The organism is Nonomuraea coxensis DSM 45129, from assembly GCF_019397265.1.
Taxonomy (GTDB): domain Bacteria; phylum Actinomycetota; class Actinomycetes; order Streptosporangiales; family Streptosporangiaceae; genus Nonomuraea; species Nonomuraea coxensis.
Genome location: NZ_CP068985.1, coordinates 6,043,243 through 6,098,931, shown reverse-complemented (window position 1 = coordinate 6,098,931; position 55,689 = coordinate 6,043,243). Strand labels below are relative to the sequence as shown.

56 protein-coding genes (2 of these 56 cut by a window edge) are annotated in these 55,689 nt (G+C 74.7%); 36 read left to right on the top strand and 20 right to left on the bottom strand.

Going from position 1 to position 55,689, the window contains the following annotated elements; all coding sequences use genetic code 11:
- The 4 genes from Nocox_RS28610 to Nocox_RS28595 form a co-directional block, all read left to right on the top strand.
- Positions 1-1,402 carry the 3' portion of an FAD-dependent oxidoreductase gene (locus Nocox_RS28610; protein ID WP_033411254.1) on the top strand. It extends 104 nt beyond the left edge of the window, so 1,402 of the gene's 1,506 nt are visible here — the last part of the coding sequence; its start codon lies beyond the left edge, outside the window; its stop codon occupies positions 1,400-1,402.
- Between the two features lie 95 nt (positions 1,403-1,497).
- Entirely contained in the window at positions 1,498-2,181 is a 684-nt protein-coding gene (locus Nocox_RS28605; protein WP_020547338.1) for a TetR/AcrR family transcriptional regulator, read from the top strand.
- Positions 2,178-3,380: a cytochrome P450 gene (locus tag Nocox_RS28600; protein ID WP_020547337.1), complete on the top strand. Its 1,203-nt coding sequence runs from the start codon at positions 2,178-2,180 to the stop codon at positions 3,378-3,380. Before Nocox_RS28605 ends, Nocox_RS28600 begins: the two co-directional genes overlap by 4 nt.
- Positions 3,381-3,478: 98 nt before the next feature.
- On the top strand, positions 3,479-4,675 hold the full coding sequence (locus Nocox_RS28595; protein ID WP_026215194.1) for a cytochrome P450: 1,197 nt from the start codon (positions 3,479-3,481) through the stop codon (positions 4,673-4,675).
- Position 4,676: 1 nt separating this feature from the next.
- Here Nocox_RS28595 and Nocox_RS28590 read toward each other — a convergent pair whose 3' ends face one another.
- Positions 4,677-6,152 carry an FAD-dependent oxidoreductase gene (locus Nocox_RS28590; RefSeq protein WP_020547335.1) on the bottom strand — a complete coding sequence of 492 codons (1,476 nt, stop codon included), beginning with the start codon at positions 6,150-6,152 and terminating at the stop codon, positions 4,677-4,679.
- 171 nt (positions 6,153-6,323) lie between these two features.
- Here Nocox_RS28590 and Nocox_RS28585 point away from each other — a divergent pair, with 171 nt between their 5' ends.
- From Nocox_RS28585 to Nocox_RS28575, 3 genes are read left to right on the top strand one after another with little or no spacing between them, the layout of a single operon-like run.
- On the top strand, positions 6,324-6,806 hold the full coding sequence (locus Nocox_RS28585) for a MarR family winged helix-turn-helix transcriptional regulator (RefSeq protein ID WP_020547334.1): 483 nt from the start codon (positions 6,324-6,326) through the stop codon (positions 6,804-6,806).
- A gap of 23 nt (positions 6,807-6,829) precedes the next feature.
- Positions 6,830-7,774, top strand: coding sequence for an ornithine cyclodeaminase family protein (locus Nocox_RS28580; protein ID WP_020547333.1), 945 nt, complete (start codon positions 6,830-6,832; stop codon positions 7,772-7,774).
- Between the two features lie 60 nt (positions 7,775-7,834).
- A complete protein-coding gene (locus tag Nocox_RS28575) occupies positions 7,835-8,779 on the top strand; it encodes an NADP-dependent oxidoreductase (protein ID WP_020547332.1) in 945 nt (314 codons plus the stop codon).
- On the opposite strand, the gene Nocox_RS28570 is transcribed toward Nocox_RS28575, so the two are convergent.
- The 3 genes from Nocox_RS28570 to Nocox_RS28560 form a co-directional block, all read right to left on the bottom strand.
- Entirely contained in the window at positions 8,776-9,615 is an 840-nt protein-coding gene (locus tag Nocox_RS28570) for a carbohydrate deacetylase (protein ID WP_033411252.1), read from the bottom strand. The two genes, Nocox_RS28575 and Nocox_RS28570, sit on opposite strands and share 4 nt — an antisense overlap.
- A complete protein-coding gene (locus tag Nocox_RS28565) occupies positions 9,612-11,003 on the bottom strand; it encodes an MFS transporter (protein ID WP_020547330.1) in 1,392 nt (463 codons plus the stop codon). Before Nocox_RS28565 ends, Nocox_RS28570 begins: the two co-directional genes overlap by 4 nt.
- 182 nt (positions 11,004-11,185) lie before the next feature.
- Positions 11,186-12,004 carry an alpha/beta fold hydrolase gene (locus Nocox_RS28560; protein WP_020547329.1) on the bottom strand — a complete coding sequence of 273 codons (819 nt, stop codon included), beginning with the start codon at positions 12,002-12,004 and terminating at the stop codon, positions 11,186-11,188.
- 95 nt (positions 12,005-12,099) lie between these two features.
- Between Nocox_RS28560 and Nocox_RS28555 the strand changes: the two genes are divergently transcribed.
- Positions 12,100-12,945: a helix-turn-helix domain-containing protein gene (locus tag Nocox_RS28555; RefSeq protein ID WP_026215192.1), complete on the top strand. Its 846-nt coding sequence runs from the start codon at positions 12,100-12,102 to the stop codon at positions 12,943-12,945.
- Here Nocox_RS28555 and Nocox_RS28550 read toward each other — a convergent pair.
- Positions 12,926-13,516, bottom strand: a complete 591-nt coding sequence (locus Nocox_RS28550; protein ID WP_020547327.1) for a TetR/AcrR family transcriptional regulator — start codon at positions 13,514-13,516, stop codon at positions 12,926-12,928. The two genes, Nocox_RS28555 and Nocox_RS28550, sit on opposite strands and share 20 nt — an antisense overlap.
- A gap of 91 nt (positions 13,517-13,607) precedes the next feature.
- Here Nocox_RS28550 and Nocox_RS28545 point away from each other — a divergent pair, with 91 nt between their 5' ends.
- Entirely contained in the window at positions 13,608-13,982 is a 375-nt protein-coding gene (locus Nocox_RS28545) for a DUF4267 domain-containing protein (RefSeq protein WP_020547326.1), read from the top strand.
- On the opposite strand, the gene Nocox_RS28540 is transcribed toward Nocox_RS28545, so the two are convergent.
- Positions 13,975-14,571, bottom strand: coding sequence for a TetR/AcrR family transcriptional regulator (locus Nocox_RS28540; RefSeq protein ID WP_020547325.1), 597 nt, complete (start codon positions 14,569-14,571; stop codon positions 13,975-13,977). The genes Nocox_RS28545 and Nocox_RS28540 overlap by 8 nt on opposite strands.
- A gap of 365 nt (positions 14,572-14,936) precedes the next feature.
- Between Nocox_RS28540 and Nocox_RS28535 the strand changes: the two genes are divergently transcribed.
- Together Nocox_RS28535 and Nocox_RS28530 are read left to right on the top strand one after the other, a co-directional pair.
- Positions 14,937-16,124 (top strand): macrolide family glycosyltransferase, encoded by a 1,188-nt coding sequence (locus Nocox_RS28535; RefSeq protein ID WP_246649908.1) that lies wholly within the window; start codon positions 14,937-14,939, stop codon positions 16,122-16,124.
- Positions 16,125-16,154: 30 nt separating this feature from the next.
- Complete coding sequence (locus Nocox_RS28530) at positions 16,155-17,699, top strand: MDR family MFS transporter (RefSeq protein WP_084685940.1); 1,545 nt, start codon at positions 16,155-16,157, stop codon at positions 17,697-17,699.
- A gap of 15 nt (positions 17,700-17,714) precedes the next feature.
- On the opposite strand, the gene Nocox_RS28525 is transcribed toward Nocox_RS28530, so the two are convergent.
- Together Nocox_RS28525 and Nocox_RS28520 are read right to left on the bottom strand one after the other, a co-directional pair.
- Positions 17,715-17,867 (bottom strand): hypothetical protein, encoded by a 153-nt coding sequence (locus Nocox_RS28525; RefSeq protein ID WP_157383469.1) that lies wholly within the window; start codon positions 17,865-17,867, stop codon positions 17,715-17,717.
- Positions 17,868-18,341: 474 nt separating this feature from the next.
- The gene (locus Nocox_RS28520) at positions 18,342-19,151 is read right to left on the bottom strand and encodes a helix-turn-helix transcriptional regulator (RefSeq protein ID WP_020547320.1); all 810 of its coding nucleotides are present in this window, start codon (positions 19,149-19,151) and stop codon (positions 18,342-18,344) included.
- A 99-nt stretch (positions 19,152-19,250) separates the two neighbouring features.
- Between Nocox_RS28520 and Nocox_RS28515 the strand changes: the two genes are divergently transcribed.
- From Nocox_RS28515 to Nocox_RS28500, 4 genes are read left to right on the top strand one after another with little or no spacing between them, the layout of a single operon-like run.
- On the top strand, positions 19,251-20,273 hold the full coding sequence (locus Nocox_RS28515; protein WP_020547319.1) for an ABC transporter substrate-binding protein: 1,023 nt from the start codon (positions 19,251-19,253) through the stop codon (positions 20,271-20,273).
- 8 nt (positions 20,274-20,281) lie between these two features.
- Positions 20,282-21,097 carry a siderophore-interacting protein gene (locus Nocox_RS28510; protein WP_020547318.1) on the top strand — a complete coding sequence of 272 codons (816 nt, stop codon included), beginning with the start codon at positions 20,282-20,284 and terminating at the stop codon, positions 21,095-21,097.
- Entirely contained in the window at positions 21,087-22,106 is a 1,020-nt protein-coding gene (locus Nocox_RS28505; RefSeq protein ID WP_051112784.1) for a FecCD family ABC transporter permease, read from the top strand. The genes Nocox_RS28510 and Nocox_RS28505 overlap by 11 nt, the downstream gene beginning before the upstream one ends.
- Complete coding sequence (locus tag Nocox_RS28500; protein ID WP_020547316.1) at positions 22,103-23,173, top strand: FecCD family ABC transporter permease; 1,071 nt, start codon at positions 22,103-22,105, stop codon at positions 23,171-23,173. The genes Nocox_RS28505 and Nocox_RS28500 overlap by 4 nt, the downstream gene beginning before the upstream one ends.
- 58 nt (positions 23,174-23,231) lie before the next feature.
- Here the strand turns inward: Nocox_RS28500 and Nocox_RS28495 are convergent, their stop codons facing one another.
- The gene (locus Nocox_RS28495; protein WP_020547315.1) at positions 23,232-24,002 is read right to left on the bottom strand and encodes an IclR family transcriptional regulator; all 771 of its coding nucleotides are present in this window, start codon (positions 24,000-24,002) and stop codon (positions 23,232-23,234) included.
- 101 nt (positions 24,003-24,103) lie between these two features.
- Between Nocox_RS28495 and Nocox_RS28490 the strand changes: the two genes are divergently transcribed.
- The 11 genes from Nocox_RS28490 (at position 24,104) to Nocox_RS28440 (ending at position 35,069) form a co-directional block, all read left to right on the top strand.
- Positions 24,104-25,258 (top strand): cupin domain-containing protein, encoded by a 1,155-nt coding sequence (locus Nocox_RS28490; protein WP_020547314.1) that lies wholly within the window; start codon positions 24,104-24,106, stop codon positions 25,256-25,258.
- Entirely contained in the window at positions 25,255-26,091 is an 837-nt protein-coding gene (locus Nocox_RS28485) for a fumarylacetoacetate hydrolase family protein (protein ID WP_020547313.1), read from the top strand. The genes Nocox_RS28490 and Nocox_RS28485 overlap by 4 nt, the downstream gene beginning before the upstream one ends.
- 11 nt (positions 26,092-26,102) lie before the next feature.
- Positions 26,103-26,852, top strand: coding sequence for a maleylpyruvate isomerase family mycothiol-dependent enzyme (locus Nocox_RS28480; protein WP_020547312.1), 750 nt, complete (start codon positions 26,103-26,105; stop codon positions 26,850-26,852).
- Positions 26,853-26,884: 32 nt separating this feature from the next.
- Positions 26,885-28,129, top strand: a complete 1,245-nt coding sequence (locus Nocox_RS28475; protein WP_020547311.1) for an FAD-dependent monooxygenase — start codon at positions 26,885-26,887, stop codon at positions 28,127-28,129.
- A 403-nt stretch (positions 28,130-28,532) separates the two neighbouring features.
- Positions 28,533-29,198 (top strand): hypothetical protein, encoded by a 666-nt coding sequence (locus Nocox_RS28470; protein WP_020547310.1) that lies wholly within the window; start codon positions 28,533-28,535, stop codon positions 29,196-29,198.
- A 3-nt stretch (positions 29,199-29,201) separates the two neighbouring features.
- A complete protein-coding gene (locus Nocox_RS28465) occupies positions 29,202-29,993 on the top strand; it encodes a glycosyltransferase family 2 protein (protein WP_020547309.1) in 792 nt (263 codons plus the stop codon).
- Positions 29,990-31,153 carry a 2-phospho-L-lactate transferase CofD family protein gene (locus Nocox_RS28460; RefSeq protein ID WP_020547308.1) on the top strand — a complete coding sequence of 388 codons (1,164 nt, stop codon included), beginning with the start codon at positions 29,990-29,992 and terminating at the stop codon, positions 31,151-31,153. The genes Nocox_RS28465 and Nocox_RS28460 overlap by 4 nt, the downstream gene beginning before the upstream one ends.
- On the top strand, positions 31,150-31,821 hold the full coding sequence (locus Nocox_RS28455; RefSeq protein ID WP_157383468.1) for an HAD family hydrolase: 672 nt from the start codon (positions 31,150-31,152) through the stop codon (positions 31,819-31,821). Before Nocox_RS28460 ends, Nocox_RS28455 begins: the two co-directional genes overlap by 4 nt.
- Complete coding sequence (locus tag Nocox_RS28450; RefSeq protein WP_246649575.1) at positions 31,814-32,572, top strand: NTP transferase domain-containing protein; 759 nt, start codon at positions 31,814-31,816, stop codon at positions 32,570-32,572. The genes Nocox_RS28455 and Nocox_RS28450 overlap by 8 nt, the downstream gene beginning before the upstream one ends.
- On the top strand, positions 32,560-33,834 hold the full coding sequence (locus tag Nocox_RS28445; protein ID WP_020547305.1) for an oligosaccharide flippase family protein: 1,275 nt from the start codon (positions 32,560-32,562) through the stop codon (positions 33,832-33,834). The genes Nocox_RS28450 and Nocox_RS28445 overlap by 13 nt, the downstream gene beginning before the upstream one ends.
- Positions 33,835-33,842: 8 nt before the next feature.
- Positions 33,843-35,069, top strand: coding sequence for a glycosyltransferase family 4 protein (locus tag Nocox_RS28440; RefSeq protein WP_020547304.1), 1,227 nt, complete (start codon positions 33,843-33,845; stop codon positions 35,067-35,069).
- A gap of 18 nt (positions 35,070-35,087) precedes the next feature.
- Here the strand turns inward: Nocox_RS28440 and Nocox_RS28435 are convergent, their stop codons facing one another.
- The gene (locus Nocox_RS28435; RefSeq protein ID WP_211212837.1) at positions 35,088-36,059 is read right to left on the bottom strand and encodes a glycosyltransferase family 2 protein; all 972 of its coding nucleotides are present in this window, start codon (positions 36,057-36,059) and stop codon (positions 35,088-35,090) included.
- A 125-nt stretch (positions 36,060-36,184) separates the two neighbouring features.
- Between Nocox_RS28435 and Nocox_RS28430 the strand changes: the two genes are divergently transcribed.
- Positions 36,185-36,976: an SDR family NAD(P)-dependent oxidoreductase gene (locus tag Nocox_RS28430; RefSeq protein ID WP_020547302.1), complete on the top strand. Its 792-nt coding sequence runs from the start codon at positions 36,185-36,187 to the stop codon at positions 36,974-36,976.
- Positions 36,973-37,551, top strand: a complete 579-nt coding sequence (locus Nocox_RS28425) for a TetR/AcrR family transcriptional regulator (protein WP_020547301.1) — start codon at positions 36,973-36,975, stop codon at positions 37,549-37,551. The genes Nocox_RS28430 and Nocox_RS28425 overlap by 4 nt, the downstream gene beginning before the upstream one ends.
- A gap of 105 nt (positions 37,552-37,656) precedes the next feature.
- Here Nocox_RS28425 and Nocox_RS28420 read toward each other — a convergent pair whose 3' ends face one another.
- From Nocox_RS28420 to Nocox_RS28400, 5 genes are all read right to left on the bottom strand, one after another.
- Complete coding sequence (locus tag Nocox_RS28420; protein WP_020547300.1) at positions 37,657-38,670, bottom strand: zinc-dependent alcohol dehydrogenase; 1,014 nt, start codon at positions 38,668-38,670, stop codon at positions 37,657-37,659.
- 10 nt (positions 38,671-38,680) lie between these two features.
- Positions 38,681-39,556: an oxidoreductase gene (locus Nocox_RS28415; RefSeq protein WP_157383467.1), complete on the bottom strand. Its 876-nt coding sequence runs from the start codon at positions 39,554-39,556 to the stop codon at positions 38,681-38,683.
- 66 nt (positions 39,557-39,622) lie between these two features.
- The gene (locus Nocox_RS28410; protein ID WP_157383466.1) at positions 39,623-40,606 is read right to left on the bottom strand and encodes a C40 family peptidase; all 984 of its coding nucleotides are present in this window, start codon (positions 40,604-40,606) and stop codon (positions 39,623-39,625) included.
- A gap of 82 nt (positions 40,607-40,688) precedes the next feature.
- Positions 40,689-41,171: a DUF4396 domain-containing protein gene (locus tag Nocox_RS28405; RefSeq protein WP_020547297.1), complete on the bottom strand. Its 483-nt coding sequence runs from the start codon at positions 41,169-41,171 to the stop codon at positions 40,689-40,691.
- 242 nt (positions 41,172-41,413) lie between these two features.
- Positions 41,414-41,863 carry a MarR family winged helix-turn-helix transcriptional regulator gene (locus Nocox_RS28400; protein WP_020547296.1) on the bottom strand — a complete coding sequence of 150 codons (450 nt, stop codon included), beginning with the start codon at positions 41,861-41,863 and terminating at the stop codon, positions 41,414-41,416.
- A gap of 122 nt (positions 41,864-41,985) precedes the next feature.
- On the opposite strand from Nocox_RS28400, the gene Nocox_RS28395 reads away from it, so the two are divergent.
- The 4 genes from Nocox_RS28395 (at position 41,986) to Nocox_RS28380 (ending at position 46,790) form a co-directional block, all read left to right on the top strand.
- Positions 41,986-42,165, top strand: coding sequence for a hypothetical protein (locus tag Nocox_RS28395; RefSeq protein ID WP_020547295.1), 180 nt, complete (start codon positions 41,986-41,988; stop codon positions 42,163-42,165).
- 72 nt (positions 42,166-42,237) lie between these two features.
- Complete coding sequence (locus tag Nocox_RS28390) at positions 42,238-42,945, top strand: serine/threonine-protein kinase (RefSeq protein WP_020547294.1); 708 nt, start codon at positions 42,238-42,240, stop codon at positions 42,943-42,945.
- Positions 42,946-43,227: 282 nt separating this feature from the next.
- Positions 43,228-44,424, top strand: coding sequence for a Cmx/CmrA family chloramphenicol efflux MFS transporter (locus Nocox_RS28385; protein ID WP_033411243.1), 1,197 nt, complete (start codon positions 43,228-43,230; stop codon positions 44,422-44,424).
- A gap of 65 nt (positions 44,425-44,489) precedes the next feature.
- The gene (locus Nocox_RS28380; protein WP_020547292.1) at positions 44,490-46,790 is read left to right on the top strand and encodes a glycoside hydrolase family 95 protein; all 2,301 of its coding nucleotides are present in this window, start codon (positions 44,490-44,492) and stop codon (positions 46,788-46,790) included.
- Positions 46,791-46,794: 4 nt separating this feature from the next.
- Here the strand turns inward: Nocox_RS28380 and Nocox_RS28375 are convergent, their stop codons facing one another.
- A complete protein-coding gene (locus Nocox_RS28375) occupies positions 46,795-47,574 on the bottom strand; it encodes an alpha/beta fold hydrolase (protein WP_020547291.1) in 780 nt (259 codons plus the stop codon).
- A gap of 57 nt (positions 47,575-47,631) precedes the next feature.
- On the opposite strand from Nocox_RS28375, the gene Nocox_RS28370 reads away from it, so the two are divergent.
- Entirely contained in the window at positions 47,632-48,099 is a 468-nt protein-coding gene (locus Nocox_RS28370; protein WP_020547290.1) for a MarR family winged helix-turn-helix transcriptional regulator, read from the top strand.
- 110 nt (positions 48,100-48,209) lie between these two features.
- Positions 48,210-48,404 (top strand): CsbD family protein, encoded by a 195-nt coding sequence (locus tag Nocox_RS28365; RefSeq protein ID WP_020547289.1) that lies wholly within the window; start codon positions 48,210-48,212, stop codon positions 48,402-48,404.
- A gap of 46 nt (positions 48,405-48,450) precedes the next feature.
- Here the strand turns inward: Nocox_RS28365 and Nocox_RS28360 are convergent, their stop codons facing one another.
- Positions 48,451-50,052 (bottom strand): CocE/NonD family hydrolase, encoded by a 1,602-nt coding sequence (locus Nocox_RS28360; RefSeq protein WP_020547288.1) that lies wholly within the window; start codon positions 50,050-50,052, stop codon positions 48,451-48,453.
- A gap of 133 nt (positions 50,053-50,185) precedes the next feature.
- Here Nocox_RS28360 and Nocox_RS28355 point away from each other — a divergent pair, with 133 nt between their 5' ends.
- Entirely contained in the window at positions 50,186-50,599 is a 414-nt protein-coding gene (locus tag Nocox_RS28355) for a VOC family protein (protein ID WP_020547287.1), read from the top strand.
- Between the two features lie 12 nt (positions 50,600-50,611).
- On the opposite strand, the gene Nocox_RS28350 is transcribed toward Nocox_RS28355, so the two are convergent.
- Positions 50,612-51,868 (bottom strand): cytochrome P450, encoded by a 1,257-nt coding sequence (locus Nocox_RS28350; RefSeq protein WP_020547286.1) that lies wholly within the window; start codon positions 51,866-51,868, stop codon positions 50,612-50,614.
- 84 nt (positions 51,869-51,952) lie between these two features.
- On the bottom strand, positions 51,953-54,097 hold the full coding sequence (locus tag Nocox_RS28345; RefSeq protein WP_051112772.1) for a SpoIIE family protein phosphatase: 2,145 nt from the start codon (positions 54,095-54,097) through the stop codon (positions 51,953-51,955).
- 140 nt (positions 54,098-54,237) lie between these two features.
- Here Nocox_RS28345 and Nocox_RS28340 point away from each other — a divergent pair, with 140 nt between their 5' ends.
- On the top strand, positions 54,238-55,224 hold the full coding sequence (locus Nocox_RS28340; RefSeq protein ID WP_020547284.1) for a 1-aminocyclopropane-1-carboxylate deaminase/D-cysteine desulfhydrase: 987 nt from the start codon (positions 54,238-54,240) through the stop codon (positions 55,222-55,224).
- Here Nocox_RS28340 and Nocox_RS28335 read toward each other — a convergent pair.
- Positions 55,163-55,689, bottom strand: the 3' portion of a protein-coding gene (locus Nocox_RS28335; RefSeq protein WP_020547283.1) for a TylF/MycF/NovP-related O-methyltransferase. 202 nt of this gene lie beyond the right edge of the window; 527 of the gene's 729 nt are visible here — the last part of the coding sequence; the start codon falls outside the window, past its right edge; it ends in the stop codon at positions 55,163-55,165. The two genes, Nocox_RS28340 and Nocox_RS28335, sit on opposite strands and share 62 nt — an antisense overlap.

Genomic DNA, 55,689 nt, shown 5'->3' with positions numbered 1-55,689 from the left:
GTCGGCGGCCTGGGAGCTGACCCGCGCCGGCCGCTCCGTCGCCGTGCTGGAGGCCGACCGCCTGGCCGCGGGCGTGACCGGCAACACCTCGGCCAAGCTGTCGGCGCAGCACACCCTGATCTACGCCGAGCTGGCCGGCCGTGACCCGGGAACGGCCCGCGGGTACGCCCGGTCCCAGCAGGAGGCCGTCGAGCACGTGGCGCGCACGGCCGCCGAGCTCGGCGTGGACTGCGAGCTGGAACGCCGCCCCGCCTACACCTACGCCCGCTCGGCCGGCCAGGTGGAGCGGCTGCGCGCCGAGGCGCGGGCGGCCGCCGAGGCGGGGCTCGCGGCCTCCTTCGTCACCGCCACGGCGCTGCCGTTCCCGGTGGCCGGGGCCGTCAAGGTGGAGGACCAGGCGCAGTTCCATCCGCGCAAGTACCTCCTCGGGCTGGCCGAGGCCATGACGGCGCGCGGCTGCCGGATCTTCGAGCGCACCCGCGTCACCGGCCTGCGCGAGGGCAGGCCGTGCCGCGTGACGACCGAGGGCGGGGCCGTGGTGACCGCCGCCGACGTCGTGGTGGCCACCCACTACCCGATCTTCGACCGCGCGCTGCTGTTCGCCCGGATGGAGGTGACCCGGGAGCTGGTCGTCGCGGGCACGCTGCCGCCGGAGGACGATCCGGAGGGGATGTACATCACCTCGGAGGACAACACCCGCTCCGTCAGGACCGCGCCCCTGCCCGGCGGCCGGCGGCTGCTCGTCGTGACCGGCGAGTCGTACAAGCCGGGGGCCGGGCGGGTCGGCGACCGCTTCGACCGGCTGGCCGCCTGGACGGGCGAGCACTTCCCCCGGGCGCGGATCACGCACCGCTGGGCGGCCCAGGACAACCACACCACCGACCGGCTGCCGTTCGTCGGCCCGCTGCATCCCGGCGCCGGGCACGCCTACGTCGCGACCGGCTTCGGCGGGTGGGGGATGAGCAACGGCGTGCTGGCGGGGCTGCTGCTGTCCGGCCTGGTCACCGGCGAGGAGCGGCCGTGGGCCGGCCTGTACGACCCGCGCCGGCTGCACCCGGGACGGGAGGCCGTCCCGATGGCGAAGGCGCAGGCCACGGTGGCCCGCCATTTCGTCGCCGACCGGCTCGCGGCGGGCGACGCCGGCGACCTCGCCGAGCTGCGGCCCGGCCAGGGCACGGTGGTCAAGGTGAACGGCCGCCGGTGCGCGGTGCACCGCGACGAGCAGGGCCGGGTGCACGCCGTCTCGGCGATCTGCACGCACCTGGGGTGCGTGGTCGGGTTCAACGAGGCCGAGCGGACCTGGGAGTGCCCCTGTCACGGCTCGCGTTTCGGCCTGGACGGGCGCGTCCTGCAAGGCCCGGCCGTCAGCCCGCTGGAGCCCGTGGAGCTGAAGGAGGAGTGACCGGCGGAACGTAAAGCAGCTGCTTGACTTGCGTGGGCCTGTTTGGTTGTGTGAAGCCGACAGGGGGAGGACACCATGCGTCAAGTCGGCTGTCAGTGAGCGCCGTCCGCGCCGAACAGGTCAACGCCACCCGGGCGCAGATCCTCGCCGCCGCCGAGCGGCTGTTCGCCGAGCGCGGCGTCTACGCCGTCTCCAACCGGCAGGTCAGCCAGGTGGCCGGCCAGGGCAACAACGCCGCCGTCGGCTACCACTTCGGCACCAAGGCCGACCTCGTCAGGGCGATCGTGCGGGCCCACACCGAGCGCGTCGAGCTGCTGCGCCGCCGCCTGCTGGCCGGGATCGAGGACCCGGACGACGTGCGCGGCTGGGTGGGCTGCCTGGTCCGCTCGTTCACCGGGCACCTGGACAGCCTCGGCACGCCCACGTGGTACGCCCGCTTCGCCGCCCAGGTCATGACCGACCCCGCGCTCCGCCAGATCATGGCCGAGGAGGCGCTGACCTCGCCGACCCTGCGCCGCGTCGTGGACGGCCTGCGGCGCTGCCTGCCCGAGCTGCCTCCCGAGGTGCACGCCGAGCGCGCCGAGATGGCGGGCCAGCTCGTCGCCCACATGTGCGCCGAACGCGAGCGCGCGCTCGCCGAGGGCCGCCCCACCCTCCGGCCGAGCTGGCACGACGCCGCGACCGGGCTGATCGACGCGGTCGTCGGGATCTGGACGGCCCCGGTCACCGCCGGAAGGGACACCGCCGGAAGGAACACCGCAGGAAGGGACACCGCATGACCGAGACACTTCCCGAGTTCCCGGGCGTCAGGGCGGCCTCGTGCCCGTTCGACCCGCCGCCCGCGCTGCGCGCCCTGCAGAAGGGGGCGCCGCTCAGCCGGGTGCGGCTGCGGGACGGCGGCACCGCCTGGCTGGTCACCGCCTACGCCGAGCAGAAGGAGCTGCTCAGCCACCCGCAGGTCAGCTCGGACATCACCCGGCCCGGCTACCCGCTGCCCGCGCAGACGCCGAAGCGCCCGGACAGCCCGGTGAGCTTCATCCTCATGGACGACCCCGAGCACCACCGGCTGCGCCGCATGGTGCAGGGCTCGTTCACCGTCCGCCGGGTGGAGGGCATGCGCCCCGCCGTGCAGCGCATCGTGGACGACCTCGTCGACGGCCTGCTGGCCGGGCCGAAGCCGGTGGACCTGGTGGAGGCGTTCGCGCTGCCGGTGCCGTCGCTGGTGATCTGCGAGCTGCTCGGCGTCCCCTACGCCGACCACGCCTTCTTCCAGGAGAACAGCCAGGTCATCGTCAAGCGGAACGTCACGCCCGAGGAGCGGGCCGCCGCCGGTGGCCGCCTCACCGACTACCTGGACGGGCTCGTCGCCGACAAGCTCGCGCGTCCCCGCGACGACCTGCTGTCCAAGGTGGCGGCCCGGGTCACGGCGGGCGAGCTGAGCAGGCAGGAGGCCGCCAGGATGGGCGTGCTGCTGCTCGTCGCCGGGCACGAGACCACCGCCAACATGATCGCCCTCGGCACCCTCGCCCTGCTCCAGCACCCCGGCCAGCTCGCCCTGCTGCGCGCGGGCGACGACCCGGCGCTGGTCGCGGGCGCGGTGGAGGAGCTGCTGCGCTACCTCAACATCACCCACCGGGGACGCCACCGCGTCGCGCTGGCCGACATCGAGATCGCCGGCCGGACCATCCGCGCGGGGGACGGCCTCATCATGGCCAACGACCTCGGCAACCGCGACCCCGAGGTGTTCCCCGATCCCGACACGCTCGACCTGCGCTGCGACGCCCGCCGCCACGTGGCCTTCGGCTTCGGCGTGCACCAGTGCCTCGGCCAGCCGCTGGCCCGCATGGAGCTGCAGGTCACCTACGCCACCCTCCACCGGCGCATCCCCACTCTCGCCCTGGCGACCGACCTGGACCGGATCCCGTTCAAGCACGACGGCCAGGTGTACGGGGTCTATGAGCTTCCCGTCACCTGGTGACGCCGTGGTTCCCGCGCGGCGCGCGGGCGCGGGCGTTACCGTCGAGATGACAATGCGGTCAGCCTCTCCGTCCGAGGCCGAACCCTCAGGGAGACGACATGAGCGATCCTGCGGCGGTGCCGCTCAACATGCGGCGCGACGGGTTCGGCCCCGACCCCGAGCTGTCCGCGCTGCGCGACGGCGAAGGCGTCCGCAGGGTGCCCACGCCGTTCGGCGCGGACGTGTGGGTGGTGAGCCGCCACGCCGACGTGCGCGAGGTGCTCGGCGACCCCGGGCGGTTCAGCAACGACCTGGGCACGGTGTTCCAGCCGACCGGCCGCGCGCGGCTCAGCGAGGAGGAGCTGCGGCAGGCGCGGGCGGGCAACCTGCTCGCCTTCGACCCGCCCGAGCACACCCGGCTGCGCCGCATCCTGACGCCGGAGTTCACCATGCGCCGGATGCGCCGCCTGGAGCCGCGCATCCACGAGATCGTCCGGCAGCACCTCGACGCGATGGAGCGCACCGGGCCGCCGGTCGACCTGGTCAGCGCCTTCGCCCTGCCGATCCCGTCCCTCGTCATCTGCGAGCTGCTGGGCGTCCCGTACGACGACCGCGACGACTTCCAGCGGCGCACGGGCGCGCTGCTCGACATCTCGCTCCCGATGGCCGAACGCCAGGCCGCGAGCCTGGAGCAACGCGCCTACATGGCGGGGCTCGTCGCCCGCGCCCAGGCCGATCCGGGCGAGGACATGCTCGGCATGCTCGTACGCGAGCACGGCGACGACCTGTCCACCGACGAGCTGGTGGGCGTCGCCGGGCTGTTGCTGCTGGCCGGGCACGAGACGACGTCCAACATGCTCGGCCTCGGCACCCTGGCGCTGCTGCGCCACCCCGACCAGCTCGACCTCCTCAGGAAGGAGCCCGAGCGGATCGGCGCCGCCGTCGAGGAACTGCTGCGCTGGCTCAGCGTCGTGCACTCCGGCACCGCCAAGCTCGCCACGGCCGAGACCGAGCTGTCCGGCGTCCGGATCCCGGCCGGGGCGCTGGTGATGGTCGCGCTGCCCGCGGCCAACCGCGACCCGGCGTTCATCGCCGACCCCGACCGCTTCGACATCTCCCGCGGCGACCTCGGCCACGTCGCCTTCGGCCACGGCGTGCACCACTGCCTCGGCGCGCCGCTCGCCAGGATGGAGATGCGCATCGCCTTCCCCGCGCTGTTCGAGCGCTTCCCCGGGCTGTGCGAGAGCGGCGCCCCGCCGCGGTTCCGCTCCTTCCACGTCGTCTACGGGCTGTCCTCCTTCGAGGTCGCCTGGTAGGTCACCGGACGCCGACGCCGTCGAGGTAGGCCGGGAGGGCTCCGAGCTCGTCCCGGCCGCCCAGGGCGGCGACGTATCCGTCCGGGCGGACGAGCGCCCACTCGCCCCGCGACAAGCCGTAGGCGTCGTGCACGTGACCGCCGGTGTCGAGGACGTCCCAGCCGACGACGTGGACCCGCAGGCCACGGCGCGGCGCGGGGAACGCGGCGGGGTCGGGCCCGTGGCCGAGCAGCGTCCAGTGCGGCCCCTGGAACAGGCTGAACAGCCGGGTCGCGACCCCGCCCGCGCCCGTCACGGGCGCGTCGGGAGCGCGGTCGCCCGGCTGGACGCCCTTGTCGCGGGGCGGGCCCGCGACGGTCAGCGGGGAGTCCGGGTAGCCGAGGTCGAGCTGGGTGACCTCCCGGCCGCGCCGGGTGTCGTGGTTCATGGCCGCGCGCAGCAGCCGCTCCGACAGTCCCAGCACCGCCTCGGCGATCGGCCGGCGCTCCAGCTCGTACGTCGCCAGCACCGACTCCGGCGCGCCGCCGAGCACGGCCGCCAGCTTCCAGCCGAGGTTGTAGGCGTCCTGGACACTGGTGTTCAGCCCCTGCCCGCCGGTGGGCGGATGGCAGTGGGCCGCGTCCCCGGCCAGCAGCACGCGCCCGCGCCGGTAGGCGTCGGCCAGGCGGGCGTTCATCTCGTGGACCGACGCCCACGGCGCGTCGCGGATCGTGAGGTCGTCGCGGCCGGTGCGGGCGCGGACGAGCGCGGTGAGCCCGCCGGCCGACACGTCGACGTCGGCGTCGAAGGGGACGGGCGCCTGGAGCTGGAACAGGTCGGTGCCGTACAGGGGGCACAGTGACACGTCCTCGGGCGTCCCCTGGTTCCAGCGGTGCCAGAAGCCGGACGAGAGCCCGTCCAGCCGCACGTCGGCCACGAGCGCCCGCACGCCGAGCGTCTTCCCCGGGAAGGCGACGCCGAGGATCCCGCGGACGGAGCCGGCGCCGCCGTCCGCGCCGACCAGGTAGCGCGCCCGTACGGTCTCGGGGCCGCCGGGCGTCTCGACCGTGGCGGTCACGCCGTCGGCGTCCTGCTCGAAGGCGGTGAGGCGGTGGCCGTACTCGGGGGCGTGGCCGAGCTCGGCCAGCCGCTCGCGCAGCCTGAGCTCGGTGCGGAACTGGGGGACGAGCAGCGCCAGGTGGTACGGCTCGGCCGGCGTCGGGCCGGGCAGCAGCCCGGCTGGCCGGTCGACGGGCCCGTCGCCGGGGTGGAGGCGCTGGAGCGGGTACTCGCCGCCGGAGGCGACGATCCGGTCCAGCACGCCGAGGTCCTCGAACACCTCCTGGGTGCGGGGCTGGACGCCCTTGCCGCGCGAGCCGGGGAACGGGCGTGCCGCCTGGTCGATCAGGCGGAAGCCGACGTTCCTGCGGGCGAGGTCGACGGCCAGGGTCAGGCCGGTGGGACCGGCGCCACAGATGATCACGTCGAGGTCTGTCACGAGTCTGTGCCTCCTCTGGAATATGTGTGTATTTTGCACATAATTTGAAGGCTCGGTCAAGCCATCACCTGATAGACGCCGTCACCATAAGTGCGTGATGAAGATAATTCCGATGGCGCTATCCTCGCGTTGGCACTGCCCGCCCGTTCACGTAAGGCGCCCACGACGAGCATGACCTCCAAGCACCGCCGGCAGGCCGCGCTCAGGCGGCTGCACGCCTCCACGGTCGACCTCGTCGCGCTCATGAGCCTGCCGCAGCGCGACGAGGCGCTCATCGCCGAGGCCGGCCTCCAGCTCGACCGGGCCCTGTTCTTCCTGCTCGTCGGCATCCAGCGGTTCGGCCCGATCAGCGTCGGCGAGCTCGCGGAGCGGTCGGGCCGCGACCACACCACCGTGAGCAGGCAGGTGGCCAGGCTCGCCGACCTCGGCCTCGTCGAGCGGCGGCCGGGCGCGGCCGACAGGCGGGTCAAGGAAGCGCTGATCACCGACGCCGGCCGCCAGGTCACGGACGCGCTCGACGCCGCCCGGCTGCGGATCGCCACGCCCGTGTTCGAGCACTGGAGCGACCGCGACCTGCTGGAGCTCGAACGCCTGATGCGCCGCTACGTCGACGACCTGCTCTCGCTGAACGCGGTGGCGAAGGAGGACACCTGAGCCTTGCGTGACATCGTGATCACATGACCAGGATCCTCACCCGCGGCGACCTGCTCACCCTGCTCGACCCCAGCGCCTGCCTCGACGCCCTGCGCGACGGCTTCGCCCGGGACGCCGGCGGGGCGGCGGTCGAGGGGCAGCGGATCCGTACGGACCTGCCGTTCCCCGGCACCGCCACCGCGCTGCTCCCCGGCCTGCTGCCCGGCGTCGAGGCGTACACGGTGAAGGTCAACGCCAAGTTCCCCGCGGCGACCCCGGCGCTGCGCGGCGTCATCTGCCTGCACGACGGCGCGGACGGCGAGCTCCTGGCGCTGCTCGACTCCGCCACGATCACCGCCTGGCGCACCGGGCTCGCCGCGGCCCTCGGCACGCACGTCCTCGCCTCCCCCGGGAGCGACGTCGTCGGCGTCGTCGGCGCGGGCGCCCAGGCCGACCTGGTGGTGACCGGCCTGCGCCGGCTGCGCCCGCTGCGCGACCTGGTCGTCCACGACCTGTCGCCGGAGCGGGCCGCCGCCTTCGCCGCCCGCCACGGCGGCGGCGTGGCGGGCTCGGCCGCCGAGGTCGCCGCCCGCGCCGGGATCGTCGTCCTCGCCACCTGGTCCCGCGCCCCGCTCCTGGACCTCCCCGACGTCCGCCCCGGCGCGCACCTGACCACGCTGGGCGTGGACGAGCCCGGCAAGCAGGAGCTCTCGCCCGCTCTCCTACGGGCCGCCGGCGTGCTCGCGGTCGACGACCGCCCGCTCGCCGCCGCCATGGGCGTGCTCGCCGCGACCGGCCTGCCGGCCGGCGCCGCCCACGCCACCCTCGGCGAGCTCCTGCGCGGCGACCACCCGGGCCGCACCGGCCCTGACCAGATCACGGTGTACGGGCCGGTGGGCCTCCCGTGGCAGGACCTCGCCCTCAGCCTGCTCGCCTGGCGCGAAGCCGGGCGGCGGGGCGTCGGCGCCGAGATCGACCTCCTTGCCTGAACCGCGCGGCCTCCTGGAGGTCAGCCGCCCTGCGCGGCGCGCCGGTAGCGGCCGGGAGCGGTGCCCGAGGTCGCCGACGGCGGCATGCGGGCCGCGCGCGTCCACGCCTACGGCGACCCCTCCGTCATCCGCCACGACAAGATCCCGATCCCCGCGCCGGGCCCGGGCGAGGTGCTGATCAAGGTGGCGGGCACCTCGTTCAACCCGTCCGAGGTCGGGCTGCGCTCCGGGCTGCTCGCGGCGACGGTGCCGGAGCTGGCGGGCCTGGCGCTGCCGTACGTCCTCGGCTGGGACGTCGCCGGCACCGTCGTCGAGACCGGCCCCGGCGTGACCTGGCCGCGCGCGGGCGACGAGGTGATCGGCCGGCTGGACGGCGGCGCGGCGGCCTCGTACGCGCTCGCCCCGGCCCGCGACCTCGCCCGCGCCCCGCGCGGCGTGCCCCTCGCCGACGCCGCCGCGATCCCGGTGGCCGGGCTGACCGCCTGGCAGGCCGTGCACGAGCACGCCAGGATCGGGCCGGGGCAGCGGGTGCTGGTCAACGGGGCGGGCGGCGGGGTGGGCGGGTTCACCGTGGGGCTCGCCAAGCTGGCCGGGGCCACGGTGATCGCCACGGCGGGCAGCGCGGGCAGCGCGGCGCGGGCGCGGGCCCACGGCGCGGACGAGGTCGTGGACCACCGGACGGACCCGCTGCCCGGCGGCCTCGACGCGCTGATCAACCTGGTCCCGCTCGACCCCGCCGCCGGGGCCGCGGTCGGCCGGCTGGTGCGGCCGGGCGGCGTGCTGGTCTCGGCCACCGCGCCGGTCGAGACGCCGCCGGGCGTCACGTCGATCCGCTTCGTGGCCCGCAACGACGCCGCCCAGCTGGCCGCCCTCGCCGCGCTCGCCGAGGAGGGCGGGCTCGTCGTGGACGTCGCGGAACGGCTCCCGCTGACCGAGCTGGAGGCCGTCCACCGCCGCGCCGAGTCCGGCCGCGGCACCGGCGGCAAGATCGTCCTGCTGCCCTAGCGCGGGGAGGGCCACCAGCCGCCGACGACCTCGACGTCCTCGCTCCTCAGCGCGTCGTGCCAGACGGGGTCGCGCAGCAGCCGGGCCTCCCACGACCGTACGACGCCGTCCGGCCCCGCGACCGCGTCCTCCCTGGACGGGTGGAGGAACAGCTCGCTCGTGCCCTCGGGCAGCGCGGCGAGCCGGCGCAGGTAGTCCTCGCGCAGCCGCTCGTAGCCGCCCAGCTCGGCCGCCGTGCTGCGGTTGGTGGCGATCGTCTCGGGGAGGGCCACGCCCAGCGCGTCCGCGAGGGCCACGGCCCGCTCGTGCGCCGCCGCGAGCTCCGGCGGGAGCGGCCCGCCCATGTACGGCTCAGGATCCCGGGGCAGCCGGAAGGCGAGGCCGTGGCGGGCGCACCAGCGCAGCGTCTCGGCCAGCCACGACCTGCCGTGCAGGCCGTAGAGGGTGCCGGCGTGGGAGTCGGCCGCCTCCGGCGCGAGGCCGCGCCCGCGCATCCAGCCGAGCTGCGCCTCCGCCTCCCGTTCGACGTCCCCGGCCTCGCCGCGGGCGCCGAGCGCGAACGGGTCGCCGAAGAGCGTCCCGTCGTCGCCGGTGAGGCTCGCGCCGCCGGTGAGCGGCCGCCAGGGCGGGACGCCGCGCTCGCTCGTCAGCGTCACGTGCACGCGCGGCGCGACGCCGAGCTCGCGTACCCGCTCGGCGGCGCGGGCGGCGGACGGCGACAGGCAGATGAGCGTCGTCGCGCTGACGTGGCCCTCGGCGAGCAGGCCGAGGATGACCTCGGTCGAGCCGGGCTCCCTGCCGAGGTCGTCGGCGGTGATCACCAGGCGGCGGCTCACCGGGGACGCCCCGCGGTGGGCTCGCCCGCCGGGCCCACGGGCGGCGGCTCCTCAGGGACGTCCGCCTCGGGCGGCGTCTGGACCGGCACCGAGACGAACTGGGCGGCCACCGCGCCGATCGCTGTCAGCACGAACGGGTACACGCACAGGTAGACCCGGAACGCCAGCCCGGGATCGCCGCCGGGGTCGTCGCCGGAGTTGTAGCCGAAGAACACGCCGAGCGAGGTGAGCGCGAGCCCGGTCACGACCCCGTTGAGCCGCCCGAAGAACCCGAACGCGGACAGGAACAGCCCTTCGCGGTGCTCGCCGTGGCGCGCCGCGTCGGCGTCCAGCACCCGCGCGACGATGAGGTCGTTCGTCGCGAGCATCCCCGACCAGCCCGCGCCGACGACCACGCCCGCCGCGATGGCGGTGACCAGGTCGCCGGCGAAGAACAGCGCCGCGAACCCGGCCGCGAGCACCATGAAGGCCACCCGCCAGGCCCACAGCGCGCCCCGGCGGGCCACGACGCGCGTCCAGGCCACCAGGCCGGCCGCCGTGACCAGGATGACGACGCCCTGGAGGTAGAGCGCGTTGCCGACCGGCAGCCCGAGCGAGTAGCGGACGTACAGCTGGATGCCCGCGAGGACGAGCGCCATGGCGATGCCGTAGCAGGCGCCGGTGAGCCCGACCGTCCAGAACAGCCGGTTGCGCACGATGGACCACACGCTGCGCAGCAGCATCGGCTGCTCGCGGGTGGAGTAGCGGGGGTTCTCGCGGGCGCCGAGCGCCATGAACACGATCACGGCGAGCGCCACCACGCCGTAGATGACGGCCGTGGTGCGGAAGCCCTCGGTGGAGTCCTCGGTGCCGAACACCTGCGTCGTGAGCACGGGGGTGACCGCCAGCGAGATCACCAGGGCCACGAGCTGGAAGCCCTGGCGCAGGCCGTTGGCCACGGCGCGGTCGCGCTCGCGCGGGTAGAGCTCCGGCAGCAGCGCGCCGTAGTTGGCGTTCAGCATGGAGTCGAACGCCTCGCACAGGATCGCGAACACCGCGAACCAGATCAGCAGGCCCGCGCCCTCCAGCGAGGAGGGCGCGGAGAAGAACGCGATCATGCAGGCGGCCAGCATCGGCGCGCCGACGAGCAGCCACGGCCGGCGTCGGCCGAACCGGGTCCTGGTCCGGTCGGAGAGGTGGCCGAGCACCGGGTTGTCGAGCGCGTCGATGACCGCGTAGACCACCATGACCACGCCGTACGCGCGGACGTCCAGCCCGAGGATGTCCACGTAGAAGAGGATCATCGATCCCTTGATCATGTTGATCGGGATGGAGGTGCCGAACATCCCGATGGCGTAGCGCCACGCGGGAGTCCGTCCCGGAGCCGGGGGCACGCCGGGCTGGGACACGCGATCACCCTTCCTCGCCGGACCGCCGGCCGGACGCCGGCGCTGGACGCGAGGTTACTCTCGCGTCCGCGGAGAAACAGCGGGTGAAGCGGAGTCGTGACCTCGCCGGACGCCCGGCGACGGGTCGTCCGCGTCCGGCGAGGGCGCGTCGGACGGGCGCAGGCGCGCCACGGACCAAACCCTCACAGGAACGACAGGAGCAGTTCGGCGGTGCGGGGCGCGTCCTCCAGGACGGGCGTGTGGCCGACGCCGGGGATCAGCTCGATCCTGGCGCCAGGCACGGCACGGTAGTCCGCGGCCGACGAGGGCCGCCACCGCCGGTCGTCCTCGCCGAAGATCACCAGCAGCGGTATGCCGAGAGGCGCGAGCCGCTCCGGCAGCGTCCGCTCCTCCAGATAGTCGCGCGGCGCCCGCATCACCGCGGCGAACACGGCGGGCGGCGTGTCGCGGAGGGAGTCGCGCAGGTCGTCCAGCAGCTCCGCGGGAACGCGGAAGCCCGGGCGGCTGAACCCGCTGGTCGCCATCGCCCTGATCTGCTCGTCGCCCGGCGGCCAGGCCGCGGGCGCGCCCCCGGCGGGCGGGCGGCCCGTCTCCGGCCCGATGAAGGCGTCCATGCAGGGGCCGGTGCCGACGAGCGCGAGCGCGGACACCAGGTCGGGCCGCCGCTCGGCGAGCGCGGTGGCGACCGTGCCGCCGCTGGAGTGTCCTGCCACGGCCGCGCGCCCGACGCCGAGCAGGTCCAGCGCCTCGGCGGCCCGGCGGGCGTGGTCGGGGACCGCGTAGCCGCCGCCCGCCGGTTTGGCGGACCGGCCGTGCCCGAGCAGGTCGACCCTGATGACCCGGTGGGAGCCGGTCAGCAGCGGGGTCAGCGCGTCCCACGTGCGGGCCGTGGCCGCGGTGCCGTGGATGAGCAGGAGCGCGGGGGCGTCGCGGGGGCCGTCCTCGCGTACGTGGAGGGCGCCGTCCTTCAGGGGCAGGAGCTCGCCGTCGATGATCGTCATGCGACCACTGTCGCCGGGCGCGGGCGGCGGCGTCTTGGACGAATGTTCCCCGCCGGGGAGGTCGCGGGCCCGTCATCCGGACCTAGCATCGGGGCGTGCGGACTTTCGTGCACGGCGCCGCCGCCTGGGGCGTGGCGAGCCCGCGCCGGCCCAGCGGGGTCGCCGGCGTCACCATGGCCGGGTTCCACATCCCGGACCTGCGGACGATCAGGATGGTGCCGCATCCGGCCGTGACGCTGCTCGTCGGGTTCGGGGACGGCACGCCGGTCCTGGACCAGGCCGCCGGGCCGCGACCGGTCGGGAACGTCGCCGCCGGGCCCGGGTTCGGCTCCGGCGGCGCGGTCCTGGCGCGCGGCGCGAACGTCGAGTGCGTCCAGGTGCGCCTGTCCCCGGTAGCCGCCCGCGCGGTCCTCGGCGTTCCCCCGGCCGACCTCGACGGCGTGGTCGTGGACCTCGACGACCTGTGGGGCAGGGAGGCGTCCCGCCTGCGCGACCGGCTGGGCGGCGCCCCGACGTGGCAGGACCGCTTCGCGCTGACGGACGCGCTGCTCGCCCGCCGGCACGCGGCGGGGCCGCCGGTGGATCCGGAGGTGGCCTGGGCCTGGCGGCGGATCGTCGCCGGCCGCGGGCTGGTCCGGGTCGAGGGCCTGGCCGGCGAGGTCGGGTGGAGCCGCAAGCGCCTGTGGTCCCGGTTCCGCGCCCAGCTCGGCCTGCCGCCCAAGCGCGCGGCGCGGCTGGTCCGCTTCGACCGGGCCGTCCACCGCCTCGCGACGGGGGAGCGCGCGGCCCGGGTGGCGGCCGAGGGCGGCTACGCCGACCAGTCGCACCTGCACCGCGAGGTCGCGGCGTTCGCCGGGGCGACCCCGTCGGCCGTGGCCGAGGAGCCCTTCCTGGCCGTGGACCACCTCGCCTGGCCCGGCCTCAGCTCCTCCCGGCGGTGAAGCGCGCCAGCAGGAGCGCCAGCCTGCGCTCGTGCAGCTCGCGGGGCAGCCGGCCGCCGAGGGTGAGCGTCGCCAGGCCGTGCAGGGCGGCCCAGTACGTCTCGGCCAGCAGACCGAGGTCGCCGGGGTCGCTGTCGCCGGCGTGCGGCCGGACGGCCTCGACGAGCTCCTGGAAGCCCGCCGCCAGCGCGGGCGGGACCTGCGGGGTGGCGAACGGCAGGTCCACCTGGTGCCGGAACATCGCGTCGTAGAGCGCGGGGCGCCGCTCGGCGAAGGCGATGTACGCCCGCCCGACCCCCGCCAGCGCGCCGGCCGCGTCCGGCGCCGCCGTCCGCGCGGCGCGCAGCTCGCCGGCCAGCTCGGCGAAGCCCTCCAGCGCGACCGCCACCATGATGGCGTCCTTGCCCTTGAAGTGGCTGTAGAGCACCGGCTGGCTGTACTCCACCCGCTCGGCCAGCCGCCGGGTGGTCACCGCCTCCCAGCCCTCGGCCTCGGCCAGCTCCCGGGCGGCCGTGACGATCAGCTTCTCGCGGTCCGCGCGTTCGCGCTCCCTGCGCGATCGGATTGTCATGCTCCAGAATCTAGCACCGCTAGCAGAACTGTCCACGCTCTGCTAGCGTCATTCTTGTTCCTAGCGCTGCTAGATTTTTCTGGAGACGAAGATGCTCACCTACACCGCCTACGGCCTGGCCATCGCGCTCAACCTGATGGTCCTGTTCATCGGGGCCCGTTTCCTGTTCGTCCCGCAGGCCGCGGCGGCCGGGTACGGCGTGCCGGCCAGGACGGACGGCGACCGGGCGTACCTGACGATCAAGGGGGTGCGTGACGGGACCTACGGCGTGCTCGGCCTGGCGCTGCTGGCCTTCGCCGGCCCCACCGCCGAGGCGTGGTTCATGCTGGTCGTGGCGCTGGCGCCGCTCGGCGACACCCTGATCGTGCTGCGTAACGGCGGGACGAAGGCCGTGGCGTTCGGCATCCACTTCGCGACCGCCGTGGCCGTCCTGGTCAGCGCCGTCCTGCTCTTCGCGGTCAGCTGACCGCCTCGCCCGGGGCGAAGGCGCCGGCGGACGCGGCGAGGACCGCCGTCCTCGCCGCCTGCGCGGGCAGGCCGGGGTCGGGCGGCGTGCGCAGCAGCATGAGCTGGTGGTAGAGCGGCGCGGTCGCGGCGACGAGCAGCCGCCGCGCGTCGGTGTCCGGCGGCAGCTCGCCGCGCGCCACGGCGCGGGCCACGATGACCTCGCAGCGGGCGTACCGGTCCGCCCAGAGCCGCAGCAGGCCGCGTTCGGCCTCCTCGGACCGGAACGAGGCGGCGAGCAGGGCGGCGGCGATCGACGGCCGGGCGGTCAGCGCGTCCTGGTTCTCCTCGTTGAGCGCCGTCAGGTCCCCCAGCAGGGAGCCGGTGTCCCGGGGCAGCCAGTCGTCGTCGGCCGTGGCCGCGAGCAGGTCGGCGAGCAGGCCGCCGACGTCCCGCCAGCGCCGGTAGACCGTCGCGCGGTGCACGCCCGCGCGGGCCGCGACGGCGTCCAGGGTGAGCCCGTCGTAGCCGCGCTCGCCCAGCTCGGCCCGTACCGCGTCGAGCACCCGGGCGCGGGTGCGGCTGGTCCTGCCGCCCGGCCGGCGGCGCACCGGGGGAGCGGGAGGGGGCGTCCCGCCGGAATTCGTTTGCCCTGCGGACGAGGCCATGACACGATCTTAATGTATAAGTTGTCGCATTAGTAGTGAAGGAACGGCCGATGCAACCGCTCGTCCCCGCCGACCCCGACGTCCTGCATCCCATGCCGGGGCAGCCGCGGGTGGTGCTGCTCCGGCCGCTGGTGACGTCCCCGCTGATCGAGGTGGGGGAGTTCTCGTACTACGACGACCCCGACGACCCGACCGCGTTCGAGACCCGCAACGTGCTCTACCACTACGGGCCCCGCGCCGGACGCCCCGCGCCCCTGACCGCCACCACCGCCGCCACCACCCTCGCAGCCTCATCGAAGGATCCCCGTATGGACCGCGCCCACATCGCCATGATCGGCATTCCCGCCGTCAGCCACATCCTGCCGAGCCTGGAGGTCGTCCGCGAGCTCGCCGCCCGCGGTCACCGGGTGACCTACGCCAACGACCCGGCGGTCGGCGACCTGGTCACCGGCGCCGGCGCGGAGCTGGTGCCGTGCACGTCCACGCTGCCGGTCGCCGACAACCTCTGGCCCGACGACCCCATCGCCGCGATGAGCCTCTTCCTGGACGACGCCGTCCAGGCCCTGCCGCAGCTCCGCGCCGCCTACGACGACGACCCCGCCGACCTCTACCTGTACGACATCGGCGCCTACGCCGCCCGCGCCCTCGCCGAGGCGCAGGGCCGCCCCCTCGTGCAGCTCTCGCCGACGATCGTGGGCTGGGACGGCTACGACGAGGAGGTGGCCGCGCACATCTGGGCGCTGCCGGGCGCCGCCGCCTACCGGGAGAGGTTCGCCGCCTGGCTGGCCGGCTGCGGCGCGACCATCACCGACGTGGACGCCTTCTCCGGCCGCCCCGAGCGGGCCCTCGCCCTCATCCCGCGCGCCATGCAGCCGCACGCCGACCGGGTCGACCCCGGCCGGGTGACCTTCGTCGGCCCCTGCTTCGACCTGAGCGCGGACAAGGACGCGTGGAGCCGCCCCGCCGGCGCCGCCAACGTGCTGCTGATCTCCCTCGGCTCGGCCTACACCCGCCGGCCCGAGTTCTACCGCCGGTGCCTGGCCGCCTTCGGCGACCTGCCGGGCTGGCACGTCGTCCTGCAGATCGGCCGCCACACCGACCCGGCCGAGCTGGGCGACGTCCCCGCCAACGTCGAGGTCCACCCGTGGGTGCCGCAGCGGGCGATCCTGGACCAGGCGGACGCGTTCGTCACCCACGCGGGGATGGGCGGCTGCGCAGAAGGGCTGCTGGCGGGCGTGCCGATGATCGCCGTGCCGCAGGGCGCCGAGCAGTTCCAGAACGCCGACCGGCTCGTGGAGCTCGGCGTCGCCCGCCGGATCGACACCGGGGACGCCACCGCCGAGGCCCTCCGCGCCGCCCTGCTGGAGCTCGTCTCCGACCCCGGCGTCAGGCGGCGCTCGGCGCGGCTCCAGGCCGAGGCGCGGGCCGAGGGCGGCACCACCCGCGCCGCCGACCTTCTCGAAGGCGTGCTGGGCGGGCCGGGCCGCGACCGATGAGTTCTGTCGGTGGCGGCTGTCATTGTGGGCATGACAAAGACTTCAGCCTGTGCGATCGAGGGCCGCGACGACGGCCGTGAGCGCGTTCCGTCCGACGACCCCGAACGAGGTGCCGTGTCCGGCCGACAGCCCCACTCTCCTGCCAGGCCCGCCGCCGGTCGCACGCCGGCCGTGATCTGGCTGCTGGTGCTCGCCACGTTCGTGGTCGTGCTCAACGAGACCATCATGATCAACGCGATCCCCGAGCTGATGACGGCGCTGGCCATCACCGAGCAGACCGCGCAGTGGCTCTCCACCGCCTTCATGCTCACCATGGCCGCGGTGATCCCGGCCACCGGCTGGTTCCTGCAGCGGGTCAGCACCCGCCACGCCTACGCCACCGCGATGGGCCTGTTCCTGGCCGGCACGGCGCTGGCCGCCGTCGCGCCGACGTTCGAGGTGCTGCTGGCCGCCCGCATCGTCCAGGCGGCGGGCACGGCCGTGATGATGCCGCTGCTGATGACCACGCTGATGCGGGTGGTGCCGGAGGAGGACCGGGGCCGGGTGATGGGCAACGTCAGCCTGGCGATGTCGGTCGCGCCCGCCATGGGGCCGGCCGTCTCCGGGGTGATCCTGCAGCTCGGGTCATGGCGGCTGCTGTTCGCCGTGGTGCTCCCCATCGCCGCCGTCATCACCTGGGGTGGGCTGAAGCGGCTCCAGGACGTCGGCGAGATCGAGGCGGGCAGCATCGACTGGTTCAGCGTGGTCACCGCCGCCGCCGGGTTCGGCGGCCTGGTCTACGGTCTCAGCCGGTTCGAGGGCGGCGACTCCGTCCTCGCCGCGGCGATCGTGGTGGCCGGGCTGGTCACCATCGCCGTCTTCGTCGTCCGCCAGCTGTGGCTGCAGAAGCACGGCGTGCCGCTGCTGGACCTGCGCACCCTGCGCAGGCGCACCTACACCGTCGCGCTGATCCTGATGTCGGTCGCCTTCATGGCGATGCTCGGCTCGATGATCCTGCTGCCCCTCTACCTGCAGAGCCTGCGCGGGCTCAACGCCCTGGAGACCGGGCTGCTGGTGATGCCGGGCGGGCTCGCGATGGGGCTGCTCGGCCCGACCGTGGGGCGGCTGTTCGACCGGTTCGGCGGCCGGGTGCTGGTCGTCCCGGGCTCGATCGGGATCATGCTCACGCTCGCCGGGTTCACGCAGGTGTCGATGACCATGCCCTACTGGCAGATCCTCGTCCTGCACGCGCTGCTCATGGTCAGCCTCGCCGCCACCTTCACCCCCGTGTTCACCCTCGCGCTCGGGGCGGTGCCGCCCCGGCTCTACTCCCACGGCAGCTCGATCCTGAGCACGCTGCAGCAGGTCGCGGCGGCGTTCGGCACCGCGCTGGTGATCACCGTGATGAGCGCGCGGTCCGACGCGCTGCGGGCGGCGGGGGTCACCGAGGCACTGGCCGACCTCGGCGGGATGCGGCTGGCGTTCGTCATCGGCGCGGTGCTGTCGGTGGCCGTGGTCGGCACCGCCCTGCTGCTTCCCGCCCGTACGGAGGACGCGGAAAGTTCCGAGGAAGCCCGTGCGGTGCACGCCGTGTGAGGCGGGCCGGCTTGCTCAGCGGCCCGGCGGGTCCGACTCGCACCAGGTGAACAGGTCGCGTACGTGGAGGGGTTCGGTGTCGGGGTCGGGTTCGGGGGCCGGTGTGTCGTCCGGTTGCCCGGGCCCGGGAGGGATGTCGCCGGTGGACGGCGGAGGGTCGTCGTGCATGACCCCCACCTTGACGGTCCACGGAGATCAGGCGCAGCCGTACGGACCGATCGGGCATGGTCAGGAGGGACGGATCACGGCGGCCTGGCCGGACCACGGCCGAGTGTGGACGGAAATCGGCCGTGATGCCGGGCGACGACCGGAGCCGATACCGGATGCCGATACGGGCGCGATCGTCGCGATGCCGTCGTGATCCGCCGTCTTCACCGGCTGCTCTCGCCGGAGGACTGGCTCACCACCACCAATCCCAGTCGTCTCCCCAGGGGCCGCCCCACCACCGTCTGCGATGACGGCAGCGACGGCGGCACCAACGGCGCCGGCAGCAGCCTCCGCCTTCGCGGAACCCGTACCTGGACATGGTTCCTCCCTCCGCCGGTGTGATCCGCTCATTACGACGCTAGCTCGCATAACGGGGCAAAATGTCGCATATGTCGCTATTTCGCGGTCGTTTGACGGGGATTTCACGATGCGGGGTCAGGCGTCCGCGGCGGCGCGGCGGTCCGCGTAGCGGCCAGGCGTGCAGCCGTACTCCTTGGTGAAGGCCGAGATGAACGCCGACGGGCTGGAGTAGCCCACGCGGTGCGCCACCTCGGCGACCGGCCGGGTCTCCAGCAGCACCCGCGAGGTGCTGAGCCGCAGCTTGGTGCGCACCTTCGAGTACGGCATCCCGAACTCCCGCTCGAAGTCCCGCTGCAGCGTCTTCACGCTGATGTGCAGCCGTTCGGCCCACTCGGCGAGCCCGGCCTCGTCACCGGGGTCGTGGGAGAGCGCCCGCGCCACGGCGAGCGCGAAGCCCGTGCCGGTGGCGTGGTGGCCGACGAAGTCGGCGGCGCCCGGGCCGAGCCCGGCCATGATGCGGGTGCGGGCGGCGAGCGCCGCGTCCTCGTCGTGTCCCGGCCGGCAGACGGCCTCGATGAGCCGCGCCGCCTCCGGGTCCACGGAGACCGCGCCGGCCCGCAGGCCCACGAGCCCTTCCGGGACCTCCCGGAGGCAGATCCGGTAGACGCTCTGGCGGTCGGCGGCGCGTACCTCGTGGGTGACGGCCCGGTGCGCCCAGAACGCCTCGCGCGGCCCGACGAACTGCGTGCGGGACCCGTACCTGGTCGCCAGCATGCCGTCGGAGGACCAGTAGAGCTGGTGCAGGAAGTCCTGGCGGCCCTCGCTGAACTCCAGCACGGCCGCGGAGCGGTACTTGAGCACGAGGATGCCGTCCGGCCGGCCGAGGCCGTAGCCGTACTCCTCGCACCACAGCGGGTCCGTGCCCACGGGGTCGGCGAGGGTCACGGATTGGCGTCTCGGCGACATCGGTTGGCCTCTCAGAGACATCAAGGGGAACGGGAGTAAGGGTAGCCTAACCTCATCTCTAGTAGGTGAAGGAACCCCATGCACCACGTCCACCTCCGGCGCGCCGCCGGAGCTCTCGTACTCACGCTCGCGATGACGGCCGGCTGCGGCTCGACCGGCTCCGCCGGGCAGCAGGCGTCCACCGGCGCCGGCGCCGACCAGAGCGCCGCGGCCACGCGCGTGTTCGCCGCCGACAACGGCGAGGTCACCATCCCGGCCGACCCCAAGCGGGTCGTCGCCACGGGCTACGCGGTGCCCTCCCTCATCGAGGCCGACGCCGCGCTGGTCGGCATCTCCTCCTGGCGGCGCGGCCTGCCCATGATGTCGGACGAGGACCGGGCCACCTACGACCGGCTGGAGAAGATCGCCGGAGAGACCGCGGCGGAGACCAACTACGAGGCCATCGCCAAGGCCAAGCCCGACCTCATCGTCATCGGCGTCCCCGCCCCCGCCATGGCCGACCTGGACATGGATCGGCTGAAGTCCATCGCGCCCGTCGTCGCCATCGGCCCCACCGTCCCGTCGGCGTGGCGCGAGCTGTCCCAGCGCCAGAGCGACGCCGCCGGCCGCTCCGTGAACTTCGGGGAGGCCAAGGCCGCCTACGAGAAGAAGGCCGGCGAGCTGGCCGCCAAGTACAAGGACGCGCTGTCGAGCCTGAAGTTCGGCCACGTCGGCGCGTACGGCGAGATCGCGGGCGGAACGTTCCAGCGCGAGTTCGCCGGCTCCTGGGGCACCAACATCGCCACGGACATCGGCGTCAGCTACTACGGCGAGGTCAAGAAGAAGGGCGGCAACGCCGCGGACGTCACCGAGTACCCCTCGATCGAGGAGCTGAACGAGAGCCTCGGCGAGGCGGACGCGATCACGTACACGGTGCAGGCCGACGGCAAGCCGAACGAGGCCGTCCAGTACGTGCTCGACTCCAAGCTGTGGAAGAGCCTGCCCGCGGTCAAGGCGGGCAAGGCGTTCCCGATCCGCTACACCGAGGCGGCCACGTACGCCTCGGCCATGAAGACCCTGGACGCCATCGACCAGGCGCTCGCGCCGCTGCTCGCCCAGTGAGCCGGCACGTGGAGATCGAGCGCCACGACCCGCGCGGCCGGGTCGCCGCCCACCACGCGACCGGCTCCGGCGTGACCAGGATCGGCTACCCGATCGGCGTCCGCACGGTGCCGGTCGCCCGGCGCGAGCTCGTCACCCCGCGCATGCTCCGGCTCACGCTGGCGGGCCCCGAGCTGGACGGCTTCCACACCTACCAGGCCGACGACCACGTGAAGATCGTCTTCCCGGACCCCGACGGCACCGTCCGCGCGCCGGTGCCGAACGAGCGCCTGGAGCTCGACTGGCCCAAGCCGTGGTCCCCCACCCGCAAGTACACCGTGCGCCGCTACGACGCGGCGGCGCGCGAGCTGGACCTGGACATCGTCCTGCACGAGGGCGGCGTCGCCTCCGCGTGGGCGGCCCGCGTCGCGCCCGGCGACCCGGTGACGATCGCCGGCCCGCCCGGGGCCAAGGCGTTCCCGCACCACTACCCGCACTACGTGTTCGCCGTGGACGCCACCGCGCTGCCCGCGGCCGCCCGCTGGCTGGAGGAGTCACCGTCCGGCGTCTCCGCGCACCTGGTGATCGAGACCGACGACCCGGCCGAGCACGCGTACCCGCTGGCGGAGCGCGCCGGCGTGGAGGTGACCTGGCTCGTCCGCGAGGGCGGCCGGTCGCTGCTGGCCGAGACCGTGCGCGGGCTGCGGCTGCCGGAGGGGCCGGCGTTCCTGTTCGCGGCGGGGGAGGCGGGCGACATCAAGCCGCTGCGCGTCTGGAGCGCCGGGCGGCTGGACGCGCTGTTCACCGGCTACTGGAAGCGTGGAGTCGCGGGGCTTGAGGACTGACCCTTCCGGACGCCGGACCGTGCCCGCGGCGCGGCGCCGGCCCGTCGTCCTCGCCGCTTTCGTCCTGCTGCTGCTCGCCGCGCTGGTCGCGAGCGTCTGCGTGGGGGCGCGGGCGATCGCGCCCGCCGACGTCTGGCGGGCGCTCGCCGGCGCGGACGGCGGCGGAGAGGCGTACCTGATCGTGCACGACGTGCGCGGGCCGCGGACGCTGCTCGCCGTCTGCGTCGGCGCGGCGCTCGGCGTCGCGGGCACGCTGGTCCAGACGCTCACGCGCAACCCGCTCGCCGAGCCCGGCCTGCTGGGGGTCACCTCGGGGGCCGGCTTCGCGATCAACGTCGGCGGCCTGCTGGGGCTGGCCGGCGGGCAGGTGGGACAGCTCGCGCTGGCCTCGCTCGGCGCGGCGCTGACCGCCGTCCTCGTGTACACGCTCGGCTCGGCCGAGCCGCTGCGCCTGGTGCTGACCGGCGTCGCGCTCAGCGCGGTGCTCTCCGGGATCTCGCTCGGCCTGCGCCTGACGCTGCCGGACGTGTTCGACCGGTACCGGTTCTGGTCGATCGGCTCGCTGGCCGGGCACGAGCACGCGCCGCTCGCCCTCCCCGCCGCGACGATCGTGCTCGCCCTCGTCGGCGCGGTCCTGGTGACCCGGCCGCTCAACGCGCTCGTCCTGGGGGACGAGGCCGCGCGCTCGCTCGGCGGGAACGTCGTGCGCACCCGGGTGGCGGTGCTGGTGCTGGTCACCGTGCTCGCCGGGGCGGCCACCGCGGTCGCCGGGCCGATCGCCTTCCTCGGGCTCATGGTGCCGCACCTGGCCAGGCGGCCGGCCGGCGGGTCGATCCCGTGGCTGATGGCGTACACGATGGTGCTGGGGCCGGTGCTGCTGCTGGCCTCGGACGTCGTCGCGCGGGTGCTGCTGCCGACCGGCGAGGTGCCGGTGGCCGTGGTCACGGCCTTCGCGGGCGCGCCCGCGCTCATCTGGGCGGTACGCAGGCGCGGGCGGGTGGCGGCATGAGCCGGCCCGCCGCCGCGCCTCCCGTCCTGACCCGGTCCGTCGTGCTGCGGATGGGCTCGTGGTCGTTCCGTGCCGGCCGCCGGACGCTGGTGGTGTCCGGCGCGCTGCTGGTCGCGGCCATGGGCGTGGGCCTGCTCGGCCTCTGTCTGGGCGGCGGCTCGTGGACCGCCCCCGGCGAGGTGCTGGCCGCGCTGGCCGGCCAGGGCGACTCGGTCGTCGTGGTACGCGAGTGGCGCCTGCCCAGGGTCGTCGCCGGGCTGGTGTTCGGCGCGGCGCTCGGCCTGTCCGGTGCGGTCTTCCAGAGCCTCACGCGCAACCCGCTCGGCAGCCCCGACGTCGTCGGCCTCGACGCGGGCGCGTACACCGGCGCGCTGGTCGCGATCACCGTGCTGGGCGGCGGCGCCGCGACGCTCGCGGGCAGCTCCGTCGTGGGCGGCCTGCTGGCGGCGGCGGCCGTCTACGTCCTGTCGCTCGGGTCGCGGCTGAGCGGCCTGCGCCTGATCGTCGTCGGGATCGCGGTGAACGCCATGCTGACGGCGCTCAACTCCTGGATCGTGCTCCGCGCCGACCTGGACGTGGCCATCGCCGCCACCGGATGGAGCTCCGGCTCGCTGAACGGGCTGGACTGGGACGAGATCGCCGTGCCGATCGCCGTCATCGCCGCCCTCGCCCTGCTGCCGGCGGCGCTCTCGCCCGCCATGCGGCAGACGGCGCTCGGCGACGAGCAGGCGGTCGCCTCCGGCGTGCGGCTGAACCCGTTGCGGCTGCTGCTCGTGCTGGCCGGCGTCGGCTGCACGGCGACGGTGACCGCAGCGGCCGGGCCGATCATGTTCATCGCGCTGGCCGCGCCGCAGATCGGCCGGCTGCTGGCGGGCACGGCCGGCGTCGCGCTCGCCCCGGCGGCGCTGGTGGGCGCGGTGCTGCTGTCCGCCGCCGACGTGGTCGCGCAGGTCCTGCTCGCCCCGGTCGCCCTGCCCGTGGGCGTGGTGACGACGGTGATCGGCGGCTGCTACCTGATCACGCTGCTCGCCGGAAAGGCGCGCGCGGGCGGCCGGTCCGCCGCCTGAGCACGCGGCCCGCCCCGGCCGGGCGCGGGCCGCCTCGGGTCAGCCGGGGTGGCTCGGGTCAGCCGGGGTGGCTCGCGCGCATCTCGTGCTCGATGTCGCGGGCGGTCACCGACAGCGCGCCCACCAGCTCAGGAAGCCGGTTGCGGGAGAAGCGGCTGGTGGGCATCGACACCGACACGGCCGCCTGGGCGCGGCCGTCGGGACCGCGCACGGCCCGGCCGACGGCGGTGACGCCCGACTCCGTCCTGCCGGCGTTGATGGCGAAGCCCCGCTCGCGGACGTTGCGCAGCTCGCGGCGGAGCGCCGTCAGGTTGGGCCGCTGGTCGAGCCGGTCGGCCCACTTGTCCTCGCCGTAGAGCCCGTCGAGCCGCTCCTGCGGCAGGTCGGCGAGCAGGACCTTGCCGCCCGAGGCCAGGTGGGCGGGGAAGACCATGCCCTCGCGGTTGCCGACGCGCAGCGCCTGCGTGCACTCGACGGAGCCGATGAAGCGGACGTGGTCGCCGGAGAGTATCTGCAGGTTCGCGCTCTCCTGGACCCGCTCGACCAGGGCGGCGAGGTGCGGCATGGCGACCGCGCGGAGCAGCGCGGTGTGCGACTGCGACCGGCCGCCCAGCGAGAGCACGGGCCCGGCGGCGTACTGGTGGTCCTCGCGGCGCACCGCGAAGTCGCGGTAGACGAGCATGGCGAGCAGCCGGTGCGCGGTGGAGGGCGCCACCCCGAGCCGCCGCGCCGCCTCGCCCACCCCGAACGGGCCCTCGACCTGGAGCATGACCGCGAGCTGCAGCGCGTGGTCGACACTGCGGACGAGATAGTTGGGAGGATTCTTCACAGCAGAATCTCCTATTCTTTTCCGGCCTCCACCCTACAAGCTGGAAGTCCGCGGGAACGGCGGCGTGCCGTCGCGCCGTCCCGCGCCAGAGGAAGCTAGGAGTGGACATGACCGAGATCGCGAACTCCCCGGTTCGCCTCACCGCGGTCGACTCGCCGGGTCAGCCGACCCCGTCGGCGGCCCTGGAGGAGCTGTACCGCGGCTTCGAGAAGGAGCTGCTGGTCCCGCTGTGGACCGAGATCGGCGACCTGATGCCGCTGCACCCGAGGAGCAAGGCGGTCCCGCACCTGTGGCGGTGGGAGAACCTGGTGGCCCTGGCCGGCGAGGCCGGGCGCCTGGTGCCGGTCGGCAGGGGAGGGGAGCGGCGCGCGATCGCGCTGGCCAACCCGTCGCTCGGCGGCCGGCCGTTCGCGACGCCGACGCTGTGGGCGGCGATCCAGTACCTGATGCCGGGCGAGGACGCGCCCGAGCACCGCCACACCCAGCACGCCTTCCGCTTCGTCGTCGAGGGCGAGGGCGTCTGGACGGTCGTCGGCGGCGACCCGGTGCCGATGCGCCGCGGCGACTTCCTGCCCCAGGGCGGCTGGAACTGGCACGCCCACCACAACGCCGCCGACCGGCCGATGGCCTGGATCGACGGCCTGGACATCCCGTTCCAGTACGTCACCGAGTCCCAGTTCTTCGAGTTCGGCCGCGACCGGATCAGCGACGCCGAGCGCAGCACGCCCGAGCGGTCCCGCTCCGAGCGGCTGTGGGGGCACCCCGGCCTGCGGCCGGTGTCCGCGCCCGGCGCGCGGACCTCGTCCCCGCTGCTGGCCTACCGGTGGGCCGACACCGACCGCGCCCTCGCCGACCAGCTCGCCCTGGAGGCCGAGGGGCACGCCGGCACCGTCGAGCCGGGTCACGCCGCCGTCCGCTACACCAACCCGACCACCGGCGGCGACGTGCTGCCCACCATCCGGGTCGAGATGCACCGCGTGCGCGCGGGCGCCGAGACCGCGCCGTGCAGGGAGACCGGGTCCTCGGTCTACCAGGTCTTCGACGGCAGCGGCCGGATCACCGTCGGCGACCGGTCGTGGTCGGTGACCCGCGGCGACCTGTTCGTCGTGCCCTCCTGGACGCCGTTCTCGGCGCGCTCAGAGGCGTCGGCGTCCGACTCCGACTCCGGTGCGCTCGACCTCTTCCGGTTCAGCGACAGCCCGATCTTCGAGGCGCTGCGCCTCGACCGCTCCGACGTGGAAAGGCCGCAGGCATGAGGCTCGCCACCATCCGTACCTCCCAGGGGGACACCCGCGCCGTCCGCGTGGAGGGGGAGACCCTGATCGACCTGGGCCTCGCCGACGTCGGCGAGCTGCTGGCCCGGCCCGACCGGGCCGAGCGCGCCGCCCGCGCGGGCGAGCCGGTGGCCGGGTCCGGGTTCGCGCCCGTCGTGCCGAACCCCGGCAAGATCGTCTGCGTGGGGCTCAACTACCGCAACCACATCCTGGAGATGGGCAGGGAGCTGCCGCGGTACCCGACGCTGTTCGCCAAGTATCCCGAGGCGCTGGTCGGCGCGTACGACGAGATCCGGCTCCCGCCGGAGTCCGGCCAGGTGGACTGGGAGGCCGAGCTGGCGGTCGTCATCGGGACGCGGGTGCGGCGCGCGGACGAGGCGGAGGCCGCCGCCGCCATCGCCGGGTTCGCCGTGCTCAACGACGTCACCATGCGCGACTGGCAGTACCGCTCGCCGATGTGGCTGCAGGGCAAGACCTGGGAGGCCAGCACGCCGTTCGGTCCTTACCTGGTGACGCCGGACGAGCTGGAGGGCGGTGTGCGGCCCTCGCTCACGCTGACCGGCTGGGTGGACGGCGAGCAGGTGCAGCAGGCCGACACCGCCGACCTCGTGTTCGACCCGGTGGACCTGGTCCGCTACGTCTCCACGATCCTCACGCTCAACCCCGGGGACGTCATCGCCTCCGGCACGCCGGGCGGCGTCGGCCACGCCCGCAAGCCCGCCCGCTACCTCGCCGACGGCAGCGTCCTCGCCACCGAGATCACCGGCCTCGGCCGCTCGGAGGTCAAGGCCGTCGCCGAGCCGGCCGCGCGATGAGCGGCGGCCTGATGAGCGGCGATCCGATGAGCGGCGGCCCGATGGCCGGCGACCGCAGCCGCGCCGACAGCCTGCGCTGGGCGGCCGAGGGCACCACGATCTTCTTCGACGCCCTGGCCGGGCTGCCGGACGAGCGCCTGGACGAGCCGACCGCCCTGCCGGGCTGGAGCGGCAGGCACCTGCTCGCGCACGTGGCCGCGAACGCCGACGCGCTGGCCAACCTGGTGCACTGGGCGCGCACCGGCGAGGAGCGGCCCATGTACTCCTCGCCGGAGCAGCGCGACGCCGACATCGCCGCGGGCGCCGCCAGGCCCGCCGCCGAGCTGCGGGCCTGGGCGGCGCGGACCGCGGGCGACCTCGGCGCGCGCCTCGCCGAGCTGGACGAGCGGCAGTGGAAGGAGCACGTCCGCACCGCGCAGGGCCGTACGGTCACCGCCGAGGAGATCCCCTGGATGCGCGCCCGCGAGGTCATGGTGCACGCCGTGGACCTCGGCGCGGGGGTGACGTTCGGCGGCCTGCCCGCGGACTTCCTCGCGGCGCTGGCCGGCGACATCGCCGCCAAGCGCGCCGCCGGCCCCGGCCCGGCGCTCACCCTCACGGCCACCGGCGGCGGCGGCACGTGGCGGATCCCCGGCGCCGGACCCGCCGTCGCGGTCACCGGGACCCTCGCGGGCCTGGCCGCCTACCTCTCCGGCCGCCCCTTCGACGGCGTCACCGGCGAGACGGGCGGCCCGCCGCCCGAACTCCCGCGCTGGCTCTAGCCGCTCACTCGCAACTCAGGAAAGGAACGGACATGGTCGGACACGGCCGCGACGTCGACGTCGTCGTGGTGGGCGGAGGCATCGGCGGCCTGGCCAACGCCCTGGCGCTCACGCTGAAGGGCCTGCGGGTCCGGGTGCTCGAACAGGCTCACGAGTTCGGCGAGGTGGGCGCGGGCCTGCAGATCGCCCCCAACTGCACGCGCATCCTCGACCGGTGGGGCCTGCTCGACGAGGTCACGTCGCTCGGCGTGCTCCCGGAGAGCATCGTCATGCGCGACGCGATCGACGGCGAGGTCCTCACCCGGCTCGACCTGCGGGACGTGGAGCGGCGCTACGGCTTCCCCTACATGGTGATCCACCGCAGCGACCTGCACGGCACGCTGCTGCGCGCCTGCCGCGGGGCCGGGGTGGACCTCGTCAACGACGTCGCGGTCACTGGGTACGAGCAGGCCGCGGACGGCGCCGTCGCCGTGCACGCGGGAGGCCGGGAGCGGGGCGCGGTCGTCATGGCCGCCGACGGGCTCCGCTCGGTGGCCCGCCGCCTCCTGAGCGACGACGAGCCGGTCAGCTCCGCCTACGTCGCCTACCGGGGCGCGGTGCCGTTCGAGCAGGTGGCCCGGCTCGACGTGCAGCCCAAGGACGTGGTCGTGCACGTCGGCCCGCGCTGCCACTTCGTGCAGTACGCGCTGCGCCACGGCGAGATGTTCAACCAGGTCGCCGTCTTCGAGTCGCCGAAGGCGCTGGCCGGCGAGGAGGAGTGGGGCACGCCCGACGAGCTGGACGCGGCGTTCACGGCGACCAGCGAGCAGGTGCGGGCGGGGCTGCCGCTGATGTGGCGCGACCGCTGGTGGCGGATGTTCGACCGCGACCCGATCGACGACTGGGTGCGGGGCCGGATCGCCCTCACGGGCGACGCCGCGCACCCGCCGCTGCAGTATCTCGCGCAGGGCGCGGTCATGGCCATCGAGGACGCCTGGGTGCTGTCCGAGCACGTGGCCCGGTTGACGGGCGCGGCCGGCGTGGACTGGGACGGCGCTCTGGCGGCGTACAACGCGGTCCGCCCCCTGCACTGCCGCCGGGTGCTGACCACGGCCCGCGCCTGGGGGAAGCTCTGGCATCACGACGGGGAGAAGCGGGAGTGGCGCAACGCGGTGCTCCGCGCGCGCGACGTCCACGACTACACGTACGTGGACTGGCTCTTCGGGCCGACGGCGCTCACCCCTGGAGAGCTGCCGCCGATGTTCTCCGGGTACGACGGCGAGCCCGTCCTGGCCTGATAATGGTCCGCCGTAACGGCGGTTTCGGGTTCGACTCGCTGAAGATTTCGGGAGCGCTCCCACAGAGCTTGGACCCTGCTCTGCCTGCGCTTACGGAATCCTCGGCCCCCGGTAGGGCGACGGGCGGGCGGTGCCCGCCCGTCCGCTGCTTTTCCGGGGCGGGTCTTGACAGCGCAGGCAGGAGATTTGCTCAAACGTTTGACTAGACCGTTCCATTCTTTCGGGCATGCCGTGAAATATGGGCTGAGCTGCACTTTTGCCGTGTCATCACAATCAGTCAGTATTGCTGCAAGTTCCGGTGAGTCCCTAATTTCATATTGAGACCGGCTCTGTGGTCAGGGATGTCATACTGCGCTGGGAGCGCTCCCGACGACCCGTTCGCGACCTCCGAGGACCCCGGTACGTGAATCTTCCCGACCCCCCGCTCGGCGCCCGCCGCCCGTGGGCCGCGCACATCTGGTGGATCGCCCTGGCCGCCGGCGCCGCCGGCTTCGCCTTCGTCTGGCTGGCCACCCCGCACACCCGCGACATCGAGGCCGCCTGGCAACTGGCCGCCAAACTGCTCGCCTTCGCCTGCCTGTGCTGCGCGATCGCGTTCTTCCCGTGGGTGTCGCCGCGGCTGCACTGGCTGCTGTACGCCCCGTTCGTCGTCCTGACCGGCTACCTCGTCCCGCGCATCAGCTGGTTCTACTACGGCGACGGCGCCCGCGCCCACGGCGACAGCTTCTACACCCACCTCTACCTGCTGCTCTATCCGGGCATCGTGCTCTCCGTCGCCGCCGCCTACCGCATTGGCGGCGGCTCGCCTGGACGCTGCCTGAAGATCATGGCGACCGGCGTGCTGATCGTCTTCTCGGGCTTCCTCGACGTCATGTGGCAGGTGGTCAACCCGGTCGCGATCCCCGACACCATCGACGCCCCGCACATCAACCTCTTCACCGGCGGGCCGATCTCGTTCGGCGCGGCGATCTGGTTCACGCTCGCCCACGTCCCGGTCATCGCCGGGATCAACCTGCTGCCCCTCGACCGCTGGATCGAGCGCCTGACCGGCGCCGCCCCGGGGAGGTGACCGATGCCCGTCGAGATCTCCGTCGCGGCCCCCGCCTACAACGAGGCGGACAACATCGCGGCCGCCGTCACCGAATGGCGCGACTACCTGGAGCGCCATCCTGAGATCGGCGCGTGGGAGATCGTCGTCTGCGACGACGGCAGCTTCGACGGCACCGGCCGGATCCTGCGCGAGCTCCAGGCCGGCTGCCCGCGGCTCACCGTCGTCACCTTGGACCGCAACCGGGGCGCCGGCGCGGCCATCGCCGCCGCCATCGCGGCCACCCGCCTGGAATGGGTGGCGCTGCTCGACTCCGACGGCCAGTTCCCGATCGCCAACCTCGACGCCTTCGTCCGTCGCATCCAGGCCGGCGGCGTGCTCGCGCTGTCCGGGGCGCGGATCAGGAAGGCCGACCGCCTGCCGTACCGGTGGGGGTCGGCCGCCAGCGGCGCGGTCAGCAACCTGCTGCACCGCACCCGCTACCGCGACTTCAACTCCATCTTCAAGGTCGTGCACGGGCCGCTGTTCCGCGCGCTGCCGCTGGAGTCGGCGGGCATGAACTGCTCCACCGAGATCACCGCCCGCGTCGCCGAGCTCGGCCACACCTGGACGGAGCTGCCCATCGAGCACCGCGAGCGGGGCGGCGGCAGCCGCGGCTGGCGCTTCTGGCGCGGCGCGCGCGACCGGGCGCTGTTCGTCGGCTACCTCGGGCTGCGGCACTGGCTGCTGCGCCGCGGCGTGCTGCGCCCGCCGGAGTCACGGGAGCACTCCGGCGCGCCGGCGGCCCACGGCGCGCCCCTGCGGGAGGCCCGATGAGGGTGGCGCTGTTCAGCGGCGGCCGGGGCGCGGCCGGCATCGCGCGGGCCCTGCTGCGCACGCCGGGCCTCGACCTCGCCCTGCTCGTCAACGGCTACGACAACGGCCTGTCCACCGGCGCGCTGCGCCGCTACCTGCCCGGCATGCTCGGCCCGTCCGACTTCCGCAAGAACCTCCTGCTGCACCTCGGCCGCGACGACCCGCGCCGGGCGCTGCTCGAACACCGCCTGCCGCCCGGCAGCACCCTCGCCGACCTCGACCGGATCGCCGAGAGCCTGGCCGCCTCCGGGACGGTGGGCGAGCCCGTCGTGCGCGACCTGCGGACCTTCGCCGCGCGGCTCGCCGCCGGCCCTGGCGCGCTCGACCTGGCGGACTGCGCGCTCGGCAACCTCGTGTTCGCCGGGGCGTACCTGCGGCTGGGCGGGGACTTCAACGCCGCCGTACGGTCCTGCGCCCGCGCGTTCGCCTCCCCGGCGCGGCTGCTGAACGTCACCGACGGCGCGAACGCCTACCTCGTCGCCCTCAAGCAGGACGGGCGGGTGCTGGCCGACGAGGCCGACATCGTCGGGCCGCAGGACGCCGCCGCGATCACCGGGCTGTTCCTGCTGCCCGCGCCGCTCACCGGGCCCGAGCTGGCCGGGCTCGCCGGGCTGCCCGCCGAGCGGGTGCGCGAGCTGCTGGCCGGCCGCGCCGTCCCGGCCGCGCCGAACCCGGAGGCGCTGCGGGCGCTCGCCGACAGCGACCTCGTCGTCTACGGTCCCGGGACGCCGCACTCCTCCCTGCTGCCCAGCTACCTCACCCAGGGGGTGGCCGAGGCCATCGCCGGGGGCCGGTCCACGGCGCGGGTGTTCGTGGTCAACGTCGGGAGCGACCACGACGTCCAGGGGCTGAGCGCGACCGACCTTGTGGACCGGGCGCTGGCGTACCTGGGCGACCCGGGCAACGAGCGCCGGCTGATCACCCACGTCCTCAGCCATGACGGCCCCGCGAGCGGACCGGCCGTGCCGCGCGCCGTCGCCGAGCGGGGGACGTGGGCCGGCGCCCGCTGGATCGCCGCCGACCTGGAGGACCCGTGCCGCCCCGGCGCCCACCACGGCCCCCGCACCGTGGCGGCGCTGCGCGCGCTGCTCGGCGAGACGCCCCTGGCGCGAGCCGGATGAGCGCCGCCCGGCAGCGGTCACGGGCGCCGTGGCGGGTGTGGCTGTGCGATCTCGACGGGACGCTCCTCGACTCCTTCCCCGCGCACGAGGCCGCCTTCCGCCAGGCGATCGCCGAGCTGGCCCCGTCCAGGCTGGCGGGGTTCCGGTACGCCGACCACGCCGGGGCGAGCACCGCCGCCGTCGCCGCCCGCCTGACCGAGGACCCCGGCGTGGCCGACCGGCTGGCCCGGCGCAAGCAGGAGCTCTACCGCGAGCACGTGCGGGCCGGCCGGGTCCGGCCCTTCCCCGGCGCGCGCCTCCTGCTCGACCGGCTCGCCTCCGGGGGGCGGACGGCGTACCTGGTGACCGGAGGCAGCCGCGCGTCCGTCGCGCGGGCGCTCGCCGCCGCCGGGCTGGCCGGCGCCTTCCGCGACGTGCTGACCGCCGACGACGTCCCGGTCAGCAAACCCGACCCCGCCGTCTACCGCCTGGCCTGCCGCCGCTGGGACGTGGACCCGGCGGAGACGGTCGCGCTGGAGGACTCCGCGCACGGGGTGACCGCGGCGCTCGGCGCGGGCCTCGCGACGCTGCACGTCCACACCGCCGCGCCGCTGCCCGGCGCGATCGGGGCGGCCGGCCTGCACGACGTGGTGTCCCTGGTAGGAGAAGAGGTGTACGGCAGTGAGTGAGCGCGGGGTGTGCGCCGTCGTCCCGGCGGCGGGACGAGGGACCCGGCTGGGCTCCGGCGTCCCGAAGATCATGATCGAGATCGCGGACGGTGTGACGCTCTGGCACCTGCTGCGCCGGCGGCTGCGGCCGGCCGCCCGGCACGTCCACGTCGTCGTCTCCCCCGAAGGGGAGGGCCCGTTCCTGGCGCTGGCCGCGGCGGACGTCGAGGACGGCGGCGTGTCGGTGAGCGTCCAGGAGCGGCCCACCGGCATGGGGGACGCGATCTTCGGGGCGGCGGCCCGCCACTGGGCGGCGTACGACACGATCCTCGTGGTCTGGGGCGACCAGGCGAACCTGTCGGCGGCGACCGTGCGCGCGGTGCTCGCCGCGCACCCCGGCAAGGGCGTCACGCTGCCGCTGGTCGCGATGGCCGACCCGTACGTGGAGTACGAGCTGGCCGGCGGCGGGCTCGTCCGCGTCCGTCAGTCCAGGGAGGGCGAGGAGTGCCGGCCCGGCGGGCTCAGCGACGTGGGCGTGTTCTGCCTGGCCACCGACGGGCTGGCGGACGCCTGGGCCAGGTACGCGGCCGGGGCCGGCCGGGGCGCGGCCACCGGAGAGGTCAACTTCCTGCCGTTCCTGGCGTACCTGTCCCGCGTGGAGGGCCGGCCGGTGACCGTCGTGCCGGTCGCCGACCCGGCCGAGGCGCGCGGCGTGAACACGGCCGAGGACCTGGAGTTCGCCCGCCGGACGTACCTGCGGTGCCCGGACTGAGCGCCCCGGAGCGCCGGAGCACGCGCGCCGCGGACCGGGTGCGGGACTGGCTGGCCGCCCACCGGTGGGCGGCAGGGCCGACCCTCGTCAGCACGCTGGCCAGCGGGATCGCCGCCGCCACCACGCTGGTCATCGCGCGCGGAGCGGGGGCGGCGGCGTTCGGCCAGTTCACGGTGGTGCTGTCGATCGCGCTCATCGTCACCGTCGGCATGCTCACCAGCCTCCACTACGTCATGCTGCAGGAGCTGCCGCGCGCCGCGCCCGAGCAGCGGCCGGCGCTGCTGACGACGGCGCTGCTCGCCACCCTGGCCGTGAGCGCGGCGCTGGCCGGGCTCGCCCTGCTGGCCGCGCCGCTGCTCACCGCCGCGCTCAACGTGGACACCGGGACGCTGGCCGCCGGGCTGGCGCTGGCCGCGTCGATGACGGTCAACCAGCTCGCGGAGAGCTTCCTGCGGGGGTTGAAGCGCTTCGCGTTCGTGGCGTGGCTGAAGCTGGCCGTCGCGCTCAGCTACCTGGGGGCCGCCTGCTACTGCCTGCTGGTGCTGGGCGTGCGGGAGGCGGAGCCGTACCTGGCGGCGCTCGTCGTCACGAACGCGGCGTTCGCCGTGGTGGCGGTCGCGGCGGCCAGGCCGCGGCTCGGGGCCTGGTCGGCGCGGCTCGCCGGGAGGCTGTACCGGCACGGCGGCTGGGTGACGGCGATCGCCGCGCTGAGCGGCGTGCTGTTCGGGGTGGACGTGATCTTCCTCAACCACTGGGCGACGGCGGCCGACGTGGGCGTCTACTCCGTCTACAACGGCTTCCCCAAGCGGCTCATGGGCGTGGTGTTCACCGACGGGGTCGGGCTGGCGCTGCTGCCGCTCATGGCCACCACCGACAAACCCCTGCTGATGCGGCGGATCGCCCGGCTGGCGCCCGCCGTGGCCGCCGTGACGGCCGTCTTCTCCTTCGCCGCGAGCCTGGTGTTCTTCCTGGTGATGCGCGGCGCCTATCCGTACGCGCCGGAGCTGATGGCGCTGTCCGCGCTCGGCATCGGCCTGCACACCGCCTTCAACCTGTACTCGGTGGCGCTGTCCATGGACGGGGTGCGCGGCGCGAAGGTGCTGGCCGGCTGCCTGCTGGTGAGCGCGCCGCCCGCGCTCGCCGTCCTCGCCGTCTGCGTGCGCGGGCAGGGGCTCACCGGCGGGCTGGCAGGCTTCGCGCTGGTCAACCTGGTCCTGCTGGCGGTCGTGGGAACGGCCGCCGCCCGGAGATACCGCTCGTGAGGGACGTCATGAGGATCGCCTGCATCGTCAACCAGTTCCCGCCCAACGTGACGGCGGGGCTCGGCCGGTACGTCGAGCTGATCACTCCGTACCTGGCCCGCGACCACGACCTGACCGTCCACACGCCGAACGACGGCACCCTGCCCGTGGACGAGCGGGCCGGCGGGGTCGCCGTGCACCGCCCGCGGGTGCGCCTGCTCGGCCGCGGCAGGCGGCTCAACCGCACCAGGCGGGCGGAGTTCCTGCTGCTCGCGCTGCGCGTGGTGGCCAGCAACTGGCGCTACGTGCGGCGGCTGCGCCGCGGCCCGCGGCCGGACCTGGTCGCCGTGCACGACTCCACGAACTTCCTGGCCGGCCTGCTCTGCCACTACCTGCTGCGGCTGCCGGTCGTCTTCCACGTCCACACCACCGAGTACGGCGTCGCGCCGCAGCGCAGCATCACCGACCCGTTCAACCTGTTCGCCGCTCTGGAGCGGTGGCTGGCGCGGGTCTCGCGGCGCGTGGTGGTCGCCACGCCCGAGGTGCGCGAGCAGCTGCTCGCCGCCGGGTGGCGGCGCACGCCGATCGACGTGGTGCCGCTCGGCGGGACGTACGAGCCGGCGCTGGCCGACCCCGCCTTCGACCGGGCGGCGCTGCGGGAGGAGGCGGCGGAGCTGCGCCGGACGCTGGGGCTCGCCGAGCGGGACCGGGTGCTGCTGTTCGTCGGCAGGATCGAACGGCAGAAGGGCGTCTACCAGCTCCTGGAGGCGATGCGCGCGGTCGCGGAGGCGGTGCCGGGGGTGCGGCTGGTGATCGCCGGCGAGGGCGACGAGGCCGGCGTGCGGCGCATCGCGGCGGCGACCGGGCTGCGCGGGAAGGTGGTGTGCTCCGGGCGGTTCGTCCCCGCGCGGGAGCTGATGGCGTACTACGAGCTGGCCGAGGTGTGCGTGTTCCCGTCGCTGTTCGAGCCGTTCGGGCTGGTGGCGACCGAGGCGATGGCGCTCGGGCGGGCCGCGGTGCTCGGCGACGGCTTCTCGCGGATCTTCCTCGGGCCGGACCCGGCGCGGCCCGCCGTCCGGTTCGTCCGGGCGAGCGAGCCCGCCGACATCGCCCGCGGCGTCGTCGAGGTCATGTCGGACGCGGCGCTGCGGCGGACGCTGGCCCGGCGCGGGGAGCGGTTCGTCAGGGAGGAGCTGAGCTGGGAACGCGCCGCCGCCGAGACGGTCGCCGTCTACCGCGCCTCGCTCAAGCCCTGACGCCCGGGCCGATCGCCCTCAGCCTCGGGCCGGGCGGAGCACGCGCAGGGAGCCCACCGCGAGCCCGGCCACGAGCACCACGTGCACGGCCAGGTGCACGGCCATGAAGTAGGCGGTGAACGCCGTGCCCCGCTCCCGGCGTACGAACCGCAGCAACCCCGGATCCGCCACCACGAACCACCCCACGAGCGCCGCCGGCACGGCCAGCAGCGCCGGGGACAGCAGCGCCAGCGGCAGGCAGGCCAGGGCGAGCGCGCAGGCGAGGATCCCGGCCCTGCTGTTGGCGTTCTCCGGCTTGGCCGCGCCGCGCCTGGCGGTGGCCAGCGCCAGCGGGATCAGCGGCAGCGCCCGCCGCCACTGCTCGCCGAGGACCGGCAGCAGCCGGTGCCCCTCGTCGTGCCGGCCCACCACGGCGTCCGACAGCACGATCCTGGTGACGACCGCGAGGCGGCTGCTGTACTCGACGTCCTCGCAGTCGCGCAGGCCCTCGTCCAGCGCGCCCGCCGCCTCCAGGACCTCGCGCCGCACCGCGGCCAGCGCGAACACCACGCTGTTGACCTCGCCCACGTGCCGGCTCCGCCAGTGCACCTGGTGCAGCAGGCGGTACCACTCGACGGGGCCGTCGTCGATGAGCGGCTGCGTGTCGTACACGCCGTGCACGCAGCCCACGCCCGGATCCTCCTCCAGGATCGCCAGGGCACTGGCCACGGCGTCGGGGCGCAGCGCCACGTCGCTGTCCAGGAAGAAGATCACCTCGCCTGAGGTGGCCGCGACGCCGGCGTTCCTGGCCGCGGACACGCCGCGGTTGTCCGGCAGGCGTACCACCCGGCAGCCCAGCTCCTCGGCCAGGGCGGCGGAGCCGTCCGAGCTGGCGTCGTCCACCACCACGATCTCGTCGGGGACGCGGGTCTGCGCCAGCACCGACTCCAGGCACAGGCGCAGGGTCCTGGCGGCGTTGTAGCACGGCACGATCAGGGAAACTCTCGTCACGGGGGACCCCTCGGCAACGGCTCGTCCTGACGGCCGGCTGCGACTTCCCCCGGCCACCCCTCCATGATCCCCCATCACACGCGTCCAGTTGAAATTAGAGCAATTCTCCAGAAAAATGCTCTGCCATGACCTCTCTCGCGGTGGTGACCGGTGGCAACCGCGGCATCGGGCACGCGGTGTGCGCCCGGCTGGCGGCCGACGGATACAAGGTGCTCCTGGTCGCCCGCGATCCCGAACGGGGCCGGCGGGCCGCCGCGGCGCTCGCGGGCGACGTCACGTACGTGCCCGGCGACCTCACCACCCTGGCGTCCGTCCGCCGGCTGGCCGAGGACCTGCGGGACCGGTGCCCGCGCGTCGAGGTGTTCGTGCACAACGCCGGGCTCTGGCCCAGTCGCCGCGTCCTGACCGGCGACGGGCTGGAGGAGTCGTTCGCGGTCAACCACCTGGCGCCGTTCCTGCTCAACCACCTGCTGGAGGACCGGCTCGGACGGGTGGTACAGGTCAGCGCCGGCATCTACGTCAAGGGCCGGGCGGAGCCCGGCCGCACCGCCGTCGGCGCCGGCTTCTCCTCCCTCCGCACCTACGCGGACACCAAGCTGTGCAACCTGCTGACCGTGCCGCTGTTCGCCGAGCGCTGGCGCGAGCGCGGGATCACAATCGACGCCGTGCACCCAGGCGTGATCCGCACCGGGCTGGGCGACCGCGGTGGCGTGCTCGGCCGGCTGCTCAAGGTCGCCAAGCGCAGGTGGGCCACGCCCGAGGAGGGCGCCGCCCCCGTCGCCGCCCTCGCCCGCGGCACCGGAACCGGACGGTACTTCGACCAGGACAGGGAGGTCCCGCTGGAGGGGCCGGCCCGCGACCGCGACCTCGCCCGGCGCATCTGGGACGAGGCCGAGGAACTGACGGCGGCCCGATGACCCCGCACAGGCGCGGCGCCGAGACGATCACGAAGCTCCTCGACACCGCCCTGGAGATCCACCCCGGCGACTTCACCCTGCGGGCCGTGACCGAGCGCAGCGGGGTCAGCATGGGCAGCCTCTACCACCACTTCGGCAGCCTGGAAGGGCTGGCCGCCGCGCTGTACAGCCGGTGCATGGCCGAACTGCTCGACGCGCTGATCGCCGCCGTGGAGAGCGCGGCGGACGCCCGTGACGGCGTGTGCCGGGCGGTCAGGGCCTACCTCGGCTTCACCGGTGACCATCCGGACAAGGCGCGCTTCATCCACGCGGGGCCGTACGCGGTCGACCTCGGGCCGCACGCCGAGCGCATCGCGGCCGGCAAGGCGGAGCGGCTGGCGCGGCTGAACGACTGGATCGGCCGCCACATGGCGGCGGGCACGGTCGCGCCGCTGCCGCCGGCGCAGGTGGAGATGCTGCTCATCGGGCCGGTCGCCGAGGTGACCAGGCGGTGGCTGGCCGGCGCACCGGGCATCGACCTGGCCGAGGCGGCGCGCGTCCTCCCCGACCGCGTCTGGCGCTCCCTGAGCCCCTGACGCGCGTCGGCTGCCTGATCGCGTCCGGCGTCGCTCGAGCCCCTGACGCGCGTCGGCTGTCTGATCGCGTCCGGCGTTCCCCGAGCCCCTGACCCCGTCCGGTGTTCAGCGGCGGGGGTCGATGTGGATCTTCGGGCCGGGGCCGGCGCCCGGGGGACGGCGGCCGGCCAGGACGTCCACGGTCCCGGCCAGTCCCACCGTGGCGGCCACCAGGGGACGGGCGTCCACGTCGCCGGCCGCGTACGCGGAGATCGCTCCGGCCAACCCCGCCGAGCCGCCCAGGACGCCGACCGCCGTGACGTCCCTGAGCACCAGGCTCCGGCTGTCGAGCATGGACGGGGCGGCGGCCAGGCCGATGAAGACCACCCGCCCCGCGGGTTCGACCAGGTCGAGCGCGAGCGCGGGCAGCTCGGCGGCGTTGGCCGCGTCCACGACGGCGTGCCAGGCCAGGCCGGGCAGCGTCGAGCGGGTCCACACGCCGGCGAAGCCGAGGGCGCGGGCCAGGTCCAGCTCGCCGGGATCGCGGCCGAGCAGGTGCGCCTCGATGCCCCTGGCCCGCGCGAACAGCGCCGTCAGCAGGCCGATCGTGCCCGTCCCGAAGATCAGCAGCCGCCCGCCAGGCTCCAGGCCGGTGGCGCGGACGGCGCGCAGCGCGTTGCCTCCCGGCTCCACCAGCGCGCCCAGCGTCTCGTCCACGTCCTCGGGCAGCGCGTGCAGCGCCCGCGCCGGCACGGCCACCTGCTCGGCCAGCGCGCCGGCCCGGCCGCGGCTGATCCCGATCTCCGCCAGGTCGGCGCAGACGTGGTGCCGGCCCGCCCGGCAGCGGGCGCACCGGCCGCAGCCGAGCATCGTGTCGCCGGTGACCCGGCGGCCCAGCCAGGCACGCTCGACCCCCGCCCCGACCGCGCTCACCCGCCCGCACCACTCGTGGCCCGGCCGTAACGGGTGCCGGGCGCGGCCGGTGGCGAAGTAGCTCATGGCGCCGGTGAACAGCTCCACGTCGGTGCCGCACACCCCGGCGCGCTCCACGTCCACCACCACCTCGCCGGGTGCCGCCTCCGGCGGTTCGACGTCCTGGACCTCGGCCTGGCCGGGGGCGGTGAAGATCAGTGCGCGCACGCCCCGAACGCTAGACCATCGCCTCCGGGGACCCGAGCTCCGCGATGTCCCGCGCGCTCAGTTCCAGCTCGCCGGCGGCGACGTTCTCCTCCAGGTGGCCGAGTGAGCCTGTGCCGGGGATGGGCAGGATGTTCGGCGATCGGGCCAGCAGCCAGGCCAGGGCCACCTGCGGCGCCGGCACGCCGTGGCGGGCGGCGACGGCGTCCAGCCGCTCGGCCGTGATCGGCTGGAAGCCGCCCACGGGAAAGAACGGGACATAGGCGATGCCCGCCTCCGCGCAGGCGTCGACGAGGGCGTCGTCGTCGCGCCGGGCCAGGTTGTACAGGTTCTGGACACAGGCGATCGGCGCGATCTCGCGGGCCTCGGCGAACTCGGCCGCCGTGACGTTGGAGACGCCCAGATGGCGGATCAGGCCCTCCTCGCGCAGCGCGAGCAGGGTCTCCAGAGGCGCGGTCAACGGCGTGCCGGCCCGGTCGAGGTCGCCCATCCGCAGATTCACCACGTCCAGGCGGTCCACTCCCAGCGACCGCAGGTTCGCCTCGACGGCACGCCGCAGGTTGCCCGGGGTGAGGCCGGTGTTCTCCGCCGCGGGCCGAGCGAGATCGGAGCCCTCCACCAGCGCGCCCACCTTGGTGACGATCACCAGGTCGTCCGGGTAGGGGTGCAATGCCTCCCTGATCAGCTCGTTGGCCGACACCCCGTCCCGCTCGTAGTAGTACGAGGTGTCGATGTGGTTCACGCCGAGTTCCACGGCCCGGCGCAGGACGGCCAGGGCCGTGTCCCTGCTGGGCCGCTCGCCCCTCGGCCAGCCGGTCAGCTTCATCGCGCCGTACCCGATCCTCGCGACGCTCAGATCGCCGCCCAGCGCCCATCGCTCTCTCTTCATGATCATCAGCCTAGCGCCCAGGCCGGTTCCGGCCCGGGCTCCGGAGGGGGCGAGCACCCGCGCCGGTCAGGGGCGGACGGCGCCGGCGAGGCGGTTGCGCCAGTAGTCGTTGAGGTCGACCACCTTGACGACGTCGCCGGTCTGCGGGGCGTGCACCATCTTCCCGTCGCCCGCGTACATGCCCATGTGGCCGAGCCCCTTGCTGAACAGCAGGTCACCGGGCTGTAGGGCGGTCAGGGGGACGCGGCGCGAGGCGCCCCAGCTCCACTGCGTGTACGTCGTACGCGGCAGCTCGACGCCGGCCGACCGCCACGCCGCCTGGGTGAGGCCCGAGCAGTCGTAGGAGCCCGGCCCCGTGCCGCCGTACCGGTAGGGCTTGCCGACCTGGGCGAAGGCGAACCGGAGCGCCGCGCGGGCGCTGCCGGAGGCCGGACCCGTGTACGGGATGCCGGGACTCGCCGGGTTCCCGGTGCGGAAGGCGCCCAGCCGGCGCAGCAGCCGGGTCTGCTCGGCGACCATCCTGTCCACCTTGTCCCGCCGGCCGCGTACTTTCTCGCGGGCCTCCTCCGCCTCCGCCAGGACGGCCCTGGCCTGGGCGTGCCGCCGGCGCAGGTCGGCGCCCGCGGCCTCGTACGCGCGCAGCTTCGCGGCCCGCGCCCGCGCGATCTCGTCGAGCGAGGCCACGCCGCCGAGCAGCGCCTCCGGGCTGCCCTGCCCCACCAGCCTGGCCCAGCCGTCGACGGAGCCGATCTGGTAGTCGCTGACCACGGCCGCCATGAGGTCGCGGCGCAGGGCGGCGGCAGCGGCGTCCTTGCGGCCGATCTCGGCGTCGAGGGCCGCGTACCTCGCGCGGGACTCGCGGTAGGTCTCGTTCACCTGGTTGTACTGCTCGACGAGCTGGTCCGCCCGCTCGTTGAGCTTCACCAGCTTCGCCCTGGCCTGGGCGGGGGTCGGCTCGGCGAGCGCGGCGCCGGGGTGGACGGCCGTCGCGGCGACGGCCAGCGCCGCCGCGAGCGCCGCCACGCGCGCGAGCCTTGTCGGCACTCCCACTCAGCCTCCTCGTGGTGTCCCTCTCCGGTGGGCGGCCCCTAGGGAGGTACGCCCGTGGCGGCGGGCGCGTTCAACGAGGAGGTCAGTGATGGTAGCGGTGGACGACCGCGTGGCCCTTGCCGCGCCCGATCAGCCACTTGTTCACCGGCGTGGTCAGCACGAAGGCGGTCACCAGCGAGCCCGCCAGCGCCGCCCAGAACAGGACGCTGCCCAGGCCCGCGTCCATCGCGCCCGGCACGAGCAGCATGACCGCGTTGTCCAGGACCTCCATCACCGCGATGGAGACGGTGTCGGCGGCCAGCGCGACCTTCAACGCGGTACGGAAGTCCACGCCGGCCCGCAGCACGCCGCGCATGGTGAGCGCGTAGCCGAAGAGGAAGGCGAGCGCCACGGACAGCACGACGGTGGCCAGGTCGGGCAGGCCGCGCCAGGTGCCGATGACCATGCCGAGCACCTCGCCGATGGCGCAGCCGGTCAGGCAGTGCAGGGTGGCCTGCGCCGCCATGGCCCAGGTGGCGGCGGCGGGCGGTTCGGCGGCAGGGGGGTGGTGATCGCTGTGTTCCATGAGGCTCCTCGGGGGTGGCTTCAGGAAGCATACGGGGAGGGGGTATCCACGTCTCACGCGGGGGGCGTCCGGGCCGCCACCACGGCCCGGACGTGTGGTGCGGCAGGCCCATCGTCTCCCAATGCCGCGGCACGTGCGTGGCCGGCCCGAACCGCCCCGCCAGGGCGCCGATGCCGATCGTGGCGTTCGCCTCCACAAGGGCCGTTATTCGCGGATCACTGGATAAGTGGATCAGTGTTCGTTCACGCCGGCGGCGGGCGCCGGGCGGCGGCCGTGAGGCGGGTCAGCGCCCGGTGCAGGTCCTGCAGCTCGTCGAGCCCCATGCCGAGCCGGGAGACGATGGCGGGAGGGATCTTCTCCGCCTCCGCCCGCAGCCCCCTGCCCTCGGGCGTGAGGGTGACCGACAGGGCGCGCTCGTCCTTGCTGTTGCGCTCGCGGCGTACGTAACCGAGGGCTTCCAGCCGCTTCAGCAGCGGCGACATGGTTCCGGGGTCGAGCTGGAGCAGCTCGCCGAGCTCCTTCACCGACAGCGGCTCGTGCTGCCAGAGCGCGAGCATCGCGAGATACTGCGGATGGGTGAGACCCATCGGCTGCAGCAGCGGCCGGTAGAGGCCGATCACGCTGCGCGAGGCGATGCTGAGGGCGAAGCACACCTGCCGCTCCAGCGCCAGCGGGTCCGTGATGTCTGTCACATCGGTCGCCTCTGTCGCGGACTCCATGAGGGGGCCTCCGGTGGCCTCTGGTAGATTCTTTGTGTACCAACTATTAGCGTCCCAAACGTGAGTACGCAAACCAACCGCCGGGAAGGACCGCCGTGTTTCACCGCAAGCCGCTGGAGGAGCGCATCGCCGAGCGCCAGGCCAAGCTGCCTCCGCTGAAGGAGGGCAAGCACTTCGAGCACGGCCCGGCGAAGTTCGTGTTCGTCGCGCTCATCGTCTCCGTGGTGCTCATGCACTTCGTCGGCCTGGCGGTCGTCATGCACTTCTACTCGTAACGACCCCTCCGGCGTTCTTTCCCCCGGCCTGGATCGGTATCACCGGGGCCCGTCGCGCCCTCTGCAGGGGACATGGGGCTCCTTCTCCCGGGAGACCCGCGACAGCTCGGGGACTACTGGCTGGTCAGACATCTCGGAGCGGGCGGGCAGGGGGTTGTCTACGAGGGGTACGACCGCACCGGGAGGCGGGTCGCGATCAAGGCGCTCCGGGAGGAGTACCTCGACCAGGGCGACATGCGCTCCCGCTTCGCCAAGGAGGTCATGGCGGCGCGGCGGGCGGAGTCGTTCTGCACGGCGCGCGTCCTGGAGGCCGACCTGGACGCGCTGCCGCCGTACATCGTCAGCGAGTACGTCGACGGCCCCCACCTGCGGCGGGCGGTCGAGGCCGGCGGGCCGCTCGACGACGACTCGCTGCACCGGCTGGCGGTCGGCATGGCCACCGCGCTCGCCTGCATCCACCGGGCCGGCATTGTGCACCGCGACCTCAAACCGGACAACGTGCTGCTCGGGCCCGACGGGCCGCGCCTGATCGACTTCGGCATCGCCCACGCCGTAGGCATGACGCTCACGAACGAGGGCCGCGCCGCCGCCGGGACGCCCGCGTACATGGCCCCGGAACGGCTCGCCGGCCAGCGCGGCGGAACCGGCGTGGACGTGTGGGCGTGGGGAGCGGTGCTGCTGTACGCGGCCAGCGGGCGCTCGCCGTTCGCCGGCGACAGCGGCAACGACGTGCCCCTGGTGCGCTACGGCTCCTCGCACGCGACCAAGGACTACCCGTGAGCCACGGGCGCGGCGGGCGAAACCAGGTGGACGGTCCGCCGGGCCGCTCACTAGGGTGTGATCATGTCGTCCGGCCCTGAGGCGTCAAGACTCTAGCCACCGGTCATCCGGTGGCGTCCCGCAGCCATGTCGTCGCGCCCGCGTCCGCGTCCCGCCGTCCGGGCCGTCGTACGGCCGTCGTGGGCTGCGCCTTTCACCGCCACCGGATCGCCGTCGTACGGACCGGAACCCCGAGCCGAGCTGCCGGGGTCGTTCTTCGACGTGGCTGTGGAGTTGCAACTCATGCCTTTGGCCCTTTATGTCCTCGCGCTGGCCGTCTTCGCGCAGGGGACCTCAGAATTCATGCTGTCCGGCCTTCTCCCGGACCTCGCCCGCGACCTCGGCGTCTCCGTCTCCGCCGCGGGCGCGCTGACCTCGGCCTTCGCCGCCGGAATGATCGTCGGGGCGCCGCTGATGGCGATCGCGGGCATGCGGTGGCCGCGCCGGTGGGCGCTGACGGCGTTCCTGGCCGTGTTCGTGCTCGCGCACGTCGCCGGCGCGGTCACCGCCGACTTCGGCGTGCTGCTGGTGACGCGGGTCCTCGCCGCGGTCGCCAACGCGGGGTTCCTCGCGGTGGGGCTGGCGGCGGCCGTCGCCATGGTGCCGCAGGACGCCAAGGGGCGGGCCACGTCGGTCCTGCTCGGCGGGGTCACGCTGGCGTGTGTCGCGGGGGTGCCGGGAGGGGCGGTGCTCGGGCAGGCGTTCGGCTGGCGCGCGACCTTCTGGGCGGTGGCCGTCGCCTGCCTCCCGGCGCTGTACGCCGTCCTCCGCGGGGTCCCCTCGGCCCAGGAGGAGGATGTGGCGGATGGCGCGGCGGCGGGTGGCGTCCTGGCGGAGGCGCGGGTGCTGGGGGAGAAGCGAGTGGTCGTGGTGCTGGTCCTGGCCGCGCTGGTGAACGCGGCCACCTTCTGCGCCTTCACCTACCTCGCCCCGCTGGTGACGGAGGTCGCCGGGCTGGCGGCGGGCTGGGTGCCGGCGGTGCTGGCGCTGTTCGGGCTCGGCTCGTTCGCGGGGGTGAGCGTCGCGGGCCGGCTGTCGGACACGAGGCCGGCGCCGCTGCTCGCCTGGGGCGGGATCGCGCTGCTCGCCGGGTGGGCGCTGCTCGCCGCCACGGCCGGCAGCCCGGTCGCCGCCGTCCTGCTCGCGCTCGTCCAGGGGGCGCTCGCGTTCGCCGTCGGCTCGGCCCTCATCGCGCGGGCGTTGTACGCGGCGTCCGGCGCGCCGTCGCTCGGCGGCTCGTTCGCCACGGCCGCGCTCAACGTGGGCGCCGCCGCGGGGCCCGCCCTGGGGGGCCTGGCCCTCGCCGCCGGCCTCGGCTACCGCTCGCCCGCGTGGGTGGGCGCCGTCCTGGTGGCGGCGGCCATGGTCATCGGCGTCCTGGCCCGGAAGACTCTCTTCGCCGGCATCGGCGACCAGTCATCCGATCTCCAGGCTAGGTAGATGACCCGGTGCGCCCTATCATCGCCCTCATGTGTCCTGCGGACGCCTCCGACACACCCGATGACTTGACCCTCTGGTACGACGAGCCCGCCACCGACTGGGAGACCCAGGCCCTGCCCATCGGCAACGGTCCCCTGGGCGCGATGGTGTTCGGCGGCGTGGACCGCGAGCGGATCCAGTTCAACGAGAAGACGCTCTGGACCGGCGGCCCCGGCTCCCCCGGCTACGACTCAGGCAACTGGAGGAGCCCGCGTCCGGGCGCGATCGCCGAGGTCCGGCGGCGGATCGACCGCGACGGCAGGATGCCCCCGGACGCGGTCGCCGCCGAGCTGGGCCAGGCCAGGTCCGGCTACGGGGCGTACCAGACGTTCGGCGACCTGTTCCTCGACTTCCCCGGCGCGCCCGCCGCCCCGGAGGGCTACCGCCGCGAGCTGAGCCTGCGCGAGGCCGTCGCCCGCGTCGGCTACCGCGCGGGCGGCGTCCGGCACTCGCGCGAGTACTTCGCCGGCAACCCCGGCGGCGTCATCGCCGGCCGTCTGACCGCCGACCGGCCCGGCCAGGTCTCCTTCACGCTCTCCCACACCTCGCCGCGCGACGACAAGACGGTCACGGCGGCCGGCGGCAGGCTCACCGTCCGTGGCCGGCTGCGTGACAACGGGCTGGTCTTCGAGGCGCAGGTGCAGGTGGTCGCGCGGGGCGGCACCCGTACGGACGCGGGGGACCGGATCATCGTCACCGGCGCCGACAGCGCCGTGCTCGTGCTGTCGGCGGGCACCGACTACGCCGACACCTACCCGGCCTACCGCGGCGAGGACCCGCACGCCAGGGTCACCGCCGCCGTGGACGCCGCCGCCGCCACGCCGTACGACGAGCTCAGGCGGGCGCACGTCGCCGACCACCGCGAGCTGTTCGACCGGGTGGCGCTCGACCTCGGCGGCGTCGTCCCGCCCGTCCCCACCGACCGGCTGCGCGGGAGCTACACCGGCGGCCCCTCGGCCGCCGACCGCGCCCTGGAGGCGCTGTTCTTCGCCTACGGCCGCTACCTGCTCATCGCCTCCTCCCGGGAGAACGACCTGCTCCCGGCCAACCTCCAGGGCGTGTGGAACGCCTCCACCGCCCCGCCCTGGTCGGCCGACTACCACGTCAACATCAACCTGCAGATGAACTACTGGCTCGCCGAGCGGACCAACCTGCACGAGAGCGCGAAGCCGTACGTCCGGTACGTCGCGGCCCTGGCCGAGCCGGGCCGCAGGACCGCCAGGGACATGTACGGCGCCCGCGGCTGGGTCGTCAACAACGAGACCACCCCGTTCGGCTTCACCGGCGTGCACGACTGGCCGACCGCCTTCTGGTTCCCCGAGGCCGCCGCCTGGATCACCCAGCACCTGTACGACACCTACCGCTTCACCGGCGACGAGGCGTACCTGCGGGAGACCGCGTACCCGGTGATCAAGGGCGCGGCGGAGTTCTGGCTGGACTTCCTGCACACCGATCCGCGCGACGGCACCCTCGTCGTCAGCCCCAGCTACTCGCCCGAGCACGGCGACTTCTCGGCGGGCGCGGCGATGTCGCAGCAGATCGTCGGGGAGGTCCTGGCCAACGCCCTGGCCGCGGCCAGGACGCTCGGCGTCGACGCCGGTTTCCAGGCCGAGGCGGGCGCGGTGCTGGCCAGGCTGGACCCGGGACTGCGCGTCGGCTCCTGGGGCCAGCTCCAGGAGTGGAAGAGCGACTGGGACGCGAGGGACGACACCCACCGGCACGTCTCCCACCTGTACGCCCTGCACCCGGGCGACCGGATCCGGCCCGGCACGCCCGAGGCGGAGGCGGCCGAGGTGTCGCTGGCCGCGCGCGGCGACGGCGGCACCGGCTGGTCCAAAGCCTGGAAGATCAACTTCTGGGCGCGGCTGCTGGACGGCGACCACGCCCACAGGATGCTCGCCGAGCAGCTCAGGGGCAGCACGCTGGACAACCTGTGGGACACCCACCCGCCGTTCCAGATCGACGGCAACTTCGGCGCGACCTCCGGCATCGCGGAGATGCTGGTGCAGAGCCGGGACGGCGTGGTGCACGTGCTGCCCGCGCTGCCGCGGGCGTGGCGGGACGGCTCCGTGCGCGGGCTGCGCGCCCACGGCGACGTCACCGTGGACGCCACCTGGCGGGACGGCGTCCCCGGCACCGTCACCGTCCGCACGGGGAGGACCGGCCCGGTCAGGGTCCGCTCCTCCTTCGTCGCCGGCGGCTGCCGCGTCCACGACGAGCAGGGCCGCGAGGCCGGCGCGCGCCGCGACGGCGACACGCTGACCTGGACCGCCCGCGCCGGCGCGGCCTACACGATCAGGAACGAGCCCGCCGCGTCACCGGCGTGACCCGTCACAAGCCGTCCAGGAACGCCCCGACGATCTCGTTGTAGACGCCGGGGCGTTCCATGTTGGGGTAGTGCGCCGCGCCCTCGACGGTGGCCTCGCGGCCGTCGGGGACCTCGGCGGCCAGGCGCGCGGCCATGGCGAGGTGGTCGGGGGAGTCGAGCGCGCCGTGCACGGCCAGCACCGGGACGCCGATCTTGGGGACGCGCTCCCAGGTGTCGCGGACCTGGACGAGGTGCGCCGGCTCGCCCGCGGCGTGCTTGGCCATGGTGGTCCTGGCCATGGCGCGCAGCCGGGCCGTGACCCGCGGATCGACGTCGGCCTCGGCGCGGTGCGGGCCCGCGGCGAAGGCCATGAACCCGTCGATCGAGCCCTCCAGGTCGCCGCCCGCCATCGCCGCGTGCCAGGAGGACATGGCCTGGACGGTCCAGGGGTCGGTGAAGTACGGCTCGGAGGTGCCGGCCCCGGTGACGACCACGGCCCTGACCAGGTCGGGATGCTCCAGCGCGGTGTCCACGGCGACGCTCGCGCCCATCGAGACGCCGGCCAGGACGGCGGGGCCGGCGTCCAGGTGGCGCAGCAGGCCGGCGAGGTCGTCGGCGAGCCGGTACGGACCCGTGGCGTTGGCCGAGCGGCCGTGGCCGCGGGCGTCGGGCGCGATCACGCGGTGCCGCGCGGCGAAGTGCGGGATCTGGCCGGCCCACATGCCGTGGTCGAGGAAGCCGCCGTGCAGCAGGACGAGAGGCGGGCCGGAGCCTCCGGTGTCGAGCCAGAAGAGGTCGTTCATGACAACCAAGGTGTCACTTTCTCGGCAGAATGACAACTCAGGTGTCATGATGGAGGGGTGAACGGAACAGATCCCGCACGGCCCACCGACCGGCTGACCGAGGTGTTCGACCTGGTCGGGCCGCTGTACCGGCGGGCCCAGCGCAAGGTCGAGCAGGACGCCCCCATCGAGGGCCTGTCGGTCGGCGTACGCGCCGTGCTCCACCTGCTGCGCGAGCACGGGCCCATGACCGTGCCGGGGATGGGGCGGGAGCAGGCGCTGAGCCGGCAGTTCGTGCAGCGCATGGCCAACGACGCGGCGGCGCGCGGCCTGGTCGTGTTCGCCCCCAACCCGGCCCACCGGAAGTCCTCCCTCGTCCGGCTCACCGAGGAGGGCCGCGCCGCCATCGACGCCGTCCTCGCCCGCGAGCGGGAGGTGCTCGGCCGCGTCGGCGGCGACCTGTCCGACGCCGACATCGCCGCCTGCCTGCGCGTGCTCTCCCGCCTGCTCCGCCTCCTCGACGAGGTGGACCCGGACGTGGACTGAGCGGGAGCGCGGGCCGCGGAGTTTCCTCCCGCGCTGCCGGGTAAGGGGAGATGCTCGCTGGGGATGACAGCCGAGCACCACAGCCGAGCACCACAAAGGGAGGCACACATATGAGCGCCGAGAACAAGATCTCGAACAAGGCCCAGGAGCTCAAGGGCCGCGCCAAGGAGAACCTGGGGGACGCCACCGGCGACGAGGAGCTGCGCGCCGAGGGCCGCGCCGACCAGACCGAGGGCGGCCTCAAGCAGGCGGGCGAGAAGGTCAAGGACGCGGGCAAGAAGGTCAAGGACGCGTTCAAGAAGTGACGCCCGTCGGGGCGGGCCCGCGGTGACGGGCCCGCCCCGACCGCTGTCACGGCCTGGGGACGATCGGCAGGGTGAGGAAGGAGTCCGGGAACACCCGCTGGTGCTGCACCACCAGGTCGGACTCCGCGGCCTCGGCGGCGGGCCGCCCGGTGCCCGGGTTGCGGTCGAAGCGCGGGAAGTTCGAGCTGGAGATCTCCACCCGGATCCGGTGCCCGGCCTTGAAGACCTGGCTGGTCGCCACCAGGTCGATCACGTACGTCCCCGACGAGGAGGAGGTGCGCGTGATGCCGTCGACGACGCTCATCGCCCGCCCGTCCGGATGCACGTCCACCAGCTTGGCCGTCCAGTCGGTGCCGGCCCCCGAGGTGGCGGCGCGCAGGGTCACCGTGACCGGCCCGGTCACCTCGACGTCGGCCGTCAGCTCCTCCGTGGTGTAGCAGAGCACGTCGGGCCGGCGTTCCACGTCCCGCTGGTCCTGGGGGCCGACGTTGGTGGGGTCGGGCAGCAGCAGGGGCCCGCCGGTCGTCGGCACCGGGTCGCGCGGGTCGAAGGCGAACGTGCGCGGCTCGCCCGACGCGGGAGGCGCGGGCGACAGCAGGCCGTCGGCGTGCAGGTGGTAGCGGGTCTCCACGGCGCGGGCCAGTGGCCATGACTCCTCCTCCCGCCACACGTCGTCGCCCATCACGAAGAGGTGCACCGCCGGGCCGGTGTCCTCGCCCTTGAGGAAGGCGAGCTGCCGCTGTTCGAGCCGGATGGTCGCGGCCTGCGCCCCGAACCCGAAGTCCAGCCGCCCGGCCCCCGACGCGCCGGGCGACAGGTGCGTCCACGGCCCGATGACCAGCGGCCCGCCGAGGCGGCGGTGGTTCTCCAGCGTCCCGGCCAGGAACAGGTCGAACCAGCCCGCCACGTGCATCACCGGCACCTCGATCCGGTCGTGCCGCAGGGTCTCGGCCAGTTCCTCCCAGTAGGCGTCCCGCTCCGGATGCCCGGTCCAGTCCCGCCACCACGGGATGCCCGGGACGTCGCGCAGCGGCAGCGTCCGCGCCGCCGCCGCCTGGTCGCGCAGCACCGGCAGCAGCGCGGCGAACCCGGGGCCGGCGTCCTCTCCCGCCTCCATCGCGTGCAGCAGCCCGAGCATCGCCTGCAGCGCCCCCCAGTTCAGGGCCGAGCCGAGCGCGAACGCGCCGCCGTGGTACTTCAGCCCGTCGTGGAAGTCGTGCGGCGTCATCTGCGCGACGACCGCCTTCAGCCCCGGCGGCCGGGTGGCGGCGGCCTGGAGCGCGCAGCCCGCCAGGTACGACATCCCGCTCATCACCACCTCGCCGTTCGACCACGGCCGGCTGGTGATCCAGGCGACGGTGTCGTGGCCGTCCGCGCCCTCGTCCCGCCACGGCCGGAACTCGCCGTCGCTGGCGCCGCGCCCCCGGCAGTGCTGCAGCACCACCGCGAAGCCCGCCTGGAGTGCCGGGATCACCGGCACCGACCGGAACGTCGGCTCCCCGTACGGCGTGCGCACCAGCAACGCCGGGAACGGCCCGCCCTCGGCGGGACGGTGGACGGAGCCGCGCAGGATGGTCCCGTCGCGCATCGGCATGGGCGTGTCGTGCTCGACGACGACGGGCAGCGGGTGGCGGTCGAGCTTCGGCATGGCGGCTCCCAGGACGAGGACGGCGGCAACGCTATGGGCAAACAATAAGGTCGAGCCGTCCTAGGCTTCTGGCGCTGCGCGATCGGCCCGGGGCGGGGGCTTGGGGCTCCCGCCCGGCGGGAAGAGGTGCGGCATGGACGTGCTGAGCAGCCGGGTGCTGCTGCGCCCACGGGACCCCGGGCGCAGCCGCCGCTTCTACGCCGAGACCCTGGGCCTGGCCGTCTTCCGCGAGTTCGGCCCGCCGGAGCATCCCGGCACGGTGTTCTTCCTCGGGCAGGGCCTCCTGGAGCTGTCCGGCGCATGGGACGGGGCCGGGGACGGCGGCGGGGACGGCGGCGGGGACGGCGGCGCGGTGTCGCTCTGGCTCCAGGTGCGCGACGTGACCGCCGAGGAGGCCCGGCTCCGCCAGGCCGGCGTGGAGGTGCTGCGCGGGGCCCGCCGCGAGCCGTGGGGGCTGGTCGAGCTGTGGATCGCCGACCCCGACGGCCACCGGATCGTCCTGGTGGAGGTGCCGCCCGACCATCCGCTGCGCCGCGACACCCGCTAGGGCGCCGGGCCGTCAGCGCAGCGCGTAGCGGATGGGCAGGCTCCTCAGCCCGCCCACGAACGTCGTCGCCAGCCAGGCCGGCTCGCCGTCCAGCCCGACCTCCGCCAGCCGGGGCACGAGCTCGGCGAACAGCGCCTGGATCTCCATCCGCGCCAGCCCCGCCCCCAGGCAGTGGTGCACCCCCGCCCCGAACGCCAGATGCCGGTTCGGCGTCCGGCCCACGTCGAACCGGAACGGCTCGTCGAACACCTCCTCGTCCCGGTTCGCCGACGGGTACGACAGCAGCACCGACTCGCCCGCCGCCACCGGCGTCCCCCGCACCGCCGTGTCGGCCGCCGCCGTCCGCATGAACGCCTTCACCGGGCTTACCCAGCGGATCATCTCCTCGGCGGCCGTGCCCAGCAGCCCGGGGTCCTCGCGCAGCCGCCGCAGCTCCCCCGGATGCCGGACGAGCGCCTCCAGCCCGCCCGCGATGGTGGAGGTGGTCGTGTCGTGCCCGGCCGTGGCGATGATGACGTAGTACGAGGCCGCGTCGGCGTCGCTCAGCGGCCGGCCGTCCACCCGGGCGTTGGCGATGGCCGAGGCCAGGTCGCCGGTCGGGCGGGCGCGGCGGGCCGCGGTCAGCTCGCGGAAGTAGCCGAGCAGGTCCGCCAGCACCGAGGTGTGGGCCGCCGCCCCCTCGCCGCGCCGCCGGCCGGCGTCGTCCTGGCCGAACAGGTCCCGCGTCAGCCGCAGCATCAGCGGGAAGTCCGACTCCGGCAGCCCCAGCAGGGACAGGATGACGCGCAGCGGATAGTGCGCGGCGACCTCACGGACGAAGTCGCACCGGCCGTCGTGCTCGGCCAGCAGGTCGACGTACCGCCTGGCCAGCTCCCGCACCCGCGCCCGGAGCTCGCGCATCGCCTTCGGGCTGAACCAGTCCGCGCCGACCGCGCGCAGCGCCCGGTGCTCGGGGTCGTCGATGTGGACGAGGGTCCTCAGCGCGCCGCCGCGCGCCCGCTGCTCCTCCAGGGCGGCGTCCACGTCGGCCCGCCGCAGCACCGGCCGGGGCGCGCTCAGCCACAGCGTGTTGTCCCGCTCGATCTCCAGCACGTCGGCGTGCCGCGTCACCGCCCAGAAGGGCCGGTAGCCGTCGGCCTCCACCCGCCGCACGGGCGACTCGCGGCGCAGTAGCGCCAGGGCTTCGTGCAGACGGGCCTCGTCGGTGTACGCGGCGGGCGTGGCGAGGCAGCGCCCCGCCTCCTCCGCGGACGTCAGGGTCGTGGCCACGGGTCAGCCTCCCGGCGGCAGGCGGGTGCAGGGGCGTAGACAGGCATTCCCGCCCCTGGCCGCCCTCATGCGGCCGGCTCCAGGTCAGGGGCCGGTGGGGGCGCAGCGGAGCAGCAGGATGGCGAGGTCGTCGGCGCGCTGCTCCAGCGCCGCCGGCTCGATGAGCGACTCCGCCAGGTCCCGCAGCGACCCGTCCGGGGTGGGGTTGAAGCGGGCGGCGAGGTCGCGGATGGCGTCGCCGAGGTCCACGCCCGGCTGCTCGATGAGGCCGTCGGTGTAGAGGGTCAGCACGCTGCCGGGCGGCAGGTCCAGGTCGAGGGTGGGGTACTCGGCCTCCGGGTCGATGCCCAGCAGCAGGCCCGTGGCGCTGTCGAGGACGCGCGTGGGCTCGCCGGGCCGGCCGAGCAGCGGCGGCAGATGGCCGGCGCTGGCCAGGCAGGCGGTGTGCCGCTCCAGGTCGATGCTCACGTACAGGCAGCTCGTGAAGCGGTCGGGGGCGAGCTCGATGAGCAGCCGGTTGGTGTGCGCCAGCACCTCGCCGGGGGAGGCGCCGGCGGTGGCGTGCGCGCGGATGGCGGTGCGCACCTGGCCCATGAGGGCGGCGGCGGTCACGTCGTGCCCCTGGACGTCGCCGATGACCGCCGCGGCCTGGGTGTCGCTGAGCCGGACCAGGTCGTAGAAGTCGCCGCCGATGTCCATGCCGGGGGTGGCCGGGACGTACCGGGCGGCGAGTTCGAGCCCCGGGATCTCCGGCAGCGTGTGCGGCAGCAGGCTCGACTGCAGGCACTGGGCGAGCTGGTGCTTGACGTCGTAGAGCCGGGCCCGCTCGAACGCCTGCGCGATCAGCCCGGCGAGCGCGGTCAGCGTGGCGCGCTCGTCGGGCTCGAAGTGGTGCGGCCGGTCATAGGCGAGGATGCAGGTGCCGATGGGCCGCCCCGAGGTCACCAGCGGCAGGAACGCCCACGCCTTCATGTCGTCGGAGGCCAGGGCCTCCGGGTACGTCTCCCGCAGGTCGGCCCAGCTCTCGAAGAAGGCCGGCCGGGCGGCGTCGTACGGCAGCAGCTCCGGCGCCGGCGGGATCACCGGCTGCCCGTCGAGCTCGGCGACGGCCTGCCGGCTGTAGCCGCGCGAGGCGGCCACCCGCATCCGCCCGCCCTCGGTGGTGAGGATGGCCAGCGCCTGGACGTCGTAGACCGGCATGACGTGGTCGGCGACGAGGTCGATCACCTCCTGCGCGGTGACGGCCCTGGCGAGCGTCGTCGCGAGGTGCAGCATCTCGTGCAGGGCGATGATGCGGGTCGGCCGCCCGATCTCGTGGGGCGGCGGCCGTTCCGCGGGGTCGTGGTCCAGCGCGCCGGGCGTGACGCGCACGGTGACGCCGGTCAGGCCGGGGAAGAGCCGGAAGGTGACCAGCCGCCCCGACGGGTGGCGGGCGGTGAACGCGGTGACCCGGCCGCTCAGCACCGCCGACCGGTAGAGGTCCTCGTAGAGCGGGTCGTCGAGCCAGGGCAGCGCCTCGCCCAGGCGTTCGCCCTGCAGCTCGGAGGCGTAGACGGACAGCAGGTCGGCGGCCGGCGCGGTGATCAGCGCGATGCGGCCCTCGACGTCGAGCGAGCAGTAGCCCTCCGGCAGCCTGTTGAGCGCCTGGAGCGCGACGAGCTGCGAGGCGGTGTCGGCGGCGCGGGCGGGGCGCGGGTTGAGTATGCGCGGGCGCGGCCCCGGCGTGATCGGCTCGCCCCGGTCGGCCTCCCGCTGGAGCAGGCCCGCGAGGGCGGAGCAGCTCGCGTCGATCGCGTCGAGCTGCTCCCGTGACAGCGCGTGCGAGTACCCCGCGGGCCAGACCAGCATCAGCGCGCCCCAGACGCGCCCGCCGCCGCGGATGGGGCGGACGGCCACCGCGAAGTGGTAGGGCAGCGAGAGCGCCGCCGAGGGGAACTGCCGCGCGAGGTCCTCGCGGCCCGAGATCCAGACCAGGCGGTCCTCGCGTACGGCCCTGGCGGCCGGCACGGGGTCGCCGACCCTGAGCCGGGCCCAGGACATGGCGATCGGCTCGGGCATGCCGAGCTGGACGTCCATCACCAGCCCCCGGCCGTCGTCGGCCAGGAGGTAGACGATGCCGATGTGCGCCCCCGCGTCGGTGATGGCCCGGATCAGCAGGTCGTCCAGGCCGGCCCGGCCCGGCCGGTGCGCGGCGTGCTCCCGCACCGGCTCAGCCGTCCGTCTCCCCATTCACGCACGGAGACCACAAAAGCAGTATGAAACCCCCCATACGGGCAGGATACCCCGCAGGTCGATGGCGGGCCGCTCACCTTCCGCTCAACATCGGACATCCGCTTGCCCGCCCCGCCCCTCCCGGACACGATGGGCCGGTGATCCTTCCGGTTCCCGCGACCCCGCTGCACCCGCTGCCCCGCCTGGCCCGCCGCCTCGGCCTCGGCCCCGAGGACCTGTGGGTCAAACGGGACGACCTGACCGGCCTGGCGGGCGGCGGCAACAAGGCGCGCAAGCTCGCCGCCATCGTCGCCGACGCCCTGGCCAAGGGCTGCGACCACCTGGTGACCGGCGGGGGAGCGCAGAGCAACCACGCCCGCATGACGGCCGCCGCCGCCAACCTCGCCGGGCTCGGCTGCGACCTGCTGCTCACGCCCGGCGACGACAGCGGCAACCTGCTGCTGGACCGCGTGCTCGGCGCCCGCATCCACTGGCTGGACGGCGGGCCGCTGCCGTACGCCGAGACCGAGGCCGCCATCCAGGAGCACGCCAGGGAGCTGGCCGCGCGGGGCCGGCGCCCCTACGCCATCCCGATCGGCGGCTCGTCGCCGCTCGGCGCCTCCGCGTACGCCGACGTGGGCCGCGAGCTCGCCGCACGCCTCGACCCCGGCCTGGTCGTGGTCGCCGCGGGCTCGGGCGGCACGCAGGCCGGGCTGGCGGCCGGGCTCGGCGACCACGGCAAGGTGCTCGGCGTGGACGTCGGCGCCCGGCCCGGCCTGGCCGAGGCGGTCCAGGAGCTGGCCGCCGAGGCCGCCGCCCTCGCCGGGCTGCCCGCGCCGCGCGGCCGCTGCCGCCTGGACACCGGGCAGGCCGGGGCGGCGTACGGCGAGCCGACCGGCCCGGCCCTGGACGCGCTGCGGGCGGCGGCGCGGACGGAGTCCCTGCTGCTCGACCCCGTCTACACGGCCAAGGCCATGGCGGGCCTGTTCGCCGCCGCGCGCGAGGCGCCCAGGGGCACGCGGGTGGTGTTCGTGCACACCGGAGGACTGCCCGGCCTGCTCGCCTCCCGTTACGCCGGCTGGCTCACCAGCGGGAGGCCAGACGACGCCGCAGCCGGACCGGCGGCAGCGGCGGAGCCTTCCTGAGGTGCCTCCTGCCGATCACCTGGAACAACGCCCGCCGGTCGGTCATGCCGCCCTTGCCGCTCGGCTCCCTGCCGAACAGCGCGAGCAGCGTCGTCCGGACGCCGGAGCGCGTGCTCCAGTCCACGAAGGCCCGGCACTCGGCCGGGTCCTCGCCGTAGAACTCGTCGAACAGCAGCAGGGCGCCGTCGGCGAGCAGCGGCGTCAGCCAGTCCAGCGCGCACGCGGTGGCCGACTCGAGGTCGGCGTCCAGGTGCGCCAGGCTGACCAGGCCCACCTCGGCGGCGAGGGCGGGCGTCAGCGACTCGGCGAAGAACCCCTTGACGACCCGCACCCCGTTCAGCCGCGGCACCGGCGTCGCGAACGTGCCGGCCGGCAGGTTCTCGTAGCCCTCGGGCAGCCCCTCGAAGGAGTCGCAGGCGTAGATGCGCTTGCGGCGCTGCCGGCGCTCCCACAGCCGGGCCCGCC

Coding starts and splice junctions, on each gene's coding strand:
- Nocox_RS28600 (WP_020547337.1), top strand. CDS start 2,178: ATGACCGAGACACTTCCCGAGTTCCCGGGCGTCAGGGCGGCCTCGTGC.
- Nocox_RS28595 (WP_026215194.1), top strand. CDS start 3,479: ATGAGCGATCCTGCGGCGGTGCCGCTCAACATGCGGCGCGACGGGTTC.
- Nocox_RS28585 (WP_020547334.1), top strand. CDS start 6,324: ATGACCTCCAAGCACCGCCGGCAGGCCGCGCTCAGGCGGCTGCACGCC.
- Nocox_RS28580 (WP_020547333.1), top strand. CDS start 6,830: ATGACCAGGATCCTCACCCGCGGCGACCTGCTCACCCTGCTCGACCCC.
- Nocox_RS28560 (WP_020547329.1), bottom strand. CDS start 12,004: ATGACGATCATCGACGGCGAGCTCCTGCCCCTGAAGGACGGCGCCCTC.
- Nocox_RS28550 (WP_020547327.1), bottom strand. CDS start 13,516: ATGACAATCCGATCGCGCAGGGAGCGCGAACGCGCGGACCGCGAGAAG.
- Nocox_RS28545 (WP_020547326.1), top strand. CDS start 13,608: ATGCTCACCTACACCGCCTACGGCCTGGCCATCGCGCTCAACCTGATG.
- Nocox_RS28535 (WP_246649908.1), top strand. CDS start 14,937: ATGGACCGCGCCCACATCGCCATGATCGGCATTCCCGCCGTCAGCCAC.
- Nocox_RS28530 (WP_084685940.1), top strand. CDS start 16,155: ATGACAAAGACTTCAGCCTGTGCGATCGAGGGCCGCGACGACGGCCGT.
- Nocox_RS28525 (WP_157383469.1), bottom strand. CDS start 17,867: ATGCACGACGACCCTCCGCCGTCCACCGGCGACATCCCTCCCGGGCCC.
- Nocox_RS28515 (WP_020547319.1), top strand. CDS start 19,251: ATGCACCACGTCCACCTCCGGCGCGCCGCCGGAGCTCTCGTACTCACG.
- Nocox_RS28500 (WP_020547316.1), top strand. CDS start 22,103: ATGAGCCGGCCCGCCGCCGCGCCTCCCGTCCTGACCCGGTCCGTCGTG.
- Nocox_RS28485 (WP_020547313.1), top strand. CDS start 25,255: ATGAGGCTCGCCACCATCCGTACCTCCCAGGGGGACACCCGCGCCGTC.
- Nocox_RS28480 (WP_020547312.1), top strand. CDS start 26,103: ATGAGCGGCGATCCGATGAGCGGCGGCCCGATGGCCGGCGACCGCAGC.
- Nocox_RS28475 (WP_020547311.1), top strand. CDS start 26,885: ATGGTCGGACACGGCCGCGACGTCGACGTCGTCGTGGTGGGCGGAGGC.
- Nocox_RS28465 (WP_020547309.1), top strand. CDS start 29,202: ATGCCCGTCGAGATCTCCGTCGCGGCCCCCGCCTACAACGAGGCGGAC.
- Nocox_RS28460 (WP_020547308.1), top strand. CDS start 29,990: ATGAGGGTGGCGCTGTTCAGCGGCGGCCGGGGCGCGGCCGGCATCGCG.
- Nocox_RS28455 (WP_157383468.1), top strand. CDS start 31,150: ATGAGCGCCGCCCGGCAGCGGTCACGGGCGCCGTGGCGGGTGTGGCTG.
- Nocox_RS28440 (WP_020547304.1), top strand. CDS start 33,843: ATGAGGATCGCCTGCATCGTCAACCAGTTCCCGCCCAACGTGACGGCG.
- Nocox_RS28430 (WP_020547302.1), top strand. CDS start 36,185: ATGACCTCTCTCGCGGTGGTGACCGGTGGCAACCGCGGCATCGGGCAC.
- Nocox_RS28425 (WP_020547301.1), top strand. CDS start 36,973: ATGACCCCGCACAGGCGCGGCGCCGAGACGATCACGAAGCTCCTCGAC.
- Nocox_RS28415 (WP_157383467.1), bottom strand. CDS start 39,556: ATGAAGAGAGAGCGATGGGCGCTGGGCGGCGATCTGAGCGTCGCGAGG.
- Nocox_RS28405 (WP_020547297.1), bottom strand. CDS start 41,171: ATGGAACACAGCGATCACCACCCCCCTGCCGCCGAACCGCCCGCCGCC.
- Nocox_RS28390 (WP_020547294.1), top strand. CDS start 42,238: ATGGGGCTCCTTCTCCCGGGAGACCCGCGACAGCTCGGGGACTACTGG.
- Nocox_RS28385 (WP_033411243.1), top strand. CDS start 43,228: ATGCCTTTGGCCCTTTATGTCCTCGCGCTGGCCGTCTTCGCGCAGGGG.
- Nocox_RS28375 (WP_020547291.1), bottom strand. CDS start 47,574: ATGAACGACCTCTTCTGGCTCGACACCGGAGGCTCCGGCCCGCCTCTC.
- Nocox_RS28365 (WP_020547289.1), top strand. CDS start 48,210: ATGAGCGCCGAGAACAAGATCTCGAACAAGGCCCAGGAGCTCAAGGGC.
- Nocox_RS28360 (WP_020547288.1), bottom strand. CDS start 50,052: ATGCCGAAGCTCGACCGCCACCCGCTGCCCGTCGTCGTCGAGCACGAC.
- Nocox_RS28355 (WP_020547287.1), top strand. CDS start 50,186: ATGGACGTGCTGAGCAGCCGGGTGCTGCTGCGCCCACGGGACCCCGGG.
- Nocox_RS28345 (WP_051112772.1), bottom strand. CDS start 54,097: ATGGGGAGACGGACGGCTGAGCCGGTGCGGGAGCACGCCGCGCACCGG.